This window comes from Stenotrophomonas sp. STEN020 (assembly GCF_056760195.1).
Genome location: NZ_JBRREI010000044.1, coordinates 1 through 40,739 on the forward strand (window position 1 = coordinate 1; position 40,739 = coordinate 40,739).

A 40,739-nucleotide genomic window follows, 5' to 3' on the forward strand; every position below is an offset into this window, starting at 1 on the left:
GCGGGGGCGGGGGGGGGTGGGTTTTCTCCTATTCTTGTTTCTTGTGTGGTGGGTGGTGTGGGCGTTCGGGCTCGGCGGGGGTGCTTCTGGCGGCCGCCACTACATGCCCCTCTCCCGCTTGCGGGAGAGGGGGGGCAGCTTTTTACTTGGCGTTTAGCTTGACGATGGTGCTGATCGCGGTTTCGTTGGGGATGGTCTTGGTGTCGGCCCAGTCTCCGCCGCCAACGCCGAAGTCCAGACGCTTGACCGTGGCCTTGCCGGTCAGCACTGGCTGCGCGCCCGCTGCCCAGGTGAAGGTCAAGGTGACCGGCTTGCTGACGCCGCGCAGCTCCAGCGTGCCGTCGGCGGCGTACTGGTTGTTGCCCAGTGCGCGGAAGCCATTGGCGGTGTATCGGGCCTGGGCGAACTGAGCGACGTTGAAGAAATCCGCGCCCTGCAGGGTGGAGTCGCGGTCGGTATTGCCGCTCTTGGCGCCGACCAGCGGGATGGTTACGTCCAGTTTGCCTGCAGCCGGATTGGCCGGGTCAAAGCTGACCTGGGTCTGGAAGCCGGGGAAGTTGCCGGTGAATACTTCACCGTCATATTTGGTGGCGAACACCAGGATGGAGCCGGGGCCTGGTGCCTGCTGGTAATCGGCTGCCATTGCCGGGGCGACGGCGAGCATGCCGGCCAGGGCGGCGGCTACAGCGGCGGGGGAGCTGAGCTTGATGTTCATGCGGAATCCTTTTGCGGAAGGTTGAGCCAGCCTTGCGGCAGCATGCGTGCCAGCGTGGCATCGCGTAGATGAATGTGGTGATAGAACGCGGCACCGGCATGCGCCAACACCAGCAGGATCAACGCCCAGAAGCCCCATTCGTGGATGGCGTGGGAAAACTGGCTGGCCTGCTCGCTGGGGGCAACCAGCTTGGGCATTTCGACCAGTCCGAACAGCTTGAACGGGCGCAGGCCACTGGCCGAGTCGTACAGCCAGCCCGACAGCGGGATGGCGAACATCAGCACGTACAGCAGCCAATGCGTGGCCGAGGCAATCCGTTCCTGCCAGCTCGGGGTGCCGGGAACCGGCTCCGGCGCGCCGGCATACAGGCGCCACACCAGACGCACCGCCACCAGCACCAGTACAGTGATGCCGATCGACTTGTGCATCGTGTAGATCCAGAAGTACTTGGGCGTCTTCGGGAACTCGCCCATGACCAGGCCGACGATGCCCAAGGCCAGAATCAGCAGGGCGATCAGCCAGTGCAGGCTTTTGCTGAGGCTGCCCCAGCGTTGCGCGGTGTTTTCAAGGCTCATGGCTGCTTTTCCGTTTCTGTTGCTGATTTCAAGGCCGCGTCAGCGGCGTCTTCGAGACTGGTGTCAGGCTCGGGTGTCGGTTCGGTGTTGGCAGGCGGTGCTTCGGCACCGGCATCACGCACGGCTTCGGCCTCGATGCGCAGCTCGACCTTGTCGCCGATCACCGACGGCCAGGCGCTGATGCCAAAGTCGGCGCGGCTGAGTGTGGTAGTCGCCGAGAACCCGACGGTACGCCGGAACGGCGGCAGCGGGTGGCGTTTGAGGGCATTGAGGGTGACGTCAAGCACCACCTCGCGGCTGATCCCGCGCAGGGTCAGCAGGCCGGACACACGGGCGTGGCTGGCATCAATCGGCTCGACCTGGCTGGAAACAAAGCGTGCCTGCGGGAAGCGCTGGCCATCGAGCAGGTTGCGCGCCAGCGTGGCCTGGTTCCATTTGTCATCGCCCAGGTCCAGGCGGGTGATCGGCACGGCGACGTCGAGCCTGGCACTGGCCCAGTCCTGCGGGTCGAAATCCAGTACGCCTTCGCTGCCGGATACCGTACCCAGTGCATGCGAGAAGCCGGCATGCTCAATGGCGAACAGCACCCGGGTGTGCACCGGGTCGAGCCGGTAGCGCTCGTTGGCAGCATGGGCGGCAAAGGACAGCAGGCCGCAGATCAGCAGTAGCAGGCGTGGCAGCAAGGTCCGGCTCCGGGTCGGGATAGGGGATTCTAGGCGGATGCAGGTGATGGTTTGTGCGCATATTGCGCAACGGTTTGTTACGTAGTCGGTTCGGGTGGCTTTGCCCGGGACCGGACGCGGCGCTAAAGTCGCGACGGTTGGCGGTTGATGCAAGTGGGTTGCGACGGGGAGTTTGGGGCGTTGATGAAAGGGATTTTTCGAGATGTACGGCTGGCCATGCTGGCACTGCTGTTGTTGTGGCCGTGCTGGGCGGCAGCGCTGGATCTGGCCGAAACACCGCGCATGCGGCGCCTGGGTGTGGCCGAAGGATTACCGTCGCGGACCGTGCTTGCGCTGGGCCAGGATCGCCACGGTTACGTCTGGGCGGCCACCGATGACGGCCTTGCGCGCTACGACGGTACCCAGTTGCGGGTATGGCGGCACGACCCGCAGGTCTCGGGCTCGTTGCCGGGCAACACCTTGGAAACCCTGCTGATCGATGCGCAGGACCGGGTCTGGGTCGGTGCCAACGGCGCCGGGCTGGCGATGCTGGATGCCAACCGCCAGCGCTTCACCCGCTTCGCCGAGCTTGAGGCAATCTGCAAACATCAGGTCTGGGCGCTGGCCATGCAGGGCAGTGACCTGTGGGTGGGAACCAGCGGCAGCGGTATCTGCCTGTTGCACGGCGATGGCCGGATCAGCCGGTACCACAATCAGCCTGAGGACCCGCGCAGCCTGCCGGACGACACCATCTACGCCATGCTGCCCGGCAAGGACGGCAGCATGTGGGTGGGAACCACCAGTGGCCTTGTGCGCTGGCGGCCGGGGTCCGGGTTTGCGGCCGTGCGTTCGCCACTGCTCGAAGACAAGGATGTGATCCGCCTCAGCGGCGACCGCGATGGCGGCATATGGGCAGGTACCGACACCGGCCTGTACCGGGTACTCGATGATGAAACTGTGTCGGCCGCGCCATGGCCGCAGGCGGCGCAGGCGCGCGCGGCCATGGTCCTGCACGACCGCGATGGGCGCTATTGGATGGGCAGTTCCGCCGGCCTGTATCGCGGCGATGCGCGCAATCTGCAGTTGCTGGAAGGTGATGGCGGCAGCGGCTTCCTGACCGCCAGCAGCGGTGTGCTGGATCTGCTGCAGGATCACGAAGGCGGCATCTGGACTGCCATGCTGACCCAAGGTGTGGCCTATCTGCGTCCGGACTGGTCGCGGTTCTCCAGCCATTACCAGCTCGACGGCAAATCGCTGGAGAGCCTGTACCTGATCAACTCGGCTGCCGACGGCAACGGCTTTCTGGTAGTCGGTGGCCACGGCCTGTACCAGCTCAATGCGGCCGGCAAGCTGTCACAGCTGGCCGGTGATACGCAGCTCGGCCCAGGCAGCATCTGGTCGGTGCAGCGCGGCAGCGATGGGGTGATCTGGCTGGGACGTGCGGGCGGGGTCACGCTTTATCGGCCCTCGGATGGACAGGTGCGTCGGATCGATCTTGGCATCGGCGACGATCCCACCAATCGCGCGGATCTGATGCGGCTGGCGGCCGATGGCAGCATGTGGCTGTCCATCATCAATTACGGTTTGCAGCACCGTGCAGCCGATGGTCGTTTGTTGGCGGCCTATCCACAGGGTACTGCCTCGGGTTTGCCGGAGAAGTTGGTTGAGCAGCTGCGGCAGGGCGCCGACGGCAGCCTGTGGCTGGTTGGCGGCGGCCGTGTGCAGCGCTTCGACGGCAAACGCTTCGTCAGCGTGGCGGGCGTATCGGCGGGGATGGTCTATGACCTGGTGTTCCTTGCCGATGGCAGCGCATGGTTGGCGCGTGATGGCGCGCTGGAACACTACGGTCATGACGCGAATGGATTCTCCCTGCAACAGCGGCTGAGTGCCGATGAAGGGGTGCCGGCCGTAGCGTTGGGGGGCCTGGTAGTTGGCTGCAGTGGCCAGTTGTGGGCGACTACGACACGCGGACTGCTGTGGTGGCAGCCGGGCGCGACGCGGGTGCGGGTGCTGGAGGAAGGTGACGGACTGACCGATACCGAGTTCACCGCGCGGCCGCCATCGCATGCTGGCTGCGGTCGCGCGTTGGCGGTGTCTGCCACCGGCCTGCTCAGTTTCAATCCCGATGCCAAGATCGCCGCGCCGGTGGGCTCGCAGCTGGTGATCGAGTCGATAGGTGTGCGTCGCGACGATGCTGCACGCGAGCAGCGACTGAAAGGCACGTCGATTCACCTCGGTCCACAGGACCGCGACCTGCGGGTGACCGGACGCCTGCTGTCCTATGTCGATCCTGCGCGGCACCGTTTCCGCGTCCAGATCGAAGGTTACGACCAGAACTGGGTGGATCTGGGCAGTGATGGTGAGCGGCTGGTATCGCGCCTGCCTGCCGGCAGTTACCGGATGCAGGTGCAGGGTGCAGCGGCCGATGGTCCATGGACTCCACCGCAGACATTGCAGATCGAGGTCGCACCACCGTGGTGGCGCAGCAACTGGGCACTGGCGGCATGGGCGTTGTTGCTCGGATTGCTGGCGGCGGCGGCTGTGCTTGGCTACCAGCGCCGCGAGCGGCGGCGCAACGAATGGCAGTTGGCGCTGCACAAGCAGGAATTGGCAGAACAGGCTTCACAGGCAAAAACCCGCTTCCTGGCGACCCTCGGTCACGAAGTGCGCACGCCGCTGACCGGTGTATTGGGGATGAGCGAGTTGTTGCTGGGCACCGATCTTGATGAGCGCCAACAACGCTTTGCAGGCGCGATCCAGCAGGCTGGCACGCATCTGCTTGGCTTGGTCAATGACGCACTGGATCTGGCTCGTATCGAGGCGGGCAAGCTGGAGCTCGACAACCGCCCGTTCGACCTCGGGCGCCTGCTGCAGGAAGTCAGCGCCTTGATGGCACCGATGGCCGAGCGTCGCGGGTTGGTGTTCGAGGCTGCGGTGCCGTTTGCAACGCCGGTGATGGTGGTGGGTGATGCCATGCGCCTGCGACAGATACTGATGAACCTGCTGGGCAATGCAATCAAGTTCACCGAGCGCGGCAAGGTCGCGATGAGCGCGCAACTGCTGCCGGGGCATGGCGGTATCTGCCTGAGCGTCAGCGATACCGGGCCGGGCATCAGCGCCGAGCAGCAGAGTCGTTTGTTCCAGCGTTTTGAGCAGGCTGACGGGAACCGTACTGCATCGCGCTACGGCGGTAGTGGTCTGGGTCTGGCGATCTGCCAGGAACTGGCAATTGCAATGGGCGGAAGCATCCGCGTCGAGAGTCGCCTGGGTGCAGGCGCACGCTTCGTGCTTGAAGTGCCGTTGCCATGGCAGCACTCGACCAGCGCCGGGGCTGCGGTTGCCGAGCCGGTGGTGGCGCTGCGGCCACTGAAAATATTGCTGGTTGAAGACGATCCGACCGTGGCCCAGGTGATCAGCGGCCTGCTGACCGCGCGCGGCCATCGGGTGATACATGCCGCGCATGGCCTGGCGGCCTTGGCCGAAGTGGGCGAGCAGACTTTCGATGTGGGTCTGCTGGACCTGGATCTGCCAGCGTTGGATGGCATTGCCCTGGCCGATCAGTTGCGCGGATCCGGCCACCGCTTCCCGTTGATCGCGGTTACCGCACGCGCCGATGTGCAGGCCGAACAGTTGGCGCGTGCGGCCGGCATGGTGGGGTTCCTGCGCAAGCCGGTAACCGGACAGATGCTGGTCGATTCGATTGCTGATGCGTTGGCGCCGGGACAGGCACAATAGACGGTATCACAAACGCGCCGGACGGCGTAGCAGGAGGCTGGGTTTGATGAAATGGCTCGCAGGGATGTTGCTGAGCGCACTGTTGCTGGTGTCAGCTGCGGCGCTTGCCGAAGTGCCTGCAACGCCGCAGCCACGGCAGTTGACCGTGGCCGATGGCCTGCCTTCCAGCAACATCAATGCCTTTGCCGAAGACCTCACCGGGTACCTGTGGCTGGCCAGCCGTGACGGTCTTGCCCGTTATGACGGGCGCAACTACCGCATCTGGCGCGCGGAGAACGGGCTGCGCGACAACGTGGTGTGGAGTTTGCACGCAGATAAAAGCAACCGGTTGTGGATTGGCACACAAAACGCCGGGCTGGTGATGCTGTCGCCGGACCGGCTCAAGTTCACCTTCTTCGACCAGCAGACCTATCCGCAGATCGGAAGCAATACGATCTGGGCCATCGCCTCCACGCCCGATGGCAGCGTGTGGTTTGGTACCGCCACCGGTGGCCTGCACCGGCTGGATCCAGACGGCAATATCCGCCGCTTCATGCCGATAGCCGGCGACGACCACAGCTTGCCGGCGGCGGCGGTCACCTACATGGCTGTGACGCCCGATGGCAGCCTCTGGGTGGGTACCAAAGGCGGCTTGGCGCGTTGGAATGGCGCCGGCTTCGACCGGGTCAGCAATGCGCTACTGCCGTCGCCACGTATCAACGGTTTGAAGGTGGATAGACAAGGCCGACTGTGGGTGGCCACCAACGAGGGTGTGGTCCAGCGCCATGCCGACGGCCGCTTCGAAGCGGCCAGTTGGGCAGGGGCGGCCCCGGGCGATGTGTTCAACATGCTGCAATATTCGACCGACGGCAGTTACTGGCTGGATACCCGTTCCGGGCTGGGCCGCATCCGCAGCAATGTGGTGCGTAACGTTCCCTTGTACAGCGCGCAGGAGCGCGGGATCGTCAAGCCCAACTGGTCCAGCGCCTACGAGGACCGCGAAGGCGGTCTATGGTTTGCCAGCACCAATGCCGGCCTATGGCATCTGCCACCGAGCTGGCGGCAGTTTTCGGTGTTGTCGCGGCATCTGGATGATCCTTCCTCGTTGCGCAATCCCTATGCATTGGCTTTGGCGCCATCCGCGTCCGGCGGTATCTGGGTCGTGGGTACGCGCGGTGCATTGGATCGGCTCGACCCCGGCACCGGTGAAGTGCAACACCATCTGCAGGCGATCGACGGCAAGAACTGGCCACAGTCGCTGGTTGAGGACGCACACGGCAAGGTATGGATCGGCAGCCTGGATGCTTTGGTGCGCTACGACCCCAGTGACGGCAGCGTGCAGCGCTGGCATAGCAATGATGGCAAGGACGCTGCGATGCTCGGTGATGCCGACATCGTGCGCAGTTGTGATGGCGGCCGGATCTGGATCTATTCCGAAGACGGCGGCATGCAGCAGCGCGATGCCGATGGTCATGTGCTGCTGCAGCTGAAAGCAGGGCAAGCCGGCGTGCCCGAGGCATTGATCGAAGACATGCAGTGTGGCCCGGGTGATCAACTGTGGTTGGCGACAGGCACCGGCCTGCATGCATGGCAGTCACAGCGTGGGAGCTTTGCGCCGGTGCCGGGCGGGCCAGCCGGGCGCGTCTCGACCTTCCATGTCACCGATACGGGTGTGGTGTGGATTGCCGGTCTCGGCCGCATGGACCGCTATCTGTGGGATGGACAGCGCATGACCTTGCTTGATCGGGTTGGCGTGGAGCAGGGCTTTCCGATGCTGGCTGCGACCGGCTTGCTGGTGGACGCAGAAGGCGTGGCGTGGGCGATCAGTGCGCGTGGCCTGATCCGCATCGATCCAGCCAATCGTTCGGTGCGCATGTATGGCGTGCATGATGGTCTGCCGGGGCAGGAGTTCCGCCGCCGCTCGCTGGTGCAGGCGCGCACCGGTCAGCTGGCCGGCGGCACGCCCGATGGCGTGGTGTTGTTCGATCCCGGCCGGGTGAAGCCATCGACCCGGCGACCGCCGCTGATCATCGAGCGGGTCAGCGTGCGTCGTGGTGACAAGGAGCGCGACATCACGCTGGAGTCGCCCTTGCAGATTCTCGACGGCGACCGTGACCTGCGGATCGCTGCGCGCCTGCTGTCCTTCGCTGACTCGGCTACCAATACCTATCGCTTCCGTCTGGCCGGCTATGACCCGGACTGGGTGGACGTGGGCGCCTCCGGCGACCGCGTGTTCTCGCGGCTGCCACCGGGGCGCTATCAGCTGGAAATACAGGCCGCCACCTCGGACAACGTGTGGTCGCCGGTGCAGACGTTGGCCTTCCGCGTGCAACCGCCGTGGGCGCGTAGCCCGGCCGGGGTGATGACCTTCATCGTGTTCGCTGTGGCCCTGATCCTGGGGGGCGCATGGTTGTACCAACGGCGTCTGCGTCGCCGCAACGAATGGCAGCTGGCCCGCCACAAGCAAGAGCTGGCCGAACAGGCGTCCCTGGCCAAGACCCGTTTCCTGGCAACCCTCGGCCACGAGGTGCGCACCCCGATGACCGGCGTGCTGGGTATGAGCGAACTGTTGTTGGCAACACCGCTGGATGAGCGCCAGCGCGGCTATACGCAATCGATCCGCCGCGCAGGCGAACACCTGTTGCGACTGGTCAACGATGCGCTGGATCTGGCCCGGATCGAAGCCGGGCGGCTGGAGCTGCAGAGCCAGCCTTTGGAACTGCGGCAGCTGCTGGAGGACGTGCGTGGCATGGCAGAGCCGCTGGCGAAACGGCGTGGACTGGCATTCGAATTCGATAACGCGGCCGCGCCGCGCACGCGTCTGACCGGCGATGTGATGCGGTTGCGACAGATCCTGCTCAACCTGCTGGGCAACGCGATCAAATTCACCGGCCATGGTTCGGTGAGTCTGCGTGTACGCCTGCAGGACGGCGGCAAGGGTGTGCGTTTCGAGGTCAGTGACACCGGCCCGGGTATCAGCGCCGAGCAGCAGCAACGTCTGTTCCGGCGCTTCGAACAGGCCGATGGTGCACGCACCGCCGCGCGCTACGGCGGCAGCGGCCTTGGCTTGGCCATCTGCAATGAGTTGAGCGTGGCGATGGGCGGCAGCATCAATGTGGAAAGCAGTTTGGGCGAGGGCACCTGTTTCATCGTCGACCTGCCGCTGGTCTGGGAGGTGCCGCCGACCTCGATGGATGATGATGCCGCCGGTGGTGCCTGGATGAACCTGCCGGCGCAGCGGGTGTTGTTGGTGGAGGATGACCCGACCATCGCTGCGGTGATCCGCGGCTTGCTGGAGGTGCACGGGCATAGCGCGGTGCATGCCGCGCATGGCCTGGCGGCACTGGCGGAGCTGTCCAACCATGAGTTCGATGTGGCTTTGCTGGATCTGGACCTGCCCGGTATCGATGGCTTCGGGCTCGCGCGGCAGTTGAAGGCAATGGGCTACGAGATGCCGTTGATTGCGGTGACCGCGCGCTCTGATGCCGAGGCCGAACCGCTGGCGCGCGAGGCCGGCTTTGCCGACTTCCTGCGCAAGCCGGTAACCGCACAGATGTTGCTGGAGGCAATCGCCGGTGTGTTGGAGGCGCAGCGCCGCCAGCAGGCGCAGGTAGCGCCGGACTGAAGGGCGGGTTTACTCGGCAACTTCTTCCACCGCCCGCGGGTGCGGGCGGTTATCGGGCAGTTGCCAGAACACCAGCGTCGAGCTGAGTGTGATCGCACCGACGCAGAGGAAAGTGGCGTGTAGCGCGGCGGTCGCGCCGTGGCCGCTCAAATGGTCGCCAAAGGCTGCCAGCAGGCTGCCGGCGGTGGCCGCGCCAAAGCCGGTGGCGAGCATCATCACCATCGACAACAAGCTGTTGCCGCTGCTGGCCTGGTGCGTGTCCAGGTCGCGCAGGGTGACGGTATTCATTACGGTGAACTGCATCGAGTTGACCGCGCCGAAGATCGCCAACTGGGTCAGCCGCAACCACAGTGGTTGCTCGGCGGTGATCAACGCGAAGCTCGCCATCGCAAGGCCGACGCAGACCGTGTTTATCATCAGGATGCGGCGGTAGCCAAAGCGCTCCACCAGGCTGACGGCCGCACGTTTGGCAGCCATGCCCGACAGCGCCACCGGAATCATCATCATGCCGGCGGTCATCGGGCTCAGGCCCATGCCGACCTGTAGCAGCAGTGGAATCAGCAGTGGCATCGCACCGCTGCCGATGCGTGAGAACAGATTGCCAAGGATGCCGATGCGGAAGCTGATCACCTTGAACAGGCTCAGCGGAAACAAGGCATTGCTGGTGCTGGCCGCATGCAGCCAATAGCCTGCCAGCGCAGCGATGCCGACCACCGCCAGCAGCAACACCAGTGCATGTGCCGAATTGATTGCCGAGACGCCATCCAGTGCCAATGACAAGGCGATCATGCCGAACGCCAACATCAGGTAGCCGGCCAGATCGAAGCGCTGTTTCCGCTGGCCGTAGTGGTCGGGCATGATCTTCAGCGCGGCGACGAAGCCGATCACACCGATTGGCAGATTGATCAGGAAGATCCAATGCCACGAGGAAACTTCCACCAGCCAGCCACCCAAGGTCGGGCCAAGCAGCGGACCGATCAGGGCGGGGATGGCGATGAAGCTCATCGCCGACAGGAACTGCTCGCGCGGCACCGAGCGCATCACCGCCAGTCGCCCAACCGGCAGCAGCATCGCGCCGCCTATGCCCTGCAGCACACGCGAGGCCACCAGCCATTGCAGCGTTGGCGACAGCGCGCAGGCCAGCGAGCCCAGGGTGAACAACACGATCGCGGCGAGGAAGGTGCGGCGCGTGCCGAAGCGATCGGCGATCCAACCTGATGCGGGAATGAAGGTGGCCACCGCCAGCGCGTAACTGAACACCACCGACTGCATCTGCAGCGGGCTCTCACCCAGGCTGCGCGCCATCGCCGGCAAGGCCGTATTGACGATGGTCGAATCCAGCATCTGCATGAAGATGGCCAGTGACACCAGCCATAGCAGTGGTTTCTGGGTGGAAGTGGCGGGCAGCGGGCTGGGCGGAGCAGGGGACATCAAGACGACTCGCGCTGAGGCAGGCGCTTATTGTCCTCCGATGCGTGTGCAGATGCCGCGTACGTAGTGCCGAGCCATGCTCGGCAGGGCTTTGCTCGTAGTGTTCGGTTCACCTGTAGTGCCGAGCCATGCTCGGCAGAGGCTTTACCAGTAGCGTCCGGGTTACGTGCAACGCTCTTGCCGAGCATGGCTCGGCACTACAGGTAAAGAAAAGGCCCGGGTTGCCCCGGGCCTTCAGCTTCAGCGGCGGCTGAGGCGATGCACTGCATCCACCAGCACAGCTACGTGCTCGGGGTTCATGTCCGGCGACATGCCGTGGCCAAGATTGAACACATGGCCTTCGCGTGAACCGCCGTTGCCGGCCGCATAGCTTTCCAGCACCTTGCCGACTTCGCGGGTGATTGCGTCGGGCGAGCCGTATAGGGTGGTCGGGTCCAGGTTGCCCTGCAGCGCGACCTTGCCACCGACAGCTCGGGCGGCGTCTTCCAGCGAAATGGTCCAGTCCACGCCTACGCCTTCAGCGCCGCTGGCGGCCAACTCGGCCACGTACTGGCCGGTGCCCTTGCCGAACAGGATCAGCGGCGTGCGTTCGGCGCCGTCGCCGCGCTTGAGCTCGCTGGCGATGCGGTTGAGGTAGCGCAACGAAAACTCACGGTACATCGCCGGGCCGAGCACGCCGCCCCAGGTGTCGAACACCTGCAACGCCTGTGCACCAGCCGCGCGCTGTGCCGACAGGTAGGCGATGACCGCATCGGTCACCACTTCCAGCAGCTGGTGCAGGGCCTTGGGCTCGTTCAGGGCCATCGCCTTGATACGGGCGAAATCCTTGCTGCCGCCGCCTTCGATCATGTAGCAGGCCAGCGTCCACGGGCTGCCAGAGAAGCCGATCAGCGGCACCTTGCCATCAAGCTCGCGGCGGATCAGGCGTACTGCGTCCATCACGTAGCGCAGCTCGGTTTCCATGTCCGGCACCGCCAGCTTGGCGACCGCGGCAACATCACGCACCGGGTGCTTGAACTTGGGGCCTTCGCCATCGACGAAGTACAGCTCCAGGCCCATCGCGTCCGGCACGGTGAGGATGTCCGAGAACAGGATGGCGGCATCCAGGTCGAAGCGTTCCAATGGCTGCAGGGTCACTTCGCAGGCGACTTCCGGGTTCTTGGCCATGCCCAGGAAGCTGCCGGCGCGGGCGCGGGTGGCGCGGTACTCGGGCAGGTAGCGGCCGGCCTGGCGCATCAACCAGACGGGGGTGTAGTCCACGGGCTCGCGGCGCAGGGCGCGCAGGAAGCGGTCATTGCGAAGTGGGCTGGTCACATGGAACTCCTGGAGGTAAGAACCGCAGGCGCGCTGCGGCGCACCTGCAGGGAATGCGGGATTCAGGGCGCGGGCTGGCCGGCGGTGAACATCACCTGGAAGCCTTTCTTGATCTGGCCATCGCGGGCCTTTTCGAAGGCGTGGATGGCGTCGTCATGCTGCAGGAACAGCTCGCGGCGCAGCTGGATGCGGCCGCCGGTCTGGCCGCTCTCACGCAACAACTCCCAGCCGCCGAGCAGATCCGGCACCAGGGACAGTTGAACGTAGCGGGGGGCTTCTTTGCCGCTGGGCGGCTGTTGCAGTAGGACGCGCATGGCGGCGATTGTAGCCGGTGTGCGGGTTTTGGGCTGGTTTTGGGGTTTGTTGCGAAGAGCCACCCCTCCCCAGCCCTCCCCTGCTGCGCAAGGGAGGGGGAAGAGCAGGCATGGTCGTGATCTCGGACAGCCCCCTCCCTTGCGCAGCAGGGGAGGGCTGGGGAGGGGTAAGCCGTTGAGGTGAAGCTCAGCCTTCCTTCAATACAGCCAACACCGCAGCCTCATCCACATCCGGCACCACCTCGGCCTTGCCGATACCGCGCCACAGCACCAACCGCAGGCGACCGGCAATGTTCTTCTTGTCCAGCCGCATATGCCCCAGCAGCGCCTCAGCGTCCAAGCCGGCGGGGATTGCGGTCGGCAGGCCGTAAGCCTCCAGCAGCTCGCGCAGAACCTCGGTATCGGCCGAGTCAGCCATGCCCAGTGCCGCCGATAGCTTGGCCGCCAGCACCATGCCAACCGCTACGGCTTCACCGTGATTGAGGTTGTCGTTGCCCGGCGCGCCATAGCCCTGTGCGGTCTCGATCGCATGGCCGAAGGTGTGGCCGAGGTTGAGCAGGGCGCGCTCGCCTTTCTCCAGCGGGTCACGTTCGACGATCTCGGCCTTGTGCTCGCAGCTGCGGGCGATGGCCTGGGCCAGTGCGCCGTCGTCGCCAGCCAGCAGGGCTTCGCGCTCGGCCTGCAGCCATTGGAAAAACAGCGGGTCGCGGATGGCACCGTATTTGATGACTTCCGCCAGCCCGGCGCGTAGTTCGCGCAGCGGCAGGGTGCGCAGTGCAGCGGTATCAGCTACCACCGCACGTGGCGGGTGGAAGGCGCCGACCAGATTCTTGCCCTGCGGGATATCCACGGCGGTCTTGCCGCCGACCGAGGAGTCAACCATCGACAGCAGGGTGGTGGGCAACTGCACGCAGTCCACGCCGCGCATCCAGCAGGCTGCGGCAAAACCGGCCAGGTCACCGACCACGCCGCCGCCGAGTGCCAGTACGCAGGCATCGCGGGTGGCGCCCAGGCTTGCCAGCGCGTTGATCGCACCGGCGAAATTGTCCAGGGTCTTGGAAGCCTCGCCGGCCGGGATGATGTGCTGGCCGATCTTCAGATCGGGGCGGGCGGCCAGCAGCGCGGTCTGTACCTGGGCCAGGTATAGCGGTGCGACGGTGTCGTCGCTGACCAGCAGCACGTGACGGCCGCGGATGGCGCTTATCAGCGTTTGCGCCTGGGACAGCAGGCCCGGGCCGATATGGATCTGGTAGGGATGTTCGCCGCCGACGGCGACGGTGCGGGTTGGGGCGGTCATGCGGGTCGGTTCCAGAATCTTCCATTGCGCGGCAAGCCGGGTAACGGTGTGCGCGGTGGCATCGGCGGGGGTGTAAAGGTCGGTATCGATGATCAGGTCGGCCACGTCGCGGTAAAGCGGGTCGCGGAGCTCGGCCATGGCGTGCAGCACCTGCTCGCGGTCTTCGCGCTGCAGCAGCGGTCGGGTCTTGTCGCGGTGCAGGCGGGCCAGCTGTGAGGCCACGCTGACCCGCAGGTAGACCACAAAACCACGGGCGCGGATGCGCTCACGGTTCTCAGGGTCGAGTACGCTGCCGCCGCCGGTCGAGATCAGCTGACCGCTGCCGTCCAGCAGGCAGGACAGGACCCGTTTTTCGTGGGCACGGAAACCGGCTTCGCCGACGTTCTCGAAAATGGCCGGGATGCTGGAGCCGACGTCGTCGACGATGGCTTGGTCGGCATCCACGAACACCAGCCCGAAACGCTCGGCCAGGCGACGGCCGATGCTGGTTTTGCCGGCGCCCATGGGGCCGACCAGGATGAGATTGGGAGCGGGATTCATTACCGGAAGATGCTAGCACCTCATGTCAGTGCCTTAACACGGTAGCAGCCAAGCTCGGCAGTTCCACGAATGGTTCGTGGTGCAACCAAGGAGTTGGACATGTCAGTGGCGAAAATCATTGAAGTCAATGCGTCCTCCAAGACCAGCATCGAGGATGCGGTGCGTAGCGGCATCAAGAAGGTGGCCGAGACGGTCAAGGGCATCCAGGGCGCGTGGATCAACGAAACCAAGGTTGTCACCGACAGTGACGGCAATGTCACCGAGTGGCGGGTCAACCTGCGGATTACGTTCCTGGTGCAGTAATGCGGTTGCGATAATCGTGCGGTGGGTGCCCGCCGATCAGGCTGGGCACGCATCTGCAAAGGCTCGGCGGCGGTGACGCCGTCGAGCCGTTCAGGTGAGGCCGTTGCCGTGTGGCTTGCCGGGCCGCATCAGCCTTTCGCGTCTGCCAGCGGTTGCCGCTGTGCATCCAGTGCGATGACCCGGTCAGCGATGCCGGGCAGGGTGCGCAATGCCTGCCGGCTGATGCGCTCGTAGAACTGTACGAAGCGCTCCAGTTGCGGCCGGGTCATGCTGCTGCGGCCGGGCGAGGCCTGCTGCAGTGCCTGCTCCTGCTGCCAGCGCCAATGCGGTACCACCGCAAAGCTTGGCGGCTGCAGCATCCACAGCCGGTCAAAGCGCTGCCACAAGGCCGGGTAGTGCTCGGCCAATGCCTGGTTGCACCAGCGTCGCCAGCGGCCATCGGCATCGGCATCGCGCTCCAGCGCGTTCAACGGTGCTTGCAGAGCGTCATCGGTTTCGGCCGGCGTGCCCAGAAACCAGCCCTCGAACACCAGCAGATCAAGCGGCTGTTCGATCTGCTTCCACTGTGCTTCCGGCACGCGTTCGTCGGCCAGTTTGTCGAAGCGCGGCAAGGGGAACGCTTGTCCTGCTTTGGCAGCATCCAGAGTAGCCAGCGCCAGCGCCAGATCATGCGTGCCGGGCGGCCCGCGTGTGGCAAGCAAGGGATGCACGCGATCGGCCAGGCGCTGCCGCTGCGCGCGGGTCAGGTAGGTGTCGTCGATGGACACCGCCGCAGCGCACAGGCCGCGGCTGCGGGCCAGATCCACGATCTGCGCCGCCAACGTGGACTTGCCGCTGCCTTGCACGCCGCTGATCGCCAGTATTGGCGTGCGCTCGGCACTGCTCAGTGCATCATCCAATGCCTGTGCAACCAGTGCCGGCGCAAAGCGGCGTTGGGAAAAACTGTGCGGAACGGGGGACATGCCGCCACAATAGCCCAAACACGTGCCCTACGAAGCAGGACCATGACCAATCTTTACGCAGAAGCGCTTTCGACTTTCGCCGCATTGTTTGAAGAGGCCAAGGCTGGCAAGGAGATCGATGCCACCGCGATGACGGTTGCCACCGCCGACATCGATGGCCGCCCGTCGGCACGCACGGTGTTGCTGAAGGCCTTCGACGAGCGTGGCTTCGTGTTCTACACCCATCTGGACAGCCGCAAGGGCCGCGAGTTGCACGACAACCGGGCCACGGCGCTGTTGTTCCTGTGGCGCAGCCTGCGCGAGGCCGGCATCCAGGTGCGGATTGAAGGTGATGCACAGCTGGTATCGGCGGCCGAATCCGACGCCTACTTCGCCAGCCGTCCGCGCATGAGCCAGATTGGCGCCTGGGCCTCGGTGCAGTCGCAGCCGTTGGCATCGCGCGAGGAATTCGAACAGCGCCTGGCCAATTTCGAGGCACGCTTCGAAGGCCGCGATGTGCCACGCCCGGACGGTTGGGGTGGCGTGCGCGTCGTGCCACGACGCATCGAGTTCTGGTACGGCGCCGACTTCCGCCTGCATGAGCGTTGGTGCTATGAGGCTGATGCGGCGGGTGAGTGGAGCAAGCGGATGTTGTTCCCGTAATGGCAAGGGGAACCTTGGCATGCAGCTGATTCCTGTCTATCGCATTACCGTGTTCGTGCCTCCCCCGCAGTTGGAGGCACTCAAGCAGGGCATTCTGGCGGTGGATGATCTGGCTGCTGGTGGTTATGCGCACGGCATGTGGGAATCCGCTCCGGGAGTGGAGCAGTTCCGCGTGCTCGAGGGTACGCATAGCGCGATCGGTCTAGGCGGGGAGCTGGTACGCGCGTCCACGGTGCGGCTGGAGTTTTGCATTCCGCGTGACTCGCAGAGGCTGCAACGGATTCTGGATGATGGCATTGCCGCCAATCATCCCTGGACCAGCCCTGCCGTATTCGTCGATACAACGGAGTTCGCTGCACCATGATTGGCCCGCGCCGCATTGTCTGCCTGACCGAAGAGCCGACCGAAACGCTTTACGCATTGGGCGAACAGGACCGCATCGTCGGCATCAGTGGCTTCACCGTGCGGCCACCAGAAGCGCGCCGCGACAAGCCCAAGGTCAGTGCCTTCACCAGTGCCAAAGTCGGCGAGATACTCAAGCTCAAGCCGGATCTGGCGATTGGTTTTTCCGACATCCAGGCGGATATCGCTGCCGAACTGATCCGTAACGGCGTGGAAGTGTGGATTGCCAACCATCGCAGTGTGGCCGGCATCATTGATTACATCCGCCGGCTTGGTGGGCTGGTGGGCGTGGCCGCACGCGCCAACGCCTATGCGGATGAGCTGCAGCGCGGCCTGGATGCGATTGCCGAGCAGGCAGCGAAATTGCCGCAGCGCCCGCGTGTCTATGTAGAGGAATGGGATGAACCCATCATCACTGGCATCCAATGGGGTGCCGAGCTGGTGGAGATCGCTGGCGGCATTGATGTGTTTCCGGAGTTGTCGCGCGAGCCGCTGGCCAAGGCGCGCATCCTCGCCAATGGTGATCCGGTGATCGCACGCAACCCGGACATCATCATCGGCTCATGGTGTGGCAAAAAGTTCCGTCCGGAGCGGGTGGCGGCGCGTCCCGGTTGGGACGCAATCAATGCCGTGCGTGATGGCGAACTGCACGAGATCAAGTCACCGCTGATCCTGCAGCCTGGCCCGGCAGCATTGACCGATGGTGTGCAGGCAATCGCTCAGATCATCCAGCAATGGTCGAAGCGGGGCGGGGGCTTGTAGGAGCGGCGTAAGCCGCGAAGCTGGTAAAGCAAGAAAGGCCCAAAAGCTGACCCCTCCCCAACCCTCCCCTTGGCCTTCGGCCAAAGGGAGGGGGCACAAGCTCACCCCCTCGGCGCAAGCCCGGTGTAGCGTGCACGCGGCCGTATCAAGGTGCCCAATGCCTGCTGTTCCAGCGCATGCGCCAACCAGCCGGTAAGGCGCGCAGTCGCGAACATCACCAGCGCATGCGCGCCCGGCAGACCATGCACATAGCAGATAGCACCGAGCATGCCGTCGATGTTCGGCCGCTGTCCGCTGACTTCCTCGGTAGCCGCCAGTACCGCTTCCACATGCCGCATGCGCGGCGAATCGCCGCTGAGCTCACGCAACTGGCGTAGTACCTCGGCGCCGCGCGGGTCGCCATCGGGATAGAGCAGATGGTTGAAGCCCGGCAGCTCGTCACCGCGCCGCCAGCGTTCGGCGATGAAACTTGCCGGCGATCCGCTGGTTTCTGCATCCACCAGCAAGGCGTGCGCACGCGCGGTCGCGCCGCCATGGCGTGGGCCGGACAATGCAGCCAAACCAGCACTCACCGTCGCGTGCAGGTGCGCACCGGTAGAGGCGACCACGCGCGCTGCAAACGCGGAAACATTCAATTCGTGGTCGGCGCATAGCACCAAGGCCGAGCGCACCAGCTCAGCGAAGGCTGCATCGCCTGGCATCCATGCATCGGCGAGCAGGCGATGCACTGGCCGTGCATCCGGCTCGGTGCCAACCAACAAGGCAGCGTTCTGCCGCAACAGCATCGCAGCGACCTCGCGGCGTACAGAGGCGGCTGCGTTGAGCGATTGGCGCTGCTCCAAGGCCAGTAGCGGGATGCAGGCCATGGCACGCTCGATCGGCGGCAGGCTGGCATCCAATGCCAGGCTGGCGATGCGCGGTGGCCAGGAGGGCAGGGCGGCAGCGGCGAACGGGTCCTGCTCCTCGCATTCCCACAACAGGCGAGCGATGTCTTCCAGCGTGGCGCCGGCCTGTGCGGCGGCCACGGCGGAGCGACCACGGTAATAGGGCGCATCCGGGCGGATCAGCGAGATGCGGGTTTCCAAGACCGGCAGGCCGCGATCCAGGCTTTGTGCAGCTCCCCGTTCGGCGCCACGGCCGGCCTGCTTGCGCTGTGCCAAACGTTCAACTTCCGCGCGCAGGTACACCCGGCTGCGCGCGGATGTGCCCGGTCGTGAAGTGAGCTGGCCGCGGCTTACATAGGCGTAAAGCGTGGCAGCGCTGATGCCGAGCAGGGCGCAGGCTTCGTTGGCGGGGATCAATTCGTGGTCGAGGGCGTCGGACATGGCGTATTCAATAGATTGATTTATTGAATCAAGATTGATCAATGCATCCGATGGTGACAGATTAACCATCACAGCGGAATGGCATGCTCGCCTCCGCCCAGCCCCAAGCCAGGAGCCACCCATGAGTCTTTCTTCCGCCGGCGCTGCATTCCGCGCCGCACTGGCCGCCGAATCCCCCTTGCAGGTGGTGGGCGCGATCAATGCCAACCATGCCTTGCTGGCAAAGCGCGCCGGTTACCGTGCCATCTACCTGTCCGGCGGCGGCGTTGCTGCTGGCTCGTTGGGCCTGCCGGACCTGGGCATCAATACGATGGAAGACGTTTTGATCGACGTGCGCCGCATCAGCGATGTCTGCGATCTGCCGTTGATGGTCGATATTGACACCGGCTTCGGCCCCAGCGCGTTCAATATCGCGCGCACGGTGAAGTCGCTGATCAAGGCCGGCGCGGCTGCTTGCCATATCGAAGATCAGGTTGGCGCCAAGCGTTGCGGCCACCGCCCCGGCAAGGAAATCGTCTCGCAGGGTGAAATGGTCGACCGTGTGAAGGCTGCCGCCGATGCCAAGACCGATCCGGATTTCTTCCTGATCGCCCGCACCGATGCCATCCAGATGGAAGGTGTGGACGCCGCCATCGAGCGCGCGCTGGCCTGCGTGGAAGCCGGCGCCGACGGCATCTTTGCCGAGGCCGCCTACGATCTGGAGACCTATAAGCGTTTCGCCGACGCGGTGAAGGTGCCGTTGCTGGCGAACATCACCGAATTCGGCGCCACCCCGCTGTTCAGCCGTGATGAACTGGCCTCGGCAGGCGTGGCGATGCAGCTGTTCCCGCTGTCGGCGTTCCGTGCTGCCAACAAGGCGGCCGAGAACGTCTACGAAGCCATCCGTCGTGACGGCCACCAGCGCAACGTGGTGGAAACGATGCAGACCCGCGAGGAACTGTACGACCGCATCGGTTACCACGCCTTCGAAGGCCAGCTGGACAAAGTGTTCGCAGCCAAGGGCGCATGATGGCGGTCCAACCCGCCAGCTGAAAACACCATGGCAAGCACTTCATCCCGCAGCACCCGTGTTGACCGCCGTGAAACGGCGCGGCAGCTGTTGCAGAAAGAACTGGAGCAGCTGCCACCGGAAGAACGCGAGGTGGTAGAACGCTTCATTTCACGGCGTCAGGTTGCGCGCAATGTCGGGCGTGAGTTCCATCAGACCCGCACCTTGGGTGAGCGCATCGCAGATCGGGTAGCGCAGGTGGGCGGCAGTTGGCGCTTCATCCTGTGCTTCTTCTTTCTGCTGGTGTTGTGGATGGTGGCCAACAGCGTGATGTTGACCAAGGCGTTCGACCCCTATCCGTACATCCTGCTCAACTTGGTGTTGTCCTGCCTGGCTGCAGTGCAGGCGCCGATCATCATGATGAGCCAGAACCGGCAAGCGGCAGTGGACCGGATGAATGCCGAAAACGACTATCAAGTAAACGTGAAGTCGGAGTTGGAGGTGCTGCAGATCCACGGAAAGCTGGATCTGCTGCGCTCACAAGATTGGGCGCTGCTGGTGGAACAGCAGAACCGCCAGATCGAAATGCTGCAGCGGCTGCTGGAGAACCATCAGGCCGCACCCAGCCAGAACAATAGTTGAAACCAAATTCGCCCCCGGAGGTAAAGACCATGTCAGAGCAAGCCACCGCCGCACCGGCCTTCAAGCCGAAGAAGTCCGTCGCCCTGTCCGGCACCGCTGCCGGCAACACCGCCCTTTGTACCGTTGGCCGCAGCGGCAACGATCTGCACTACCGCGGCTACGACATCCTGGACCTGGCCAACACCAGTGAATTCGAGGAAATCGCTCACCTGCTGGTGCACGGCAAGCTGCCGAACAAGGCCGAGCTGCGCGCCTACAAGGCCAAGCTGAAGGCGCTGCGTGGCATCCCGGCATCGGTGAAGGCCGCGCTGGAAGAACTGCCGCCGTCGGCGCACCCGATGGACGTGATGCGTACCGGCGTTTCCGTGCTCGGCTGCGTGTCGCCGGAGAAGGACGACCACAACCACCCGGGCGCGCGCGACATCGCCGACAAGCTGATGGCCTGCCTGGGTTCGATGCTGCTGTACTGGTACCACTGGAGCCACAACGGCAAGGTCATCGACGTCGAGACCGACGATGATTCGATCGGCGGCCACTTCCTGCACCTGCTGCACGGCGAGCAGCCGCGCGAGTCCTGGGTCAAGGCGATGCATACCAGCCTGATCCTGTACGCAGAGCACGAATTCAACGCCTCGACCTTCGCCTGCCGCGTCATCGCCGGCACCGGCAGCGACATGTACAGCGCCATCACCGGCGGTATCGGCGCGCTGCGCGGACCGAAGCACGGCGGTGCCAATGAAGTCGCCTTCGAAGTGCAGAAGCGCTACGAGACCCCGGACGAAGCCGAGGCCGATATCAAGGCACGGGTTGAGCGCAAGGAAGTGGTGATTGGTTTCGGCCACCCGGTCTACACCGTGTCCGATCCGCGCAACAAGGTGATCAAGGACGTCTCGCGCGAGCTGTCGGCCGAGCAGGAAAACATGAAGATGTACGACATCGCCGAGCGTCTGGAGTCGGTGATGTGGGACATCAAGAAGATGTTCCCCAACCTGGATTGGTTCAGCGCCGTCAGCTACCACATGATGGGCGTGCCCACCGCGATGTTCACTCCCCTGTTCGTGATTGCCCGTACCGCTGGTTGGAGCGCGCACATCATCGAGCAGCGTATCGACGGCAAGATCATCCGTCCGAGCGCCAACTACACCGGGCCGGAGGATCAGACCTTCGTGCCGTTGGACAAGCGCGCGTAAAACTCGCGGAAAACCTCCCGCAAGCGCGATTTAGCCCCTCTCCCGCTTGCGGGAGAGGGGTTGGGGTGAGGGGAAGCTTCTAGCACGTGGAGCAAGCTCTTCGCCGTTGGAGAAAAGCAAAAGCAGAAGACCCAAGAGCGAACGCAGAAGCACAAGCACAAGCACAAGCTCCCCCCATCCGCCCTACGGGCACCTTCCCCCGCAGGCGGGAGAAGGGAGCCGCCAGATTCCAAGTGTCGCTGTGGGATTGCTGCAATTGCATGCATCCGCGAGCAATCCACCCCAACACCAGCAAGCCCAGACCCTCACAGGCCAGCCATGAATACCGATTACCGCAAACACCTCGCAGGCAGCACGCTCGACTATTTCGATGCACGCGCCGCAGTCGATGCCATCCAGCCCGGCGCCTACGCCACGCTGCCCTATACCTCGCGCGTGCTGGCCGAAAACCTGGTGCGCCGCTGCAACCCGGCTACGCTCACCGATTCGCTCAAGCAGCTGATCGAGCGCAAGCGCGACCTCGATTTCCCCTGGTTCCCTGCACGCGTGGTCTGCCACGACATCCTCGGTCAGACCGCGTTGGTCGACCTGGCAGGCCTGCGTGATGCGATCGCCGACAAGGGCGGTGACCCGGCCAAGGTCAACCCGGTGGTGCCGGTGCAGCTGATCGTCGATCACTCGCTGGCAGTGGAATGCGGTGGCTACGATCCGGACGCGTTCAGCAAGAATCGCGCCATCGAGGACCGCCGCAACGAAGACCGCTTCCACTTCATCGACTGGACCAAGCTGGCCTTCGAGAACGTCGACGTAATCCCGCCGGGTAACGGCATCATGCACCAGATCAATCTGGAGAAGATGTCGCCGGTGATCTACCAGCAGGGTGGGGTGGCTTTCCCGGATACCTGCGTCGGCACCGACAGTCACACCCCGCACGTGGATGCACTGGGCGTCATCGCTATTGGTGTCGGCGGGCTGGAAGCCGAGAACGTGATGCTGGGTCGCGCCTCGTGGATGCGCTTGCCCGACATCATCGGCGTCAAGCTGACCGGCAAGCCGCAGCCGAACATCACCGCCACCGACGTGGTGCTGGCAATCACCGAATTCCTGCGCAAGGAACGTGTGGTCGGCGCTTACCTTGAATTCTTCGGTGAAGGCGCTGCCGCACTGACCATCGGTGACCGCGCCACCATCTCCAATATGTGCCCGGAGTACGGTGCGACCGCGGCGATGTTCTACATCGACCAGCAGACTATCGATTACCTGCGCCTGACTGGCCGCGAAGAGGCACAGATCGCGTTGGTCGAAAACTACGCCAAGACCACCGGTCTGTGGGCCGACGCGCTGGAAACCGCGCAGTACGAACGCGTGCTGGAGTTCGACCTGTCCAGCGTCGTACGCAACATGGCCGGTCCCAGCAACCCGCACAAGCGCCTGCCGGTGTCGGACCTGGCCGAGCGCGGCATCGCTGACGAAGCCAAGCTGCTCAGCGGCAAGGGCGAGGAGGCCGAAGGCCTGATGCCCGATGGCGCGGTGATCATCGCCGCCATCACCAGCTGCACCAATACCTCCAACCCGCGCAACGTGATTGCGGCCGCGCTGCTGGCACGCAACGCCAACGCGCGCGGCTTGACCCGCAAGCCGTGGGTGAAGTCGTCGCTGGCGCCTGGCTCCAAGGCCGTGCAGCTCTATCTGGAAGAAGCCGGACTGTTGCCGGATCTTGAGAAGCTGGGCTTCGGCATCGTCGCTTTCGCCTGCACCACCTGTAATGGCATGAGCGGCGCGCTCGACCTGAAGATCCAGCAGGAAATCATCGATCGCGACCTGTACTCGACCGCCGTGTTGTCGGGCAACCGCAATTTCGACGGCCGCATCCATCCGTATGCCAAGCAGGCGTTTCTCGCCTCGCCGCCGCTGGTGATCGCTTATGCCATTGCCGGTACCGTGCGCTTCGACATCGAGAAGGACGTGCTGGGTGTGGATGCTGATGGCAACGAGGTGCGCCTGAAGGACATCTGGCCGAGCGACGCCGAGATCGATGCGGTAGTGAAGGCGGCAGTGAAGCCGGAGCAGTTCCGCAAGGTCTACAACCCGATGTTCAACGTCCGCGTCGAGCATGGCGAGAAGGTCAGCCCGCTGTACGACTGGCGCCCGCAGAGCACCTATATCCGCCGCCCGCCGTACTGGGAGGGCGCATTGGCCGGTGAGCGCACGCTGCGCGGCATGCTGCCGCTGGCGGTGTTGCCGGACAACATCACCACCGATCACTTGTCGCCGTCCAACGCGATCCTGCTGTCCAGCGCCGCCGGTGAGTACCTGGCCAAGATGGGCTTGCCGGAAGAGGACTTCAATTCCTACGCCACCCACCGCGGCGATCACCTCACCGCGCAGCGCGCAACGTTCGCCAATCCCAAGCTGTTCAACGAGATGGTGCGCAACGAAGACGGTAGCGTGAAGCAGGGCTCACTGGCGCGGGTGGAGCCGGAAGGCAAGGTCATGCGCATGTGGGAAGCAATCGAGACCTACATGGAGCGCAAGCAGCCGCTGATCATCATCGCCGGCGCCGACTACGGCCAGGGCAGCTCGCGTGACTGGGCCGCCAAGGGCGTGCGCTTGGCCGGTGTTGAAGCGATTGCCGCCGAGGGCTTCGAGCGGATTCACCGCACCAACCTGATCGGCATGGGCGTGCTGCCGCTGGAGTTCAAGCCGGGCACCAACCGCAACACCCTGGGCATCGATGGCACCGAGAGCTACGACGTGATCGGCCTGCGCACCCCGCGCACCGATCTGACCCTGGTCATCACCCGTCGCAACGGTGAAGTGCTGAAGGTGCCGATGACCTGCCGTCTGGACTCGGATGAGGAAGTTGCGATCTACGAGGCCGGCGGTGTGTTGCAGCGCTTCGCGCAGGACTTCCTGGAAGGCTCTGCTGTCTAAGGCTTGCCGTGATTGCCCAAGCTCCCTTCCACTTTTGGCGGGGAGCCAAGCGCTGGAGTCGCAAAATTGGAATGGGTGCCTCGCCTGCGGTGAGATGCGCATAACCGAGGCTTGAACACATGGATAGGTCGCAATGAGCTTCTATGCCGTCGCCGGTGCCGTCAATACAGGTTTCATCCTGCTCAGTTTGGTTGGCGTGGCGTCGCAGCTGCGTCTGGTGCAGCGCAGGCGCAAGCGTGACGCCGCTGCCGATACCGCTACGGCGGTGTTATCGCTCAACCAGTTCACCGTCAGTTTTTTGGCCTATCTTTCGTTCTTCGTCTACGGCTACAGCATCACCCCATTCAATCATTTCATCGTTTGGCCGCGATTGCTGGCCTCCGTGTTGGTGTTGGTGATATTGATCGAGATCTGGCGTGATCGACGCAGTCGGGCGGCTACAGGTAGCTTGGTGGTGGCAGCGGTCATGTTGTCGTGCGCGCTGCTCGGCCTGTTTTGGGGGGAACGTCACGTTGACGAAGGAAGGGTGTTTGCCAGCGTCATGATCTTGTTGATCACGTTGCTGCTGGCACAAGGATATGCGCATCAGATTCTGCTGATTTGGCGTAGCGGCGATACCGGTGCGGTATCGTTGCGCATGAGCCAGCTGATCCTGTTGATGGATCTATCTACCATCGTCTTTGCATTCGCCATGGGGCTGCAATTGGGATGGCCGCTGTTGCTGCTGGCCGTCGTCAGTGGCATGACCAAGCTGGTCATACTGTGGCTGTTTCGATGGCAGCATGGCGCGCAGGCCAGCGAGCGTCGGCGGCGTTCAGCATCACTTGCATCAATTGATTCTTCCACTTTTTCGAGAGTTCCGTCATGAGTCTCCTCCCGCAGATTCGCATTCCCGCCACCTATATGCGCGGCGGCACCTCCAAAGGCGTGTTCTTCCGTCTGGAAGACCTGCCAGCCAGCGCACAGCAGCCGGGCCCGGCACGTGATCGCCTATTGCAACGGGTGATCGGGTCGCCCGATCCGTATGCCAAGCACACCGATGGCATGGGTGGGGCAACCTCCAGCACCAGCAAGTGCGTGATCATCTCGCCCAGCAGCAAGCCCGATCACGACGTGGACTATCTGTACGGGCAGGTGTCGATCGACACCGATTTCGTCGACTGGTCCGGCAACTGCGGGAATTTGTCTACCGGTGCTGGCGCGTTCGCGCTGCATGCAGGCTACGTTGATCCCGCTCGTATGCCGGAAAATGGTATCTGCGTAGTGCGCATCTGGCAGGCAAACATCAACAAGACGATCATCGCCCACGTGCCGGTCAGTAATGGTCAGGTGCAGGAAACCGGCGATTTCGAAACCGATGGCGTCACCTTCCCGGCCGCCGAGATCGTGCTGGAGTTCGTCGATCCGGCTGATGAGGGCGAAGGCGAGGGTGGTGGTGCGATGTTTCCCACCGGCAACCTGGTCGACGAACTCGATGTGCCTGGGGTCGGCAAACTGCAGGCGACCATGATCACCGCCGGCATCCCCACGGTTTTCATCAATGCGACGGATATCGGTTACACCGGTTCAGAGTTGCAGCCGGCCATCAATGAAGACAAGACTGCATTGGGGAAGCTTGAAGCAATCCGTGTTGCTGGCGCGCTGCGCATGGGCTTGATCAAGAGCCCTGAAGAAGCGCTCAAACGCCAGCACACGCCCAAGGTCGCCTTCGTGGCGCCGCCGCTCAACTACGTCTCCAGTGGCAACAAGCAGATCCATGCCGCCGATATCGACCTCAATGCCCGCGCCATGTCGATGGGCAAGCTGCACCACGCGATGATGGGTACGGCCTCGGTGGCCATCGCCACCGCAGCGGCGGTGCCGGGCACGCTGGTCAACCTCGCAGCCGGTGGTGGCCAGCGCGACGCAGTGCGCTTTGGCCATCCGTCCGGCACGCTGCGCGTCGGCGCCGCCGTCGAGTTGGTAGACGGCCAGTGGACCGTCACCAAAGCGGTGATGAGCCGCAGTGCACGCATCCTGATGGAAGGCTGGGTGCGCGTACCGGGTGATGCGTTCTGATAGCCCGCTCCGTCCATGGCTACAGGGGCGGCGAAAGAAGAGCAAGGGTCACTGGGATCAGTGGCCCTTTTCTTTTTTGTGGGATCGAGGACACACATGTAGCGCGTGTTGCGCGCCGGGCGGGTTTCCAGACAAATCCCCTGCAAGGGGTGCGTCACTACACAAGCCCTTACAAGCAGGCTGGTTATACTCCGGCGATCTGCGGGAGGACGCCATGGGTAACAGGATGTTGAAGCGTATTCGTTGGGCTGCGGCCGCCTTGATGGCGCTGGCCTTGGTTGCAGGATGCAGCAGGAACGAAACCGGGCAGCTGCCTGGGGCCAGTGGTGAGGCGATCCAGGCCAAGCAGGAAGAGGTCAAGGGCTTCGCCATGCTGCGCGCCTACCCGGACCAGAAGAGCGGTGACGGCCTTGCGTTGGCGGTGGAGTTCTCGCGCCCGTTGGTCGGTACCCAGGATTTCGACAAGTTGCTGCGCTTCGAGGAGAAGGTCGGCAACGAGGACAGCAGCTGGTCGCTGTCCGACGACGGCAAGACCCTGCGCTATCCCTATGTGGAGGCGGCCAAGGAATACACGCTGATCATCTCGGCTGACCTGCTGGCCGCCGATGGCAATCGGCTGGGCACAGAAGTGAAGCAGAAGGTCTTCACCGGTGAGCTGGATCCTGCGGTTGGGTTTGCCTCGCAGGGCAGCGTGCTGCCGGCCCGCGAGAGTCGCGGCCTGCCGGTGGTATCGGTGAACGTGGCCGAGGTGGATGTCGAGTTCCTGCGCGTGCGCGAAAAGGACCTGCCTACCTTTTTCAGCCAGTACCAGCGCGGCGGCCGCCGTGGCAGCTGGGAGCTGGATAGCGAATACAGCGACAGGACCCCACTCAACCAGCTGGCCGAGCCGGTCTACGTCAACCGCTTCATCCTTGGCGGCAAGCAGAACGAACGGGTGCTGACCTACCTGCCGATCCAGGACGTGAAGGAGCTGCAACAGCCCGGCCTGTACTTCGCGGTGATGAAGCGCACCGGCAGTTTTGACAGCGAGTTCGATACCTCGTTCTTCACCGTCAGCGACATCGGCCTGCATACCCGCGCCTACAAGGACAAGCTGTTTGTCCATACCGCTTCGCTGGCCGACGGCGCGCCGGCCAAGAAAGTCGAGCTGAGGGTCATCGACGCCAAGGGCGAGGTCATCCTCAAAGGCCAGACCGACGGCAACGGCAATGCCTTGCTGAACTACACGCTGGATGCCGCTCATGTGCTGGTCGCCAGCAGCGGTAGCGACACGACCATGCTGCCGTTCAACCAGCCGGCGCTGGACTTGAGCGAGTTCGCCGTGGCTGGGCGCCAGAACGCCAACTTCGATGTGTTCGCCTGGTCTGGGCGTGATCTGTATCGCCCCGGCGAAACCGTGCGCATCTCGGCGCTGCTGCGTGACAACGACGGCAAGACCCTGGTCGGGCCGGCCACCGGCGGCCAGCCGGTGTTCCTGCGGCTCAAGCAGCCGGACGGCAAGACCTTCCGTGAAACCCGTTTGCAGCCAGGCGAGCAGGGCTATTTCGCATTCGAGCAGACCGTTCCGGTGGAGGCGCCGACCGGGCGCTGGACGGTGGAGTTCCGTACCGATCCAGCCAGCAAGGAAGCGGTGCAGGGTATGACCCTGCGCATCGAGGAGTTCCTGCCCGAGCGCATGAAGCTGGACCTGGACAGCGCGCAGAAGACGCTGAAGCCGGGCGAGGCACTGAAACTGCAGGCCGATGCGGCCTATCTATATGGCGCACCGGCCGACGGCAACCGCTTCACCGTGCGCCTGGCGGTGGCGGTGGAACAGCACCCGGTCGAGTCGATGCCCGGATGGTTCTTCGGCGACCCGACCGTGCAGCTGCCGCGCGAAGCCAACGACGTGATCGATACCACCCTGCCGAAGGACGGCAAGCTGCGCGAAGACGTCGCACTGCCGGCCGAGGCTGGCAAGGCCACTACCGTGGCCGCGCTGCTGTCTGGCAGCGTTTATGAAACCGGTGGTCGCACCGTTACCCGCACCTTGAAGCGGGTGATGTGGCCGGCACCAGCGCTGGTCGCGGTGCGCCCGCTGTTCAATGACGCCGATGGCGCCGACGCCAACGCCAATGCACGCTTCGAGCTGATGCGGGTGGATGCCGACGGCAAGCCGCAGCCGGCCAAGGGTTTGAAGGTCACCCTGGTGCGCGAACTGCGCGACTACCACTGGACCTATACCGACAACCGTTGGGATTACGACTTCACCCGTCGCTTCGAGAACAAGGAAACCCGTACCGTCGATGCTGGCGCCACCTCGGCCAAGTTCGACTTCCCGGTCGAGTGGGGCGAGTACCGGGTGGACGTGTTCGATGCCGCCACTGGCCTGACCATGCGCTATCCGTTCCGTGCCGGCTGGAGCTGGAACGATGACAACCGTGGCCTCGATGCGCGGCCAGACAAGGTCAAACTGTCGCTGGACAAGACCGGCTACCGCGCTGGCGACACCGTCAAGGTCACGCTGACCCCGCCGCATGCCGGCCGTGGCGTGCTGATGGTGGAAAGCGACCGCATGCTGTATGTGCAGGACATCGACGCCAAGCCGGGCAGCACCTTTGAGATCCCGGTAACCAAGGACTGGGAGCGGCACGATGTCTACATCACCGCGCTGGTGTTCCGTGGCGGCAGTGCACCGAGCAAGGTCACCCCGGCGCGTGCCGTCGGCGTGGTGCATGTGCCGATGGACCGCCGTGACCGCCGCGTTGCGGTCGGCCTGATCGCGCCCAAGCAGATGCGCCCGGAACAGCCGATGACGGTCACCGTCAGCGCGCCAGAGCTGGCTGGGAAGCCGGCGCATGTTACCGTCTCGGCGGTGGACGTTGGCATCCTCAACATCACCCGCTTCCCGGTGCCGGATGCACCCGGGCACTTCTTCGCGCAGCGCCGCTTGGGCGTGGATGCCTATGACATCTACGGCCGGGTCATCGAAAGCTTCGAGGGCAATAGCGGCAAGCTGAAGTTCGGTGGTGACATGGCATTGGCGGCACTGCCACAGGCCAAGCGGCCGACCGCACGCGTGCAGACCGTGGACCTGTTCTCCGGCCCGGTGGCGCTGGATGCCAAGGGCAATGCGCGGGTGCAGCTGCAGGTGCCGGATTTCAACGGCACCCTGCGGGTGTCGACAATGGTTTACTCCGCGGACCGCTACGGCAACCGTGATGTGGAAACGCTGGTGCGCGCGCCGATCCTGGCTGAAGCCAGCATGCCGCGGGTGATGGCACCGGGTGATCGCAGCACCATTACCCTGGATGTGCAGAACTTCACCGGCAAACCCGGCGAGTTCAACGTACGCGTGGACGGTGAGGGCCCGTTGGGTATCGCCGAATCCACACGCAAAGTGCAGCTGGGCGCCGACGCCAAGAGCACGCTGAGCTTCCCGCTGAGTGCACAGGAGGGCTATAGCGTAGCCAAGGTGCGGGTACGGGTGGACGGCAATGGCTTCAAGGTGGATCGCCGTTACGACCTGCCGGTACGTGCGGCGTGGCCGTCGGTGCTGCGCTCGCAGACCCGCACGCTTGATCCCGTTGCGCCGATCAGCATGGACAGCAGCTTCGCCAATGGTTTGATGAGCGGCTCGGTCAATGCGCGCATGCTGGTCAGCGCCTTGCCGCCGATACCGTTTGCCTCGGCCCTGCAGGGCGCGTTGAACTACCCCTACGGCTGTGCCGAGCAGACCACCAGCAAGGGCTATGCAGCGCTGATGCTGGATGAGGCTACCTCGGCCATGCTCGGTGCTGACGGTCTGGATGCCAAGGTGCGCCGCGAGCGCATGGAAGGCGCGTTCGGGCGGCTGGCCTCGATGCAGGTGTCCAACGGCAACTTCTCGATGTGGGGCGATGACGACTACATCAATCCGGCGCTGACGCCGTATGTTGCCGAGTTCCTGCTCGACGCCAAGGATGCAGGCTTCGCGGTGCCGGAGAATGTGCTGCAGAAGGCCTTGAACCGGATCAGCGAAGACCTGCTCAGCGGCGGCAACCAGTTCTACGGCAGTGATCGCCGTGAGGCGCTGAAGTTCGCCAATCAAGCCTATTCCGGCTATGTGCTGGCACGGGTCAACCGCGCGCCGCTGGGTACGCTGCGCACGCTGTGGGACAACGAGCGCAGCAAGGCGGTGACCGGCTTGTCGCTGGTGCATCTGGGTGCGGCCTTGGCGATCCAGGGCGACAGCAAGCGTGGTCAGGCGGCGATTGCTGCTGGCTTTGCCAAGTCCAGTGCCGACCGTCCGGAGTACTTCGGTGACTACGGCAGTCGCCTGCGTGATGAGGCCTTGATGATCGCGTTGCTGCACGAGCGCGGCCTGTCCAAGCCGGAATACGATGCGCGCGTTATCGATCTGGGGCGTACGCTGGACGTGCGCCGCAACAGCGGCTGGATGTGGCTGAGCACCCAGGAACAAGTGGCTTTGGCGCGTCTGGGCAAGGCCTTGATGGTCAATCAGAAGAAGCTGGTGTCCGGCGAACTTGCGGTCGGCGACAAGGCCGAGAGCATCAGTGCACGCAAGGCGTTTGCCCGGGTGTTCGACGCGGCGCAGCTGGCGCAGGGCGTGCGGTTCTCGCCGCAGGGCGAGGCACCGATGTTCGCAAGCCTCGACGTTGCCGGCATTCCGCGTCAGCCGCCGGCACCGGACAACAGCGTGATCGGCATCGAGCGCGCCTGGTTCGGCACCGACGGCAAGCCGTGGACGCCGCGCCCGTTGAAGGAAGGCGAAGCCTTGATCGTGCGCCTCAGCGTCACCGCCAACTCGAACATGCCCGATGCGCTGCTGACCGACCTGCTGCCGGCCGGCCTGGAAATCGAGAACTTCAACCTCGGCGATGCCAAGCAGTGGGCCGACGTGGTGGTGGGTGAGGTCAGGGTCAGCGACCGTTCCAGTGCCGCCGACGTCAAGCACGAGGAGTTCCGTGACGACCGCTATGTGGCCGCATTGAAGCTGTCGCGTGGCAGCACCGCGCATGTGTTCTATCTGGTGCGCGCGGTCACCCCGGGTACTTACACCGTACCGCCGCCGCTGGCCGAGGACATGTACCGCCCCGACATGCGTGGCGTGGGCCGCTCCAGCCCGAGCACCATCACGGTGGTGCAGCCGTAATCGGCTCCTGCTCCCTCCCTTTGCCGAAGGCAAGGGGAGGGCTGGGGAGGGGGAGGCTCTGCCACGGCCAATCCATTCCGTTCCAGCGCCACAGTCAACAATCGCGGCGTCAGGCAGCTGCTCCTGCTCCCTCCCTTTGCCGAAGGCAAGGGGAGGGTTGGGGAGGGGTAAGCTGTTCCGCGGCCAATCCATTCCGTTCCAGCGCCACAGTCAACAATCGCGGCGTCAGGCAGCTGCTCCTACTCCCTCCCTTTGCCAACGGCAAGGGGAGGGTTGGGGAGGGGTAAGCTCTTCTGCGGCCAAGCCGTTCCGCTCCAGCCCCACAGGCAATGTTTGAAGAATCATCCCCATTGAAAGCGCGCGCCTCCCGGCTGAAACACGTTGGCGCCCGCGTGCGCACCATCTTCACGTTCCGCAACCTGCGCTGGGCGCTTGCCGCCCTGCTGGCATTGCTGTTGGTACTGGACCTTGCATTCCCGTTGCCACTGCCGAAGTCACGCGATACCAGCACCTTGGTGGTCGCGCGTGACGGCACACCGCTGCGTGCCTTCGCCGATGCAGAAGGCGTGTGGCGTTACCCGGCCTATGCAAAGACCATCTCGCCGCTGTACCTGCAGGCTTTGCTGACCTACGAGGATCGTTGGTTCTGGCGTCACCCCGGCATCAACCCGTGGGCACTGGCACGCGCAGGCAAGCAGATGCTGCTGGAGCGACGTATCGTCTCCGGCGGTTCAACACTGACCATGCAGGTCGCGCGCATCCTCGACCCGCATACGCGCACGCCCTGGGGCAAAGTCAAACAGCTGCTGCGCGCGTTGCAGCTGGAAGTGCACCTGAGCAAGGCGCAGATCCTCGATCTGTACCTGGAGCGCGCACCCTACGGCGGCACCATCGAAGGTGTGGAAGCTGCCAGCTGGGCCTATCTGGGCAAGTCGGCCACGCGCCTGTCGCAGGCTGAAGCCGCCTTGTTGGCGGTGCTGCCGCAATCCCCCAGCCGGCTGCGTCCGGATCGTCATCCTGAGGCCGCACAGCGCGCCCGCGACAAGGTGCTGACGCGCATGGCGGAACTCAAGGTGTGGTCGGCTGACGATGTGGCCGACGCGCGGATCGAGCCGGTGGTCGCGCGCTCGCTGCAGCAACCCTTGCATGCTGCCTTGCTCGCGCAACGCATGCGCAGCACTTATCCGCGCGTACCGCAGATCGGAACCACCATCGACAGCGGCCTGCAACGCACGCTGGAAGAACGTGTTTCCTCGTATTTTTCACAACTGCCGGAGCGCACGTCGGCGGCCTTGCTGGTGATGGACAACAGCACGCTGGAAGCGCGGGCCTATGTCGGCTCGGTCACCTTCGCCGACAAGGCACGGCTTGGCCATGTGGACATGGTGCAGGCCTGGCGCTCGCCCGGTTCAACGCTCAAGCCGTTCCTGTATGGCATGGCACTGGATGACGGTTTGATCCATTCGGAGAGTCTGATCGTCGATGCGCCGCAGAGCTTTGACGGTTATCGCCCGGGCAATTTCGATGCGGCGTTCAACGGCCCGGTTGGTGCGGCGACTGCGCTGCGGTTGTCATTGAACGTGCCTTCGGTGGATCTTCTGGATCGGGTAGGGCCGTCGCGGTTTGCCGCGCGCTTGGGCAATGCCGGTATCAATCTGCGTTTCCCGCGCGGCACCCAGCCTAGTCTGGCGTTGATTCTTGGTGGCACCGGCGCGCGCCTGGAAGATCTGGTCGGCGCCTTCTCCGCGCTGAATCGCGAAGGTATTGCCGGTCGCGTGCGCTACACGCCGAAAGACCCGCGCATTGAGCGCCGGCTGATTTCACCGGGTGCGGCGTGGATCGTGCGTGATGTGTTGGAATCCAATCCGCGTCCCGGTTATGGCGTGGGCACCTTCGATACCGGCAATCGCCCGCGCGTTGCATGGAAGACCGGCACCAGCTACGGCTATCGCGATGCCTGGGCAATCGGCAGCACCCGATCCTATACCGTTGGGGTCTGGGTTGGTCGGCCGGATGGCACGCCGTTGCCGGGGCAGTACGGTGCGGTTACCGCTTTGCCGTTGATGTTCGAGGTCATCGACAGCTTGCCGCGCCAAGCCGGTGACAACGCGGTTCGCGCGCGGCCGGATAGCGTCAGCGAAGTTGAGATCTGCTGGCCGCTGGGCATTGCTGCCGAGCAGACACTGCCGGCCATGTGTCAGCGTCGGTTTCCCGCCTGGGTGCTGGATGGCGTGGTGCCACCAAGTTTCCCCGAGCGCGAAGCGCGGCTCTGGCAATCCGGGCGCATGCGCTTCCAGGTGGATGCGAAAACCGGACAGCGCTTGTCGCCCGGTTGCGAAGGTCATCCAACGGTCGAGGATCGCGAGATAGCACGTTGGCCGGCGATGGCTTCGCCGTGGCTGACAGTAGCGCAACGACAGGCGCAGAGCCTACCGCCGTTGGCTGCCGATTGCGCCGACGACGGCCGGCAATCGGACGGCGTACTGCACATCGAAGGCTTGAATGATCTGGCCACGCTGGCGCGGCCGCCCGGCGCGCAGCACGGCCCGCGCCTGCAGCTGCGCGCGCTTGGCAGTGAAGCGACGATTGAATGGCTGCTTGATGGCCGCTGGATCGCGCAAACCCAAGGCACCCGCACGTTCACCCGCGACTTCAACGATGCCGGCGAGCACACCCTGACCGCGTTGGCAGCAGACGGCACCTGGACGCGCGTACGCTTCCGCGTAGTGAACTAAGGTGCGCAATGTAGTGCCGAGCCATGCTCGGCAAGGGCCTTCCCAGCAATGGAAGGTAGTGCCGAGCCATGCTCGGCAAGGGCCTCACCGGTAAAGCCCATGCCGAGCATGGCTCGACACTACCGTGGCGGCTGTTCCCGCTGTGCCTTTACTCCGGCAGATTGGCCAACACATGCTCGGCGCTGGAGACCTCGAACTGCCCCGGCTGTTCGATATACGCAGCGCGGACCACGCCGTTCTCGATATACAGCGCAAAACGACGCGACCGGATACCCATGCCCGACGCGCTGGCATCCATTTCCAGCCCCAGTGCACGGGTAAAATCGCCATTGCCGTCGGACAGCATCTGCAAGCCATCCGGCACCGACTGGCTCTTGGCCCAGGCCTGCATCACGAACGGGTCATTGACCGCCATGCAGAACACTTCGATGCCGCGGTTGCGGAAATCCTCGAAGTGCTCGACGTAACCGGGCAGGTGACGGGCCGAGCAGGTCGGGGTGAACGCACCCGGCACGGCAAACAGCACGGCCTTGCGACCATCGAACAATGCATGGGTGTCGATCGTTTCCAGGCCTTCGCGCAAGCGCTTGAGGGTTACTTCCGGAATACGGTCGCCGACGTTGATGGGCATTGGGGGCTCCTAGGCTGAATTTAAGTTTAAAGCGGCAGGACAGACGTGGTGTCTACAACTTGAAAAGGCGGTCTTCACACAATACGTCCTTGGCATGGGAAAGGCAGTGTCATTCCGGCATGCCAGTCCCCACATCTTGCAGGAGGACATCATGAGCATCGTACGTTACCGCCAGTGGCCGACCCAGTCCGAGATTCATCAGTTGTTGTCGCCACTGCTTGAAACCGTCACCAACAGCACCGCGTCAGCCTGGGTGCCTGCAGTCGATATCCGCGAGGAAGCCAGCCGTTTCGTCGTTTCTGCCGATCTGCCCGGCGTTGACCCTGCCGGCATTGAAGTGCAGATGGAAAAGGGCGTGTTGACCATCAGTGGCCAGCGCAGCGCGCCGGAACTGGCCGAAGGCCAGCGTCTGACCCGCAGCGAACGCGGCCAGGGCGCCTTCAACCGCCGTTTCGTGCTGCCTGACAGCGCCGATGCCGAGGGCATCGTTGCCCATAGCCACAATGGCGTATTGGAAGTGCGCATTCCCAAGCGTAGCGAAGCGGCACCGCGCCGCATCCAGGTGGTGCAGGGCCAGCCCAACGCCTGATGGCGTGAGCGAACTTCCACCTGCGCAGGCACCGTGGCCCGGTAGAATGGGGCCACGGCGCCTGCCGATTGCACGATGGCCCGTTGCCGCAAGGTGTCGGGCCAGCTTTTTTTCAGAGGTGTGAGGATGGAATTCAAGGATTACTACGCCACGCTTGGGGTTGAACCCAGCGCCGGTGATGCCGAAATCAAGACGGCCTACCGTCGGCTGGCGCGCAAATACCACCCGGACGTAAGCAAGGAAGCCGGCGCCGAGGACAAGTTCAAGGCGATCAACGAGGCCTATGAGGCGCTGCGCGATCCGGCCAAGCGCAAGGCCTATGACCAGCTGCGCGCGCAGGGCTATCGCCCGGGCGAGGAATTCAATGCCCCGCCGGGCTTTGGCGGCGGGCAGGGGTTTGATTTCGAGGAAGTGTTCGGCGGCGGCAACGCCAACGGCGGCTTCAGCGATTTCTTCGAGAGCCTGTTTGCTCGCCAGCGCGGCGGCGCGGGTGCGGGTGGACGTCGTCCGGGTCCTGGTTTCGGTGGTGCCGGCCCGCAGCCGATGCGCGACACCCGTGCCAAGCTGTCGGTGCCGCTGGAGGCTGCCTACAACGGCGATAGCCTGCGCATCACCGTGGACGGTCGCCAGCTCGATGTGCGTGTGCCCAAGGGCATCCGTCCGGGCCAGGTGATCCGCCTGAGCGGGCAGGGCAGTGGTGGCGGCAATTTGATGCTGGAAGTCGAATACGCTTCGCACCCGCAGTTCGAGGTGGATGGCCGCAATATTCTGTACACCTTGCAGGTGACCCCATGGCAGGCTGCCTTGGGAACCAGCATCAGCGTGCCGACGCTTGGTGGTTCGGTGGAGCTGAAGGTGCCGGCCGATTCGGACAGTGGCCGCAAACTGCGCCTGCGTGGCCGTGGCTTGCCGGGTAAGCCCGATGGCGACCAGATCGTGGAGTTGGAAGTGATTGCGCCGGTGGCGACCAATGAAGAGCAGCGCAAGGCTTACAAGGACCTGGCCAAGGCGTTTGGCGAGGACTGAGTGCGTTTGGGTGTGTGCTGTTGAAGAGAAGCGGGCTTTGCCCGCTTTTCTTTTTTCCGTTGGTTTATATCCTTAGCTAGAAGCTTCCCCTCACCCCAACCCCTCTCCCGCAGGCGGGAGAGGGGCTCGGATTGCTTGCGCTCGTAGTGCACTAGCCCCTCTCCCGCGTGCGGGAGAGGGGTTGGGGTGAGGGCAAGCTTCCAGCAAGCAGACCCAAATCAAACCCCAACAACCAAAAACAAGAAAGGCGGGCAAAGCCCGCCTTCCCAAAAGCTTTCCCCAAGAAAGCACTCTCACCCAACCGGCGGCGCCTCGGCACTGAACACCTGCGCGATCACTGCCGACAGATCGTCTTCGGTAAATGGCTTGGTGATGTAGGCCTTCGCGCCTTGGCGCATGCCCCACAAGCGATCGGTGTCCTGATCCTTGGTGGTCACCAGGATCACCGGAATGTGCTGGGTGGTCGCCTCGCGCCGCAGCGTACGGGTGGCCTGAAAACCATTGAGGTTCGGCATCACCACGTCCATCAACACCAGGTCCGGCAGCACCTGTTTGGCAACCTCCACCCCAGAGGCGCCATCAGTTGCGGTGAAAATCTCATGCCCCAGCTTTTCCACAATGCGCTGGATGCCCATCAACTGCGATGGTGAATCGTCGACGATCAGGATACGCGCCATGTTTTTCCCCAAGTAGTGGCGGCAGTGTAGTGCTGGCGCGCCGCTGGCGTGAAGTGATGCGTCTCACGCCGGGGCGACTTGTGGCCGATATCAGTCGATTCTTACGACGGTGCGGCCGAAGGATTTGCCTTCCAGCATGGTGGCGAACACCTCAGGCAGGCTGTCCAGGCCCACTTCGCGGGTACAGATACGATCCAGGTGACGCGGCTTCCAGTCGCTGCCCAGACGCTGCCAGACCTGCTCGCGGATGTCGCGGGCGGTGCCGGCCGAGGCCACGCCGAGCAGCGAGACACCGCGGATGATGAAGGGCATCACCGTCATGTCCAGCTCGCCGGAGGCGGCCAGACCGGCCGACGCCACGTTGCCATAGGGGCTGGTCTGCGCCAGCAGGCTGGTCAGCATGCTGCCGCCGACATTGTCCAGGCCGCCGCCGAAGCGGGCCGACTCCATCGGCCGGGTGGTGGCCAGGGCGTCGCGGCCGAGGATCTGGCTGGCACCGATCGCGGTCAGGTAGTCGGCGGCTTCGGCCTTGCCGCTGATGGCATGCACTTCGTAGCCAGCTTGACTGAAGATATCCACCGCCAGTGAGCCGACCCCGCCGGTGGCGCCAGTAACGGCCAGCGGGCCGTGGGCTGGCGTCTGCCGGTTGTCGGTCATGCGCAGCAGCGCCAGCGCGGCGGTGAAGCCGGCCGTGCCCAACACCATCGCCTCGCGCAGGCTGAGCTGGGCCGGCAGCGGGATTACCCACTTGGATTCCAGGCGCACGTACTGGCTGTAGCCGCCGTCACGGGTCTCGCTCAGGCCGCAGCCGGTGGTCAGCACCTGGTCGCCCTCGCGGAAGGCCGGGTCGGTGGAGGCGACTACTTCGCCGGCCACGTCGATGCCGCCAACCAGCGGAAAGCGGCGCAGGATCTTGCCCTTGCCGGTGCCGGCCAACGCATCCTTGTAGTTGACCGAGGACCAGCGAGCTCGGATCACCACCTCGCCCGGGCTCAGCTGGTCCAGACCCACTTGTTCAGGGCCGCTGCGGTAGCCAGCGTCGTCGTTGTGGATGCGGAAGGCGGTGAACGGGGCGGTAAGGGACATCGGTAGGCCTGCGTCGGAACGGGGGAGTGCAACCATAACTGTTGTGAAATGACCGGTCTGCCCTTATTCCTATTCAGAGCAGGTGCCGACCGGGGCCTGCACGGATACCGCGGGGCCGGCCTTGGCTGGGGTCCGCGCCGCAGGATCAGGTACTTGGCTGGCTGATCGGCGGGCAAACCTTTCCGTTCAGGTAGCCCCGAACCTGTTCAGAGTCTGCCTTGTTAGAATCGGGATTCGATAGATGGTCAGGTCCTCGGCGGGAGCCCCCGCAGCCTGGCCCATACAGATGGAGCATGCATGGCCTGGAATACACCCGGCGGCAACAGCGGTGGTGGTGCGGACAATAACCGCGCGCCGCGTACGCCACGTGGCGGCAACGGCGGAGGTTGGGGTGGTGGACTGCCCGGACCGCTGCGCGACCTGTTTGATGGCGGTATCTGGCGCTGGGCGCTGGTCGCGTTGGGTCTGCTGTTGTTGTTCTCCAGCTTCCAGCTGATCGGCGAACAGCAGCGCGGCGTGGTCCTGCGCTTCGGCGAGTACTCGCGCATCCTGCAACCGGGTCCCAACTTCAAGCTGCCGTGGCCGCTGGAATCAGTGGTCAAGGTCAATGCGACCCAGATCAAGACCTTCAGCAGCAACGTGCCGGTGCTGACCCGTGACGAGAACATCGTCAACGTGTCGGTCAACGTGCAATACCGCGTGGATGATCCGCGCGAGTACCTGTTCGGTACAGTTGATGCTGACCAGATGCTGGAACAGTCCGCACAGAGCGCCGTGCGTGAGCAGGTCGGCCGTGCCGATCTGAACACCGTGCTGAACAACCGTGGGCCGCTGGCCGTGGTTGCCGAGCAGCGTCTGCAGGCTTCGCTCAAGGCTTATAAGACCGGCCTCAGTGTGACCGGCCTGACCCTGCCTGATGCGCGTCCGCCGGAAGAAGTAAAGCCGGCCTTCGACGAGGTCAACGGTGCCCAGCAGGTCAAGGAACGCTTGATCAACGAAGCCCAGGCTTACGCCGCCAAGGTGGTGCCGGAAGCGCGCGGCCAGGCCTCGCGTGCCCGTACCACCGCCGAAGGTTACAAGCAGGCCATCGTCGCCCGCGCCGAGGGTGACGCACGCCGCTTCACCCTGCTGCAAGGTGAGTACAAGAATGCGCCGGACGTCACCCGCAAGCGTCTGTGGCTGGAAACGGTGGAGCAGGTGCTGGCCGAAAACCGCAAGGTCATCGGTGGCGACGGCCGTCAGCTGATCTACGTGCCGATGCCGGCTGATGCGGGCAAGAGCTCGGCTGCGCCGCAGCTGACCCCGGAAATGGTGGCACCGGCATTGCCGGCGGCAACCGACAGCATTCGCAACGCGGACCGTTCGGTCTCGCGCTCGGCATCGCGTGAGGAGGCCGGCCGATGAAAAATTCAGTCGTTATCGGCGTAGTCGTCGCAGTGTTGCTGGGCCTGTTGGGCTCGGTCTATGTGGTGCGTGAAGACCAGACCGCGATGGTGCTCAACCTGGGCAAGGTGGTACGTGCCGACATCAAGCCGGGCCTGCACTTCAAGGTGCCGCTGGTTGAAACCGTGCGCGTGTTCGATCGCCGCTTCCAGGTGTTGGATACCGCCCCGGCGCGTTACTTCACCGCCGAGCAGAAGGACGTCAGCGTCGACTTCTTCGCCATTGGCAAGATCTCCGACGTGCGCGCCTATTACCGCGCCACCGGCGGCGACAGCAAGATCGTCAACGCCCGCCTTGCGCCGATCATCACCGACTCGCTGCGTAACCAGATCAACTCGCGTACCTTGCAGGCCTTGGTGTCCGGTGACCGTGGTGAGTTGATTGCCGGCCAGCTGAAGTCGATCAACGAGGCGATTGCAGCCTTGGGCATGGAGATCATCGACCTGCGCATCAAGCAGATCGATCTGCCGACCGACAGCCAGGTGATCGCCGACGTCTACGAGCGTATGCGCGCCCAGCGTAAGCAGGAGGCGGCCAAGTTGCGCGCCGAGGGTGAAGAGCAGTCGCTGACCATCCGCGCCCAGGCCGACCGCGAAAGCACTGTGATCGTGGCCGAAGCCGAGCGTGATGCGCAGCAGCTTCGCGGTGAAGGCGATGCCTCCGCCGCCTCGATCTACGGCAAGGCCGGCTCGGCCGACCCGTCGTTCTACGCCTTCTACCGCAGCCTCGAGGCCTACCGTTCCTCGATGACCGACGGCAACGGCGTGATCGTGCTCGACAAGAACGACCCGTTCCTGCAGTACATGAAGAGCGATCGCTGATCGCAGCGCTCTAGCCCTTGTTTGAGCCCCTCTCCCGCCTGCGGGGTGAGAGGGGCAGCTTGCGAACCGTGGGTTCGCTGCCCATCGAACGCCCTTGCGCCAGCGCAAGGGCCGGGGCGCGGAGCGGGGGGTGGGGTGAGGGCAGCGTTGTATTTGGGGGGGGGGGGGGGGGGGGGGGGGGGCGGCCCAGGCAGGAGCGACG

General features: G+C 64.3%; 30 protein-coding genes and 1 pseudogene. 18 read left to right on the plus strand and 13 right to left on the minus strand.

Features of this window, described 5'->3' with window-relative positions:
* Positions 1–142 precede the first annotated feature (142 nt).
* From ACVOLZ_RS16465 to ACVOLZ_RS16475, 3 genes are read right to left on the minus strand one after another with little or no spacing between them, the layout of a single operon-like run.
* Positions 143–715, minus strand: coding sequence for a YceI family protein (locus ACVOLZ_RS16465; protein ID WP_481517044.1), 573 nt, complete (start codon positions 713–715; stop codon positions 143–145).
* A complete protein-coding gene (locus tag ACVOLZ_RS16470; protein ID WP_481517045.1) occupies positions 712–1,290 on the minus strand; it encodes a cytochrome b in 579 nt (192 codons plus the stop codon). The genes ACVOLZ_RS16465 and ACVOLZ_RS16470 overlap by 4 nt, the downstream gene beginning before the upstream one ends.
* Positions 1,287–1,973: a YceI family protein gene (locus ACVOLZ_RS16475; RefSeq protein ID WP_481517046.1), complete on the minus strand. Its 687-nt coding sequence runs from the start codon at positions 1,971–1,973 to the stop codon at positions 1,287–1,289. Before ACVOLZ_RS16475 ends, ACVOLZ_RS16470 begins: the two co-directional genes overlap by 4 nt.
* Positions 1,974–2,156: 183 nt before the next feature.
* Here ACVOLZ_RS16475 and ACVOLZ_RS16480 point away from each other — a divergent pair, with 183 nt between their 5' ends.
* Positions 2,157–5,687 carry a hybrid sensor histidine kinase/response regulator gene (locus ACVOLZ_RS16480; protein ID WP_481517047.1) on the plus strand — a complete coding sequence of 1,177 codons (3,531 nt, stop codon included), beginning with the start codon at positions 2,157–2,159 and terminating at the stop codon, positions 5,685–5,687.
* Between the two features lie 46 nt (positions 5,688–5,733).
* Entirely contained in the window at positions 5,734–9,291 is a 3,558-nt protein-coding gene (locus tag ACVOLZ_RS16485) for a hybrid sensor histidine kinase/response regulator (protein ID WP_481517048.1), read from the plus strand.
* A 9-nt stretch (positions 9,292–9,300) separates the two neighbouring features.
* Here the strand turns inward: ACVOLZ_RS16485 and mdtD are convergent, their stop codons facing one another.
* The 5 genes and pseudogenes from mdtD to ACVOLZ_RS16510 form a co-directional block, all read right to left on the minus strand.
* On the minus strand, positions 9,301–10,722 hold the full coding sequence (gene mdtD / locus ACVOLZ_RS16490; RefSeq protein WP_481517049.1) for a multidrug transporter subunit MdtD: 1,422 nt from the start codon (positions 10,720–10,722) through the stop codon (positions 9,301–9,303).
* A gap of 240 nt (positions 10,723–10,962) precedes the next feature.
* Entirely contained in the window at positions 10,963–12,036 is a 1,074-nt protein-coding gene (hemE, locus tag ACVOLZ_RS16495) for a uroporphyrinogen decarboxylase (RefSeq protein WP_481517050.1), read from the minus strand.
* Positions 12,037–12,098: 62 nt separating this feature from the next.
* Positions 12,099–12,350, minus strand: a complete 252-nt coding sequence (locus tag ACVOLZ_RS16500) for a WGR domain-containing protein (RefSeq protein WP_282265842.1) — start codon at positions 12,348–12,350, stop codon at positions 12,099–12,101.
* A gap of 187 nt (positions 12,351–12,537) precedes the next feature.
* Complete coding sequence (gene aroB / locus ACVOLZ_RS16505; protein ID WP_481517069.1) at positions 12,538–13,647, minus strand: 3-dehydroquinate synthase; 1,110 nt, start codon at positions 13,645–13,647, stop codon at positions 12,538–12,540.
* A gap of 15 nt (positions 13,648–13,662) precedes the next feature.
* Positions 13,663–14,187: pseudogene (locus tag ACVOLZ_RS16510) on the minus strand (shikimate kinase); the annotation flags it as partial.
* 99 nt (positions 14,188–14,286) lie between these two features.
* Between ACVOLZ_RS16510 and ACVOLZ_RS16515 the strand changes: the two are divergent.
* Positions 14,287–14,490, plus strand: coding sequence for a dodecin family protein (locus ACVOLZ_RS16515; RefSeq protein WP_481517051.1), 204 nt, complete (start codon positions 14,287–14,289; stop codon positions 14,488–14,490).
* 128 nt (positions 14,491–14,618) lie between these two features.
* Here ACVOLZ_RS16515 and ACVOLZ_RS16520 read toward each other — a convergent pair whose 3' ends face one another.
* A complete protein-coding gene (locus tag ACVOLZ_RS16520; RefSeq protein WP_481517052.1) occupies positions 14,619–15,452 on the minus strand; it encodes a kinase in 834 nt (277 codons plus the stop codon).
* A 9-nt stretch (positions 15,453–15,461) separates the two neighbouring features.
* Here ACVOLZ_RS16520 and pdxH point away from each other — a divergent pair, with 9 nt between their 5' ends.
* Genes pdxH through ACVOLZ_RS16535 form a run of 3 tightly spaced genes read left to right on the plus strand, consistent with a single transcriptional unit; the run spans position 15,462 to position 17,258 of the window.
* Complete coding sequence (gene pdxH / locus ACVOLZ_RS16525) at positions 15,462–16,094, plus strand: pyridoxamine 5'-phosphate oxidase (RefSeq protein WP_481517070.1); 633 nt, start codon at positions 15,462–15,464, stop codon at positions 16,092–16,094.
* Between the two features lie 19 nt (positions 16,095–16,113).
* Positions 16,114–16,458, plus strand: coding sequence for a YqfO family protein (locus ACVOLZ_RS16530; protein ID WP_481517053.1), 345 nt, complete (start codon positions 16,114–16,116; stop codon positions 16,456–16,458).
* On the plus strand, positions 16,458–17,258 hold the full coding sequence (locus ACVOLZ_RS16535) for a cobalamin-binding protein (RefSeq protein ID WP_481517071.1): 801 nt from the start codon (positions 16,458–16,460) through the stop codon (positions 17,256–17,258). Before ACVOLZ_RS16530 ends, ACVOLZ_RS16535 begins: the two co-directional genes overlap by 1 nt.
* Positions 17,259–17,359: 101 nt before the next feature.
* On the opposite strand, the gene ACVOLZ_RS16540 is transcribed toward ACVOLZ_RS16535, so the two are convergent.
* Positions 17,360–18,583, minus strand: a complete 1,224-nt coding sequence (locus tag ACVOLZ_RS16540) for a citrate/2-methylcitrate synthase (RefSeq protein WP_481517054.1) — start codon at positions 18,581–18,583, stop codon at positions 17,360–17,362.
* A 121-nt stretch (positions 18,584–18,704) separates the two neighbouring features.
* Between ACVOLZ_RS16540 and prpB the strand changes: the two genes are divergently transcribed.
* From prpB to pbpC, 8 genes are all read left to right on the plus strand, one after another.
* Positions 18,705–19,592 carry a methylisocitrate lyase gene (gene prpB / locus ACVOLZ_RS16545; RefSeq protein WP_481517055.1) on the plus strand — a complete coding sequence of 296 codons (888 nt, stop codon included), beginning with the start codon at positions 18,705–18,707 and terminating at the stop codon, positions 19,590–19,592.
* A gap of 30 nt (positions 19,593–19,622) precedes the next feature.
* Positions 19,623–20,213: a DUF1003 domain-containing protein gene (locus tag ACVOLZ_RS16550; RefSeq protein ID WP_481517056.1), complete on the plus strand. Its 591-nt coding sequence runs from the start codon at positions 19,623–19,625 to the stop codon at positions 20,211–20,213.
* A 29-nt stretch (positions 20,214–20,242) separates the two neighbouring features.
* Positions 20,243–21,403 carry a bifunctional 2-methylcitrate synthase/citrate synthase gene (gene prpC, locus ACVOLZ_RS16555; RefSeq protein WP_481517057.1) on the plus strand — a complete coding sequence of 387 codons (1,161 nt, stop codon included), beginning with the start codon at positions 20,243–20,245 and terminating at the stop codon, positions 21,401–21,403.
* Positions 21,404–21,721: 318 nt separating this feature from the next.
* Complete coding sequence (gene acnD / locus ACVOLZ_RS16560; RefSeq protein WP_481517058.1) at positions 21,722–24,337, plus strand: Fe/S-dependent 2-methylisocitrate dehydratase AcnD; 2,616 nt, start codon at positions 21,722–21,724, stop codon at positions 24,335–24,337.
* A gap of 133 nt (positions 24,338–24,470) precedes the next feature.
* Positions 24,471–25,205, plus strand: coding sequence for a hypothetical protein (locus ACVOLZ_RS16565; RefSeq protein WP_481517059.1), 735 nt, complete (start codon positions 24,471–24,473; stop codon positions 25,203–25,205).
* Positions 25,202–26,395 (plus strand): 2-methylaconitate cis-trans isomerase PrpF, encoded by a 1,194-nt coding sequence (gene prpF, locus ACVOLZ_RS16570; RefSeq protein ID WP_481517060.1) that lies wholly within the window; start codon positions 25,202–25,204, stop codon positions 26,393–26,395. The genes ACVOLZ_RS16565 and prpF overlap by 4 nt, the downstream gene beginning before the upstream one ends.
* Before the next feature lie 214 nt (positions 26,396–26,609).
* Positions 26,610–31,529: an alpha-2-macroglobulin family protein gene (locus ACVOLZ_RS16575; RefSeq protein WP_481517061.1), complete on the plus strand. Its 4,920-nt coding sequence runs from the start codon at positions 26,610–26,612 to the stop codon at positions 31,527–31,529.
* Between the two features lie 392 nt (positions 31,530–31,921).
* The gene (gene pbpC / locus ACVOLZ_RS16580) at positions 31,922–34,264 is read left to right on the plus strand and encodes a penicillin-binding protein 1C (protein ID WP_481517062.1); all 2,343 of its coding nucleotides are present in this window, start codon (positions 31,922–31,924) and stop codon (positions 34,262–34,264) included.
* A gap of 148 nt (positions 34,265–34,412) precedes the next feature.
* Here pbpC and ACVOLZ_RS16585 read toward each other — a convergent pair whose 3' ends face one another.
* On the minus strand, positions 34,413–34,895 hold the full coding sequence (locus ACVOLZ_RS16585) for a redoxin family protein (RefSeq protein ID WP_481517063.1): 483 nt from the start codon (positions 34,893–34,895) through the stop codon (positions 34,413–34,415).
* A gap of 151 nt (positions 34,896–35,046) precedes the next feature.
* On the opposite strand from ACVOLZ_RS16585, the gene ACVOLZ_RS16590 reads away from it, so the two are divergent.
* Positions 35,047–35,484: an Hsp20/alpha crystallin family protein gene (locus ACVOLZ_RS16590; protein ID WP_481517064.1), complete on the plus strand. Its 438-nt coding sequence runs from the start codon at positions 35,047–35,049 to the stop codon at positions 35,482–35,484.
* A gap of 126 nt (positions 35,485–35,610) precedes the next feature.
* Complete coding sequence (locus tag ACVOLZ_RS16595; protein WP_481517065.1) at positions 35,611–36,510, plus strand: DnaJ C-terminal domain-containing protein; 900 nt, start codon at positions 35,611–35,613, stop codon at positions 36,508–36,510.
* A 293-nt stretch (positions 36,511–36,803) separates the two neighbouring features.
* On the opposite strand, the gene pilH is transcribed toward ACVOLZ_RS16595, so the two are convergent.
* Both pilH and ACVOLZ_RS16605 read right to left on the minus strand, forming a co-directional pair.
* Positions 36,804–37,187 (minus strand): twitching motility response regulator PilH, encoded by a 384-nt coding sequence (pilH, locus tag ACVOLZ_RS16600; protein ID WP_481511073.1) that lies wholly within the window; start codon positions 37,185–37,187, stop codon positions 36,804–36,806.
* A 90-nt stretch (positions 37,188–37,277) separates the two neighbouring features.
* Positions 37,278–38,273 (minus strand): YhdH/YhfP family quinone oxidoreductase, encoded by a 996-nt coding sequence (locus ACVOLZ_RS16605; RefSeq protein WP_481517066.1) that lies wholly within the window; start codon positions 38,271–38,273, stop codon positions 37,278–37,280.
* A 297-nt stretch (positions 38,274–38,570) separates the two neighbouring features.
* Between ACVOLZ_RS16605 and hflK the strand changes: the two genes are divergently transcribed.
* Together hflK and hflC are read left to right on the plus strand one after the other, a co-directional pair.
* On the plus strand, positions 38,571–39,677 hold the full coding sequence (gene hflK / locus ACVOLZ_RS16610; protein WP_481517067.1) for an FtsH protease activity modulator HflK: 1,107 nt from the start codon (positions 38,571–38,573) through the stop codon (positions 39,675–39,677).
* Positions 39,674–40,537, plus strand: coding sequence for a protease modulator HflC (gene hflC / locus ACVOLZ_RS16615; RefSeq protein ID WP_481517068.1), 864 nt, complete (start codon positions 39,674–39,676; stop codon positions 40,535–40,537). Before hflK ends, hflC begins: the two co-directional genes overlap by 4 nt.
* Positions 40,538–40,739: the final 202 nt, after the last annotated feature.

Bases quoted from the DNA above. Each gene is read 5' to 3' on its own strand.
- ACVOLZ_RS16595 (WP_481517065.1), top strand. From the start codon at position 35,611: ATGGAATTCAAGGATTACTACGCCACGCTTGGGGTTGAACCCAGCGCC.
- ACVOLZ_RS16530 (WP_481517053.1), top strand. From the start codon at position 16,114: ATGCAGCTGATTCCTGTCTATCGCATTACCGTGTTCGTGCCTCCCCCG.
- prpB (WP_481517055.1), top strand. From the start codon at position 18,705: ATGAGTCTTTCTTCCGCCGGCGCTGCATTCCGCGCCGCACTGGCCGCC.
- ACVOLZ_RS16585 (WP_481517063.1), bottom strand. From the start codon at position 34,895: ATGCCCATCAACGTCGGCGACCGTATTCCGGAAGTAACCCTCAAGCGC.
- mdtD (WP_481517049.1), bottom strand. From the start codon at position 10,722: ATGTCCCCTGCTCCGCCCAGCCCGCTGCCCGCCACTTCCACCCAGAAA.
- ACVOLZ_RS16500 (WP_282265842.1), bottom strand. From the start codon at position 12,350: ATGCGCGTCCTACTGCAACAGCCGCCCAGCGGCAAAGAAGCCCCCCGC.
- ACVOLZ_RS16485 (WP_481517048.1), top strand. From the start codon at position 5,734: ATGAAATGGCTCGCAGGGATGTTGCTGAGCGCACTGTTGCTGGTGTCA.
- ACVOLZ_RS16520 (WP_481517052.1), bottom strand. From the start codon at position 15,452: ATGTCCCCCGTTCCGCACAGTTTTTCCCAACGCCGCTTTGCGCCGGCA.
- acnD (WP_481517058.1), top strand. From the start codon at position 21,722: ATGAATACCGATTACCGCAAACACCTCGCAGGCAGCACGCTCGACTAT.
- ACVOLZ_RS16575 (WP_481517061.1), top strand. From the start codon at position 26,610: ATGGGTAACAGGATGTTGAAGCGTATTCGTTGGGCTGCGGCCGCCTTG.
- ACVOLZ_RS16515 (WP_481517051.1), top strand. From the start codon at position 14,287: ATGTCAGTGGCGAAAATCATTGAAGTCAATGCGTCCTCCAAGACCAGC.
- prpF (WP_481517060.1), top strand. From the start codon at position 25,202: ATGAGTCTCCTCCCGCAGATTCGCATTCCCGCCACCTATATGCGCGGC.
- ACVOLZ_RS16565 (WP_481517059.1), top strand. From the start codon at position 24,471: ATGAGCTTCTATGCCGTCGCCGGTGCCGTCAATACAGGTTTCATCCTG.
- prpC (WP_481517057.1), top strand. From the start codon at position 20,243: ATGTCAGAGCAAGCCACCGCCGCACCGGCCTTCAAGCCGAAGAAGTCC.
- ACVOLZ_RS16540 (WP_481517054.1), bottom strand. From the start codon at position 18,583: ATGTCCGACGCCCTCGACCACGAATTGATCCCCGCCAACGAAGCCTGC.
- ACVOLZ_RS16605 (WP_481517066.1), bottom strand. From the start codon at position 38,273: ATGTCCCTTACCGCCCCGTTCACCGCCTTCCGCATCCACAACGACGAC.
- ACVOLZ_RS16590 (WP_481517064.1), top strand. From the start codon at position 35,047: ATGAGCATCGTACGTTACCGCCAGTGGCCGACCCAGTCCGAGATTCAT.
- ACVOLZ_RS16550 (WP_481517056.1), top strand. From the start codon at position 19,623: ATGGCAAGCACTTCATCCCGCAGCACCCGTGTTGACCGCCGTGAAACG.
- hflK (WP_481517067.1), top strand. From the start codon at position 38,571: ATGGCCTGGAATACACCCGGCGGCAACAGCGGTGGTGGTGCGGACAAT.
- ACVOLZ_RS16480 (WP_481517047.1), top strand. From the start codon at position 2,157: ATGAAAGGGATTTTTCGAGATGTACGGCTGGCCATGCTGGCACTGCTG.
- aroB (WP_481517069.1), bottom strand. From the start codon at position 13,647: ATGACCGCCCCAACCCGCACCGTCGCCGTCGGCGGCGAACATCCCTAC.
- pilH (WP_481511073.1), bottom strand. From the start codon at position 37,187: ATGGCGCGTATCCTGATCGTCGACGATTCACCATCGCAGTTGATGGGC.
- ACVOLZ_RS16470 (WP_481517045.1), bottom strand. From the start codon at position 1,290: ATGAGCCTTGAAAACACCGCGCAACGCTGGGGCAGCCTCAGCAAAAGC.
- ACVOLZ_RS16465 (WP_481517044.1), bottom strand. From the start codon at position 715: ATGAACATCAAGCTCAGCTCCCCCGCCGCTGTAGCCGCCGCCCTGGCC.
- hflC (WP_481517068.1), top strand. From the start codon at position 39,674: ATGAAAAATTCAGTCGTTATCGGCGTAGTCGTCGCAGTGTTGCTGGGC.